General features: G+C 45.9%; 58 protein-coding genes and 2 pseudogenes. 40 read left to right on the top strand and 20 right to left on the bottom strand.

Going from position 1 to position 54,930, the window contains the following annotated elements; all coding sequences use genetic code 11:
- A partial coding sequence (locus tag ACE1CM_RS11055) for a hypothetical protein (RefSeq protein WP_374877471.1) occupies positions 1-246 on the top strand: 246 nt, incomplete at its 5' end.
- Positions 247-642: 396 nt separating this feature from the next.
- On the opposite strand, the gene ACE1CM_RS11050 is transcribed toward ACE1CM_RS11055, so the two are convergent.
- From ACE1CM_RS11050 to ACE1CM_RS11035, 4 genes are all read right to left on the bottom strand, one after another.
- Positions 643-1,029 carry a hypothetical protein gene (locus ACE1CM_RS11050; protein ID WP_374877470.1) on the bottom strand — a complete coding sequence of 129 codons (387 nt, stop codon included), beginning with the start codon at positions 1,027-1,029 and terminating at the stop codon, positions 643-645.
- Positions 1,030-1,057: 28 nt separating this feature from the next.
- Complete coding sequence (locus ACE1CM_RS11045) at positions 1,058-1,297, bottom strand: hypothetical protein (protein ID WP_374877469.1); 240 nt, start codon at positions 1,295-1,297, stop codon at positions 1,058-1,060.
- A 105-nt stretch (positions 1,298-1,402) separates the two neighbouring features.
- Complete coding sequence (locus ACE1CM_RS11040) at positions 1,403-1,747, bottom strand: hypothetical protein (RefSeq protein ID WP_374877468.1); 345 nt, start codon at positions 1,745-1,747, stop codon at positions 1,403-1,405.
- 33 nt (positions 1,748-1,780) lie between these two features.
- Complete coding sequence (locus ACE1CM_RS11035) at positions 1,781-1,912, bottom strand: hypothetical protein (RefSeq protein WP_374877467.1); 132 nt, start codon at positions 1,910-1,912, stop codon at positions 1,781-1,783.
- An 88-nt stretch (positions 1,913-2,000) separates the two neighbouring features.
- Between ACE1CM_RS11035 and tnpA the strand changes: the two are divergent.
- Positions 2,001-2,393: pseudogene (gene tnpA / locus ACE1CM_RS11030) on the top strand (IS200/IS605 family transposase); the annotation flags it as partial.
- Between the two features lie 86 nt (positions 2,394-2,479).
- On the opposite strand, the gene ACE1CM_RS11025 reads toward tnpA, so the two are convergent.
- Positions 2,480-2,731 (bottom strand): hypothetical protein, encoded by a 252-nt coding sequence (locus tag ACE1CM_RS11025; protein ID WP_374877466.1) that lies wholly within the window; start codon positions 2,729-2,731, stop codon positions 2,480-2,482.
- A 493-nt stretch (positions 2,732-3,224) separates the two neighbouring features.
- Between ACE1CM_RS11025 and ACE1CM_RS11020 the strand changes: the two genes are divergently transcribed.
- Genes ACE1CM_RS11020 through ACE1CM_RS11005 form a run of 4 tightly spaced genes read left to right on the top strand, consistent with a single transcriptional unit; the run spans position 3,225 to position 4,805 of the window.
- Entirely contained in the window at positions 3,225-3,992 is a 768-nt protein-coding gene (locus tag ACE1CM_RS11020) for a tetratricopeptide repeat protein (protein WP_374877465.1), read from the top strand.
- Positions 3,971-4,489, top strand: a complete 519-nt coding sequence (locus ACE1CM_RS11015) for a tetratricopeptide repeat protein (RefSeq protein WP_374877464.1) — start codon at positions 3,971-3,973, stop codon at positions 4,487-4,489. Before ACE1CM_RS11020 ends, ACE1CM_RS11015 begins: the two co-directional genes overlap by 22 nt.
- On the top strand, positions 4,405-4,584 hold the full coding sequence (locus tag ACE1CM_RS11010) for a tetratricopeptide repeat protein (RefSeq protein WP_374877463.1): 180 nt from the start codon (positions 4,405-4,407) through the stop codon (positions 4,582-4,584). Before ACE1CM_RS11015 ends, ACE1CM_RS11010 begins: the two co-directional genes overlap by 85 nt.
- The gene (locus tag ACE1CM_RS11005) at positions 4,515-4,805 is read left to right on the top strand and encodes a tetratricopeptide repeat protein (RefSeq protein ID WP_374877461.1); all 291 of its coding nucleotides are present in this window, start codon (positions 4,515-4,517) and stop codon (positions 4,803-4,805) included. The genes ACE1CM_RS11010 and ACE1CM_RS11005 overlap by 70 nt, the downstream gene beginning before the upstream one ends.
- Here the strand turns inward: ACE1CM_RS11005 and ACE1CM_RS11000 are convergent.
- The 5 genes from ACE1CM_RS11000 to ACE1CM_RS10980 all read right to left on the bottom strand — a co-directional run bounded on the left by ACE1CM_RS11000 (position 4,795) and on the right by ACE1CM_RS10980 (position 7,671).
- The gene (locus ACE1CM_RS11000) at positions 4,795-5,226 is read right to left on the bottom strand and encodes a hypothetical protein (protein ID WP_374877460.1); all 432 of its coding nucleotides are present in this window, start codon (positions 5,224-5,226) and stop codon (positions 4,795-4,797) included. The two genes, ACE1CM_RS11005 and ACE1CM_RS11000, sit on opposite strands and share 11 nt — an antisense overlap.
- On the bottom strand, positions 5,223-5,441 hold the full coding sequence (locus ACE1CM_RS10995) for a hypothetical protein (RefSeq protein ID WP_374877459.1): 219 nt from the start codon (positions 5,439-5,441) through the stop codon (positions 5,223-5,225). Before ACE1CM_RS10995 ends, ACE1CM_RS11000 begins: the two co-directional genes overlap by 4 nt.
- Before the next feature lie 103 nt (positions 5,442-5,544).
- A complete protein-coding gene (locus ACE1CM_RS10990; RefSeq protein WP_374877458.1) occupies positions 5,545-5,979 on the bottom strand; it encodes a thiol-disulfide oxidoreductase DCC family protein in 435 nt (144 codons plus the stop codon).
- 81 nt (positions 5,980-6,060) lie between these two features.
- Positions 6,061-6,549 carry a hypothetical protein gene (locus ACE1CM_RS10985; RefSeq protein WP_374877457.1) on the bottom strand — a complete coding sequence of 163 codons (489 nt, stop codon included), beginning with the start codon at positions 6,547-6,549 and terminating at the stop codon, positions 6,061-6,063.
- 249 nt (positions 6,550-6,798) lie between these two features.
- Positions 6,799-7,671, bottom strand: a complete 873-nt coding sequence (locus ACE1CM_RS10980) for an MBL fold metallo-hydrolase (protein ID WP_374877456.1) — start codon at positions 7,669-7,671, stop codon at positions 6,799-6,801.
- Between the two features lie 219 nt (positions 7,672-7,890).
- Here ACE1CM_RS10980 and ACE1CM_RS10975 point away from each other — a divergent pair, with 219 nt between their 5' ends.
- Entirely contained in the window at positions 7,891-8,853 is a 963-nt protein-coding gene (locus ACE1CM_RS10975; RefSeq protein ID WP_374877455.1) for a protochlorophyllide reductase, read from the top strand.
- Between the two features lie 101 nt (positions 8,854-8,954).
- The gene (locus tag ACE1CM_RS10970; RefSeq protein WP_374877454.1) at positions 8,955-9,641 is read left to right on the top strand and encodes a pentapeptide repeat-containing protein; all 687 of its coding nucleotides are present in this window, start codon (positions 8,955-8,957) and stop codon (positions 9,639-9,641) included.
- Positions 9,642-9,703: 62 nt separating this feature from the next.
- Here the strand turns inward: ACE1CM_RS10970 and acsF are convergent, their stop codons facing one another.
- Positions 9,704-10,777 carry a magnesium-protoporphyrin IX monomethyl ester (oxidative) cyclase gene (acsF, locus tag ACE1CM_RS10965; RefSeq protein ID WP_374877453.1) on the bottom strand — a complete coding sequence of 358 codons (1,074 nt, stop codon included), beginning with the start codon at positions 10,775-10,777 and terminating at the stop codon, positions 9,704-9,706.
- 703 nt (positions 10,778-11,480) lie between these two features.
- Between acsF and ACE1CM_RS10960 the strand changes: the two genes are divergently transcribed.
- From ACE1CM_RS10960 to ACE1CM_RS10830, 27 genes and pseudogenes are all read left to right on the top strand, one after another.
- Positions 11,481-11,732: a biliverdin-producing heme oxygenase gene (locus ACE1CM_RS10960; RefSeq protein ID WP_374877452.1), complete on the top strand. Its 252-nt coding sequence runs from the start codon at positions 11,481-11,483 to the stop codon at positions 11,730-11,732.
- Positions 11,733-11,830: 98 nt separating this feature from the next.
- Positions 11,831-13,009 (top strand): RNA-guided endonuclease InsQ/TnpB family protein, encoded by a 1,179-nt coding sequence (locus ACE1CM_RS10955; RefSeq protein WP_374877451.1) that lies wholly within the window; start codon positions 11,831-11,833, stop codon positions 13,007-13,009.
- Between the two features lie 136 nt (positions 13,010-13,145).
- Positions 13,146-13,640, top strand: a pseudogene (locus tag ACE1CM_RS10950) (heme oxygenase (biliverdin-producing)); the annotation flags it as partial.
- A gap of 165 nt (positions 13,641-13,805) precedes the next feature.
- Positions 13,806-15,206 (top strand): oxygen-independent coproporphyrinogen III oxidase, encoded by a 1,401-nt coding sequence (gene hemN / locus ACE1CM_RS10945; protein WP_374877450.1) that lies wholly within the window; start codon positions 13,806-13,808, stop codon positions 15,204-15,206.
- 730 nt (positions 15,207-15,936) lie between these two features.
- Complete coding sequence (locus ACE1CM_RS10940) at positions 15,937-18,249, top strand: phage tail sheath family protein (protein WP_374877449.1); 2,313 nt, start codon at positions 15,937-15,939, stop codon at positions 18,247-18,249.
- A gap of 98 nt (positions 18,250-18,347) precedes the next feature.
- On the top strand, positions 18,348-18,869 hold the full coding sequence (locus tag ACE1CM_RS10935; RefSeq protein ID WP_374877448.1) for a phage tail protein: 522 nt from the start codon (positions 18,348-18,350) through the stop codon (positions 18,867-18,869).
- Between the two features lie 133 nt (positions 18,870-19,002).
- Complete coding sequence (locus tag ACE1CM_RS10930; protein WP_374877447.1) at positions 19,003-19,740, top strand: hypothetical protein; 738 nt, start codon at positions 19,003-19,005, stop codon at positions 19,738-19,740.
- Positions 19,737-20,627, top strand: coding sequence for a hypothetical protein (locus tag ACE1CM_RS10925; protein ID WP_374877446.1), 891 nt, complete (start codon positions 19,737-19,739; stop codon positions 20,625-20,627). Before ACE1CM_RS10930 ends, ACE1CM_RS10925 begins: the two co-directional genes overlap by 4 nt.
- A complete protein-coding gene (locus ACE1CM_RS10920) occupies positions 20,624-21,916 on the top strand; it encodes a DUF4255 domain-containing protein (protein WP_374877445.1) in 1,293 nt (430 codons plus the stop codon). The genes ACE1CM_RS10925 and ACE1CM_RS10920 overlap by 4 nt, the downstream gene beginning before the upstream one ends.
- The gene (locus ACE1CM_RS10915; protein ID WP_374877444.1) at positions 21,913-23,916 is read left to right on the top strand and encodes an ATP-binding protein; all 2,004 of its coding nucleotides are present in this window, start codon (positions 21,913-21,915) and stop codon (positions 23,914-23,916) included. Before ACE1CM_RS10920 ends, ACE1CM_RS10915 begins: the two co-directional genes overlap by 4 nt.
- Entirely contained in the window at positions 23,913-24,167 is a 255-nt protein-coding gene (locus tag ACE1CM_RS10910; protein WP_374877443.1) for a hypothetical protein, read from the top strand. The genes ACE1CM_RS10915 and ACE1CM_RS10910 overlap by 4 nt, the downstream gene beginning before the upstream one ends.
- 64 nt (positions 24,168-24,231) lie before the next feature.
- Entirely contained in the window at positions 24,232-24,969 is a 738-nt protein-coding gene (locus ACE1CM_RS10905; RefSeq protein ID WP_374877442.1) for a Uma2 family endonuclease, read from the top strand.
- Positions 24,970-25,034: 65 nt separating this feature from the next.
- Positions 25,035-25,817, top strand: a complete 783-nt coding sequence (locus ACE1CM_RS10900) for a hypothetical protein (protein ID WP_374877441.1) — start codon at positions 25,035-25,037, stop codon at positions 25,815-25,817.
- 56 nt (positions 25,818-25,873) lie between these two features.
- Complete coding sequence (locus ACE1CM_RS10895; RefSeq protein ID WP_374877440.1) at positions 25,874-28,003, top strand: DUF4157 domain-containing protein; 2,130 nt, start codon at positions 25,874-25,876, stop codon at positions 28,001-28,003.
- 63 nt (positions 28,004-28,066) lie between these two features.
- Positions 28,067-28,741, top strand: coding sequence for a hypothetical protein (locus tag ACE1CM_RS10890; protein WP_374877439.1), 675 nt, complete (start codon positions 28,067-28,069; stop codon positions 28,739-28,741).
- 4 nt (positions 28,742-28,745) lie between these two features.
- On the top strand, positions 28,746-29,048 hold the full coding sequence (locus ACE1CM_RS10885; protein WP_374877438.1) for a hypothetical protein: 303 nt from the start codon (positions 28,746-28,748) through the stop codon (positions 29,046-29,048).
- A gap of 102 nt (positions 29,049-29,150) precedes the next feature.
- Positions 29,151-30,269, top strand: a complete 1,119-nt coding sequence (locus ACE1CM_RS10880) for a phage late control D family protein (RefSeq protein WP_374877437.1) — start codon at positions 29,151-29,153, stop codon at positions 30,267-30,269.
- 52 nt (positions 30,270-30,321) lie between these two features.
- Complete coding sequence (locus ACE1CM_RS10875; RefSeq protein WP_374877436.1) at positions 30,322-30,825, top strand: phage baseplate assembly protein V; 504 nt, start codon at positions 30,322-30,324, stop codon at positions 30,823-30,825.
- On the top strand, positions 30,826-31,149 hold the full coding sequence (locus ACE1CM_RS10870; protein WP_374877435.1) for a PAAR-like protein: 324 nt from the start codon (positions 30,826-30,828) through the stop codon (positions 31,147-31,149).
- 147 nt (positions 31,150-31,296) lie between these two features.
- Positions 31,297-31,653, top strand: a complete 357-nt coding sequence (locus ACE1CM_RS10865; RefSeq protein WP_374877434.1) for a GPW/gp25 family protein — start codon at positions 31,297-31,299, stop codon at positions 31,651-31,653.
- A gap of 102 nt (positions 31,654-31,755) precedes the next feature.
- Positions 31,756-34,242, top strand: a complete 2,487-nt coding sequence (locus tag ACE1CM_RS10860; RefSeq protein ID WP_374877433.1) for a putative baseplate assembly protein — start codon at positions 31,756-31,758, stop codon at positions 34,240-34,242.
- Positions 34,239-36,962 carry a putative baseplate assembly protein gene (locus ACE1CM_RS10855; RefSeq protein WP_374877432.1) on the top strand — a complete coding sequence of 908 codons (2,724 nt, stop codon included), beginning with the start codon at positions 34,239-34,241 and terminating at the stop codon, positions 36,960-36,962. Before ACE1CM_RS10860 ends, ACE1CM_RS10855 begins: the two co-directional genes overlap by 4 nt.
- 59 nt (positions 36,963-37,021) lie before the next feature.
- Positions 37,022-39,043: a hypothetical protein gene (locus ACE1CM_RS10850; RefSeq protein WP_374877431.1), complete on the top strand. Its 2,022-nt coding sequence runs from the start codon at positions 37,022-37,024 to the stop codon at positions 39,041-39,043.
- Between the two features lie 77 nt (positions 39,044-39,120).
- Positions 39,121-42,696: a DUF6519 domain-containing protein gene (locus ACE1CM_RS10845; protein ID WP_374877430.1), complete on the top strand. Its 3,576-nt coding sequence runs from the start codon at positions 39,121-39,123 to the stop codon at positions 42,694-42,696.
- Between the two features lie 147 nt (positions 42,697-42,843).
- Positions 42,844-43,431, top strand: a complete 588-nt coding sequence (locus ACE1CM_RS10840) for a hypothetical protein (protein WP_374877429.1) — start codon at positions 42,844-42,846, stop codon at positions 43,429-43,431.
- Positions 43,406-43,660, top strand: a complete 255-nt coding sequence (locus tag ACE1CM_RS10835; RefSeq protein WP_374877428.1) for a hypothetical protein — start codon at positions 43,406-43,408, stop codon at positions 43,658-43,660. The genes ACE1CM_RS10840 and ACE1CM_RS10835 overlap by 26 nt, the downstream gene beginning before the upstream one ends.
- Positions 43,661-43,899: 239 nt before the next feature.
- A complete protein-coding gene (locus ACE1CM_RS10830) occupies positions 43,900-44,220 on the top strand; it encodes a hypothetical protein (RefSeq protein ID WP_374877427.1) in 321 nt (106 codons plus the stop codon).
- 96 nt (positions 44,221-44,316) lie between these two features.
- Here the strand turns inward: ACE1CM_RS10830 and ACE1CM_RS10825 are convergent, their stop codons facing one another.
- The 3 genes from ACE1CM_RS10825 to ACE1CM_RS10815 form a co-directional block, all read right to left on the bottom strand.
- Positions 44,317-44,628: a DUF2103 domain-containing protein gene (locus tag ACE1CM_RS10825; protein WP_374877426.1), complete on the bottom strand. Its 312-nt coding sequence runs from the start codon at positions 44,626-44,628 to the stop codon at positions 44,317-44,319.
- A 4-nt stretch (positions 44,629-44,632) separates the two neighbouring features.
- Entirely contained in the window at positions 44,633-44,959 is a 327-nt protein-coding gene (gene clpS / locus ACE1CM_RS10820; RefSeq protein WP_374877425.1) for an ATP-dependent Clp protease adapter ClpS, read from the bottom strand.
- A 148-nt stretch (positions 44,960-45,107) separates the two neighbouring features.
- Positions 45,108-47,126 carry an FAD-dependent oxidoreductase gene (locus ACE1CM_RS10815; protein ID WP_374877424.1) on the bottom strand — a complete coding sequence of 673 codons (2,019 nt, stop codon included), beginning with the start codon at positions 47,124-47,126 and terminating at the stop codon, positions 45,108-45,110.
- Between the two features lie 45 nt (positions 47,127-47,171).
- On the opposite strand from ACE1CM_RS10815, the gene ACE1CM_RS10810 reads away from it, so the two are divergent.
- A complete protein-coding gene (locus ACE1CM_RS10810) occupies positions 47,172-47,411 on the top strand; it encodes a hypothetical protein (protein WP_374877423.1) in 240 nt (79 codons plus the stop codon).
- A gap of 443 nt (positions 47,412-47,854) precedes the next feature.
- Here the strand turns inward: ACE1CM_RS10810 and ACE1CM_RS10805 are convergent, their stop codons facing one another.
- From ACE1CM_RS10805 to ACE1CM_RS10790, 4 genes are all read right to left on the bottom strand, one after another.
- Positions 47,855-48,853 (bottom strand): alpha/beta hydrolase family protein, encoded by a 999-nt coding sequence (locus ACE1CM_RS10805; protein ID WP_374877422.1) that lies wholly within the window; start codon positions 48,851-48,853, stop codon positions 47,855-47,857.
- 56 nt (positions 48,854-48,909) lie between these two features.
- Positions 48,910-49,104, bottom strand: a complete 195-nt coding sequence (locus ACE1CM_RS10800; protein ID WP_374877421.1) for a transposase — start codon at positions 49,102-49,104, stop codon at positions 48,910-48,912.
- 19 nt (positions 49,105-49,123) lie between these two features.
- Positions 49,124-49,780, bottom strand: a complete 657-nt coding sequence (locus ACE1CM_RS10795; protein WP_374877420.1) for a Uma2 family endonuclease — start codon at positions 49,778-49,780, stop codon at positions 49,124-49,126.
- A gap of 123 nt (positions 49,781-49,903) precedes the next feature.
- Positions 49,904-50,581, bottom strand: a complete 678-nt coding sequence (locus ACE1CM_RS10790) for a Uma2 family endonuclease (protein ID WP_374877419.1) — start codon at positions 50,579-50,581, stop codon at positions 49,904-49,906.
- A gap of 161 nt (positions 50,582-50,742) precedes the next feature.
- On the opposite strand from ACE1CM_RS10790, the gene ACE1CM_RS10785 reads away from it, so the two are divergent.
- Positions 50,743-51,420, top strand: coding sequence for a hypothetical protein (locus tag ACE1CM_RS10785; protein WP_374877418.1), 678 nt, complete (start codon positions 50,743-50,745; stop codon positions 51,418-51,420).
- 174 nt (positions 51,421-51,594) lie between these two features.
- Here ACE1CM_RS10785 and ACE1CM_RS10780 read toward each other — a convergent pair whose 3' ends face one another.
- Positions 51,595-52,560, bottom strand: a complete 966-nt coding sequence (locus tag ACE1CM_RS10780) for a DNA cytosine methyltransferase (RefSeq protein ID WP_374877417.1) — start codon at positions 52,558-52,560, stop codon at positions 51,595-51,597.
- 65 nt (positions 52,561-52,625) lie between these two features.
- Here ACE1CM_RS10780 and ACE1CM_RS10775 point away from each other — a divergent pair, with 65 nt between their 5' ends.
- A complete protein-coding gene (locus ACE1CM_RS10775) occupies positions 52,626-52,871 on the top strand; it encodes a hypothetical protein (RefSeq protein ID WP_374877416.1) in 246 nt (81 codons plus the stop codon).
- 52 nt (positions 52,872-52,923) lie between these two features.
- Here ACE1CM_RS10775 and ACE1CM_RS10770 read toward each other — a convergent pair whose 3' ends face one another.
- A complete protein-coding gene (locus ACE1CM_RS10770) occupies positions 52,924-53,628 on the bottom strand; it encodes a Uma2 family endonuclease (protein WP_374877415.1) in 705 nt (234 codons plus the stop codon).
- Positions 53,629-53,794: 166 nt separating this feature from the next.
- Here ACE1CM_RS10770 and ACE1CM_RS10765 point away from each other — a divergent pair, with 166 nt between their 5' ends.
- Both ACE1CM_RS10765 and ACE1CM_RS10760 read left to right on the top strand, forming a co-directional pair.
- Entirely contained in the window at positions 53,795-54,412 is a 618-nt protein-coding gene (locus tag ACE1CM_RS10765; protein ID WP_374877414.1) for a DUF4142 domain-containing protein, read from the top strand.
- A gap of 325 nt (positions 54,413-54,737) precedes the next feature.
- On the top strand, positions 54,738-54,930 hold a 193-nt coding region (locus ACE1CM_RS10760; RefSeq protein ID WP_374877413.1), incomplete at its 3' end, for a hypothetical protein.

The raw sequence follows: 54,930 nt of genomic DNA, 5'->3' as shown, positions 1-54,930 counted from the left end.
CTACTACGGTTTGTTGACGCAGCGATCCCCCCCAACCCCCCTTACCAAGGGGGGTTGGGGGGATCGTTGCACTCACCGCCAGAAATGAAAAATCCTTGGCTGATCGGGAAAGTCGGTAAATTAGCAGTAGGGGCACGGCATCAACAATCTTCCAGGCAACTGGGAAAATATGATTGTTGCCGTGCCCCTACGGATTGTAATATCAGGACTTACGCCAAGAAACCGGAGGCAACTGGGAAAATATGATTGTTGCCGTGCCCCTACGGATTGTAATATCAGGACTTACGCCAATCACCTTTGTTTCTCTGAACACAGAAACAAAGGTGGTAGGTCGCCCAAGCGTCAGTCCTAAATATCTTACCGTCCCGATTTCCGATTGATTGAATCGGTAGGTAGTAGTAGAACCCGGTTTATACAAAAAACCGGGTTTCTTGGCGCGGCGATCGAGTAGGGGCACGGCACGATCGACGTTATCTGTTTTTGCGAAATAATTATGATGCCGTGCCCCTACGGATTAATATGTTACCGTCCCGATTACTGATTGGTTGACACTCTCAGGGATCAAGCCGCTCTCGTTCTGCGGACAGGGAAGGCAGAGGCAGTTGCCAAAGTCTAACCCTCGCTGCGGTCGTCAAACACCGCCTACCCAGTAAGCCTAAGTCTAAGCGAAGAAAAGCTGGCTACTTTTTTGAGGATATTTGCAGCACCATTGAGATCTGCATTCACAATTGAGCCATTAGCAAAGCGATACAATCCCCGCGAAATTCGCCTACCCGATGCTTTCCACCCATCTGGTTTTTCACCATATTTGGGCAGGGAGTCACCATCTTGATAGCTCGCTTTCGAGGTGTAGGATTCTTCGGTTTCCACAAACTGAATACCGTGCAGCTCGCCAAGCTGTTTTGGCCGTTCCTTCAATTTCCCTAGCGGCATTTGAACTAACTTCTGGTTATTAACCTTACCAAGATTGGCATCGGTCTTAAAACCTTCATTCCATCCGACCACCAGGGTGACAATATCATACTTCAAGCAATTTTGAAGGATTAACTTCGCCGCCTTATTGATGCCCGAAGCGCATTTGATGGTTGCGCTTTTGGGTAACTCGGTCTAACCATTTATTCCAATATCCTTCCGGCTTGCCTTCTTTACGGGTCGATACCTTTTTATTCCACAATTGATTCATCGCCTTCATAGCGCGAGCATCCCCCCTGCCCCCCTTAATAAGGGGGGTTGGGGGGATACCCAACGTATCGACACAGGCGGCTAAATTATCGGCGGTTCCCAGAGCGATTGACAAAGCACGACCAACATCTAGGTCGTGCTTTTCTTTTTGAACTTCGTAGGATAGAGCAAGATAAAAAGCACCGTTTTTGGGTATAATGGTGAACTCTTTAACTTTTGATTATTCAATGTTTGAAGGCATAGGGAGAAAGAATTCGCATATCCCAAACCACCTTCTGATTGTCAACCCCAGGGAAAATCTTAGCTTACCATCTACCAACATCGGCCTCTGCGCGCCAGTGTTGGGATAGGTCACCTTAAATAATTTTGACCCTTTGAGATAATTTGGCTGTCTTGGCCTGAAATGCAATTTCCCTTTGAGATGCAAATCTCTCAACTCCTTAAAATATTTGAAAGCTTCTGCCACTGACATCAGTGTTTGTTGCATCGGCGTTGAAGGCAAAGATTGAGCAATCGTTGATTTTGAAACTGATGGTTCGTAGATTAATTCTAACTTTCCGTTCAACAACTTTCCAGTTTTAAATAAAATTTTTCTGGCCTAGTCAACCCCATTGTTGTAGAGCTTGCCTGACTGTTGACAAACGTACAAGAGCAACGAGCGTGTTGCGGTATCGGGTTGCAGCAAAACTTGCTGGACGCCCATATAAGTTTTAATTTTAGCTTTTGGCATGACCTCTTGCCCTAGTTGAATCACTTATAGTAATCGACTATGATGGCGGTGTCAATTAAACGTGACAAAACGACAAATTATGCTGTGAGAGAAAGAATATCAAACGCACAATCACGTTAAGTTTTTGGTTAACTATCACTTTGTCTGGATTCCCAAGCGAAGGAAGAAAGTTTTGGTCGGAGATATAGCAACAAGACTGAGACAAATCTTTTTGGATCTGGCGACAGAGAAGGGTTGGGACATTCTGGCCCCAGAAGTTGCTCCCGACCACGTTCACTTATTTATCAGTGTTAAACCCGTTGATACTCCTCACTTAGTTGTTAAGGCGTTTAAGGGGCGGTCTAGCTACTATCTGCGGCAAGAATTCCCACAATTAAAAAAGCTGCCGTCACTTTGGACGAACAGCTATTTTGTCAGTACTGCTGGTAATGTTAGCAGTGAGGCGATAAAGCGGTATATTGAAGATCCCCACCATCGGTGATGCTGAGATACCACGGCGGTTAAAACCGCTCGTGTCGCTTCCCTCTGGGCACTAAAGTGTCTGAGGAACCCGCTTCCCGTGTTTTTCTATGAATCGGTAGATCCTACTTTCCGGTAGCGAACCAGGATAGTCATCACCCGATCAGAATTGGGTGCTGGCGTCAAGGGACCCCACTCGTCCACTTGAGCAAATCCCATTACGTAAAAATTGCGGATTTGTTCTTGCACTCCTTCGCGGGAACTGATAATCATAAACTGCACTTTTTCCCGTTGCGGTTCAAAGGCGTCAGAATTAGGACGATCCGATCCGGTAGAGTCCGAGAAAAACTCTTGGGCCATGATATTTTCTCCTGTTTTTTGGATTTGAAACCAAAAAATCTAGCCACCCCGCAGGCAGCGCAAAGCAGGGTGGCTAAGGAGAATGTTAAAATTCTCTGTTAGCCTCCAGACTGATTTGAACAGTGTGGGGGTTAAGCTGTCCGTAGCTGTTGTCAGCGGCTATGGGCAGCGTTACTAGATTTTTGACGGACACGGGTTGCTGTCGTTGAACTAAAGCAACCTTAAAGAGAGAGCATAGCCCGATTGGGGACAGCGGTCAAGATGCGGTTACGAATCTTTAGGTAATGGGGCGGGATATGCCTCGCTTCGGCGAGAGCGATAGCTAAGAGATGGGGCGAGATCAAATCGGAAGATTTGCATAAACGGAGGGATATAACCCATATCACCCAATAGAATTCACAATCCATGATATGTGGTGCATCAACCAGACACACCTTGCCTGAAGGTTGGGATTGCGAGACTAAACCTTGCCCATTACCCCAAAAACTGAACTATGTTAACTCGGTTTTTACCCCTACTGGTGAGTTTATCGCTGCTAGTAACTCCTCAAATAGCAGCGGCTCAGAGTGTGGAGCAATTATATCAGCAAGGTGATGCAGCGCAGAAAGCTGGCAATTTTGCTCTTGCAGAACGCATTTTTCGCAGAGCGATCGAACTTAACCCCAAGGATGGAACAGCTTATCAGCGTCTGTGCGACGTGCTGGATGACCAAAATAAAATAGACGAGGCAGTAACTGCGTGTCGCCAAGCTGTCCAACTCAACTCGAACGATGCCCGTGCCCACTTTCTTCTAGGCTATGTGTTAACCAAACAGAAGAAATTCGATGAAGCGATCGTCGCCTTGCGAAAAGCGATCGAACTCAACCCCAACTATGACATTGCTTACTACAATCTGGGCAATGCGCTGGGACTCCAGGGGAAATTCGATGAAGCGCTCGCTGCCTTGCGCAAAGCAATCGAAATCGACCCCAACTTTGCTCCTTACTACAACAGTTTGGGCAGTGTACTATCTGAGCAGAAGAAATTCGATGAAGCGATTGCTGCCTTGCGAAAAGCGATCGAACTCGAACCCAACTATGCCCTTGCTTACAACAATCTGGGCATTGTGCTGATGTTGCAGGGTTCATTGGATCAAGCGTTCGCGCGAGCTAGGGTATGCATATCGCTGCCTTCCAAAAAGCGATCGAACTTGACCCAAACAATGTCGAAGCTCAAAACAATCTTAGAGCAGTTCAACAAATGCGATCAACTCCTCAAATAGCAGTAGATCAGAGTGTTCAACAACTGTATCAGCAAGGTAATGCAGCTCAGAAGGCTGGCAATTTCTCTGAGGCAGAACGCATTTTTCGCAGAGTTATTGAACTTAATCCTAACGATGCCGTTGCTTACAACAATCTGGGCAATGCGCTGTATTTGCAGAAGAAATTGGATGAAACGATCGCCGCCTTGCGGAAAGCGATCGAACTCGACCCCAACTATGCCCCTGCTTACAACGGTTTGGGTCATGCGCTGAGAAACCAAGGGAAATTGGATGAAGCGATCTCTGCCTTCCAAAAAGCACTCGAACTTGACCCCAACGAGGCCCGTGCTTACTACGGTTTGGGCATTGTGCTAAGAAAGCAAGGGAAATTAGATGAAGCGTTCGCGCGAGCTAGGGTATGCATATCGCTGCCTTGCAAAAAGCGATCGAACTCGATCGCAACTATGCCGTTGCTTACTACAATCTGGGCATTGTGCTGTTTGACCAGAAGAAACTAGATGAAGCGTTCGCGCGAGCTAGGGTATGCATATCGCTGCCTTCCAAAAAGCGATCGAACTCGATCGCAACAATGCCGTTGCTTACTACAATCTAGGCATTGTGCTGTTTGACCAGAAGAAATTAGATGAAGCGTTCGCGCGAGCTAGGGTATGCATATCGCTGCTTTGCAAAAAGCCGTCGAACTTGACCCTAACTTTGTCGATGCTCAAAATAACCTTCGAGAAATCCAACGAATGCGATCTACTCAACGCAACTAACAACTCAATTCACCCATTACCCATTACCTATTACCAATTCCCTTTCATCAGTACCTGAGACTGGGTAAAAATAAAATATCTATCGTTTCGCCCACGGCTAAACCCAACGCTGCTAGGATCGTTAAAACTAAAAAGCTATCGAGTGGGCTAAAGCCAGAAACCCGCATTTCTAAATCCGCTAAAACTGTTGTAGCTAGCGGCAACAGAAAAAGCTCAAATAATATCGACCAAGAGGCGATTAAACCAATCGATACACTTAAAACTAAGATGAGACTCAAAAGTTGAGACCTCACATTCATCAAACTTTCTACCCAAGAAATACTCTTCCGAATCACCGCTAGAACTACGATGGTTACAAAAGCCCCCACAAGCCAAACAATGTGGTGAGCCGAAAGATGCCAACCTAGTAGTGCATATGCTAGCCAGAGAAATATTAAAGACATCCCAGGAATCGGGTTTAAAAACTTTGCATTCATCATTCCAGTTGCTCCTGATACAAAGATTCCAGCAAATTTTCTAATTTCTCTTCAGAACAACACTCGAGCAACATTTCAAAAGCTTCTAGCAATTTTGCTGCACTATCTCCCAACACAGGACTCAATCCCCAAACATCCTGTACCCAATCCCCAGGAGGCAAATCTTCAAAAATCATCCGTTCTAAAAGCTGCTTTGCTTCTAATTTGTCAATAGACATAAAATTGCTTAGTGGCTAAAGGAAAAAGGTAAATTGCTAATTGCTAATTGCTAATTGCTCGTGGTAATATTTTCTATTTCTACCATTAGCCATTAGCCATTAGCTATTGCTGATTCGAGGTATCATCGGCGAAATTGCTAACAGCTTTACACCCAATCGGATATGCAGGTTGATAAATAGAGTCACGCTTGCCAAACAAAGTATAGCGGTTATCGCGGATTTGTTCGTAAGCGCGATCGCCCACCCATTTCACCCCCGGTAACGCCCGATACGCGGTAACAAAAATATCCCCCGCAGGTAACAAGCGTCCAATTTCCTCCGCCGCGTCGCTACCTTGCCAGCGTCGCTGAGGATGATTGGCATCAATTAAAATCATCCCCATTTCGCAATCTTGGGGCGTTATGCCAAAATTGCTCAAAGAGTCTTTATCCTGCATCGGGGCATACAGAAATAACTTTCCCTGGTCTAACTTTTCCAGCACCTGCACCAGGGAAACGCAGAGATTGCAGTTACCGTCGTAGATAACGTAGTAAGTCATGAAATTAGAGCGCTCGCCAATACTGCTCTTAATTTTAGACGCAAATTTCAATCTGAAATCTCAAATCTAAAATCTGCAATTTTAATCGGCGATCGCCCAACGCACCATGGGACGATTTGCCATAACGGTGCGATCGCTAATGGTGCTAGGGTTACTTGGGGTGTCTGGCGGCAATTCTACGCGAAAAGTGACGTTACCGCTGCCAAAGCGAAACAAATAGGGATAATCCTCATTTGACCTAGCTTGACCGACGCAAGAGGCGTAGGCTCTTTGCAAAGGCGCTCGGAATTCGGCATACTTTTTGTTGGAACCTACTAAACGAGCAGCGCCTGCGATCGCTGCCGTATTTGCGATCGCTGTATGTTCCCCACCGCCTTCATAATAACGACTCGAATGCCATAGACTCACCGTCCTCGGACATGCCCCAGATTGCCGTTGTACGTTAAAAGTCAGATTAGGTTGCGTGCGAGGTAGGCGAGGTGCTGCTGCTGTTTGAGTCAATCCTGGTGTCGCCACTACCACGGTCGATAATATGCCAAAGGTCCCAGTCAATAATGACAAATTCTTCATAAAATCGCTTTAACTTGTTGGGATACAAGGTAGCAATCAATACCAAGGCGCGTCAAGTAGATTGCTATTTATAGTCTGGAAAATTACTCTATACTCTGACATCACCCAAGAGGATGAGCGAGAGGTAAAGGTTTTGTCTTCAAAATTGTAATTTCAATGTTTTTCTTGACTTGAAGCAGAAACCCGGTTTTTTAGAAAAACCGGGTTTCTTTTTCAGATTGCGACAAGCTAAAAAATGCCCTGTCCCTATTACTGCGATTTCATCCAAACGAGACATTGCTGCAAAAGTTGCCCCATTGTTTCTCGGTCAGCATGATATCGCCTGCCGTGACCTGGTAACACCCACTCGAAGGAATATGCAGCCAATTTTTCCATCGATTTAATTTGTTCGGCATAGGAATACCAGCAATAATCTCGGAAAGCAACTAACTGTTTCCAACTTTCTGACCAAGCGAGATGGTCGCCCGTAAACAGAAACTTATTGTTGGACAGTAAAACAGTATGACCTTTGCTGTGACCGGGAACTGGTATAATTAACAAATCCGGTGCAAATTGCATCGGCTCGGTGTCAGAAAGTTGAATTTCTACATCGCGAGTTCCGGAAGTTATATCATCCTTGTGGAGGATGCGCTCGCACCCAAAATGCTGCTGAAATTTCTGATGATCCGCCACATCATCCCGGTGCGTCAGATACATGTAGCGAATGCCACCCATCTCTTCTAAGCGCTTAACCAACGGTGCTGCAAACCGAGGCGAATCAACCAAAATATTGCCTTCCGGTCTTACAATTAAGTAACTTGCCGCAGCGTAGGAAGCCTCAGAATGGTAGCCGCAATGGTAAACATTGTCCTCCACTAAAATTGGAAAACTTTGCTGAGCGACTTTAATATCTTTCGGCTTTTCTACCGTACCAATAGAAGCCGTAGGACAAGATAATAACGCCTGCATCGCTCGCAATCTTTCTGTTTCGTTCTCAGGTTGATGATAAACTGCCGATTGTTCCCCAGCACGATGAAACACATCTTTTGCCATCCAGCGACAGGTGTCGCAATCAATACAAGTGGAATCGACGTAGAAATCGCCGCTGGCATTTTGAGGGCGACGTTGAGTTAAATGAGCCATTGTTATTTTTTATGGTCTTGATAGATAATTTGACCCCCTTAGTAAAATCCTAATCGTTATGACTATGAGATGGTACAGCCCCTAAGTTAACCCCAGTTGAGATTGGACAGCTTTGCCAATATCCTAAATAATCATGAGGGCATCTCGAACGCACCAGTGGTGGCTCAGCGGTTTGAGATCCTGCCCACAACCAACAGCAATCAACAAAGTTTTAACAAAATGGTGCAAAATTACAAGTCAACAGCGATCGTTACGGGAGCCTCTTCAGGGGTGGGTTTGTACACAGCGAAAGCCCTTGTCAAACGGGGCTGGCATGTAATTATGGCCTGTCGGGATGTGCGGAAGGGCGGAGAAGCGGCTACTGCCGTCGGAATACCCCAGGGTAGCTTCACCCTGATGCAAATCGACCTGGGGGATTTGGACAGCGTGCGACGGTTTGCGAGGGAATTCCAAGCCAGCGGCAGACCCTTAAATGCTTTATTGTGCAACGCGGCAATTTATATGCCTTTGCTCAAAGAGCCGTTGCGCAGCCCAGAAGGGTTTGAATTGACCATGACAACAAATCACCTGGGTCATTTCCTCTTGTGCAACCTGTTGCTGGAAGATCTGAAAAAGTGCGTGTATCCCGATAAGCGTTTGGTGATTTTAGGCACTGTAACTCACAACCCAGATGAGCCGGGGGGCAAGGTTTATCCGCGTCCAGACTTAGGAAATTTGGAGGGCTTTGAAGCAGGATTTAAAGATCCGGTTTCGATGGCTGATGGCAAGAAATTTGAACCCGTCAAAGCTTACAAAGACAGCAAAGTCTGCAACGTGCTGACCATGCGCGAACTGCATCGGCGCTATCACGAATCCACCGGAATTACCTTCTCTTCTCTCTATCCCGGATGCGTCGCCGATACGCCCTTATTCCGCAATCACTACCCCTTGTTTCAGAAACTCTTCCCCTTGTTCCAGAAGTACATCACGGGAGGGTACGTGTCTCAGGAGTTGGCAGGCGAGCGAGTTGCAGCGGTGATGGCAGATCCTGAGTACAGACAATCCGGTGCTTATTGGAGTTGGGGGAATCGCCAGAAGAAAAATGGCAAATCGTTTGTTCAAAGAGTTTCTCGCCAAGCGCGCGATGATGAAAAAGCCGAGCGCATGTGGGATCTGAGCGCAAAATTAGTTGGCATTGCGTAAGGAAGGCAGGGCGTTATAGTTCGTTCTAACCGCTGCGCTTGTCCGTCTCATTTCTGGGGCGGACAAGCGCAGCGGTTAACGATCGCGGGTATTGAAAGCTGATGCAAATAAATCTGGCTAAAATAAAGATAGTGGATTTCCCAAAGCCGGGTGTGAAAAATATCCTTTCAATTGATTGGAATGGTTGGCTAAAACGCCAGCAACAAACTATTATCTTGTTTGATTCGGTTAACGCCGCTTCTGATGTTGCATTTATGCTCAACGGTGAGTGGGACGGGAGCAATGGCGTAGTCATGCAGAAATGCGACGAGATAGCTGTTGACGCTGCTGCTAATTTGGTCGGAGCTTCTTGGTGCTACCAAAGTGCTTGCGAAGCTGTTTTGCTCCAACTGAACGTTGATCAACTGCGACGTCGCTATGCAATTGGAGACAGGTATTTTATCAACGCCAACTTGAGGTGTACTAACTTGAGTCAGCTTTGTTTAAGCGACATCAATCTGAGTTGGGCTAAGTTGAATTTGGCTAACCTCTGCGGCACTAACTTAAGCAAAGCTAACTTAACAGCGGCAGATATTACAGCAGCTAACCTGAGCGGTTGTAACTTGAATCAAGCACAACTGGTGAGAGCAAACTTAGCAAGCACAAATTTGTCGCGGGCAGACCTTACAGGTGCAAATTTAAGCAGAGCTTGCCTGATTGATGCCGATTTGAGGGATGCCGATTTAAGAGGTGCTAATTTATCCCAAGCTGAATTAAGGGGCGCTAACCTTAACGGGGCGCTTGTTTAGCGTTGATCGATCAAGCGATCGCCCAAACTCACTGACCCTAAAGAGCGATCGCTCGCAACCTTCTACCGCACGATTCCCCGCAGCGCTTCTGCATCAATCGGTTTAATCAGATAAATCCGCAGTAGATGACCGACAATTAAGAGTTGCAACGGTAACTTGCGTAACGCCTTTACCCACTGCGGTTGAGAACTGCTATCGATATCAGACATTTGCACGTTGAGATCGCAACAGCGACGCAAGCGATTGAAAAACTCCGGATGTTCCGTGTCGAGAACGGACGGGAAAGCGCGGGCAGCTGTTTCGTTAGTTTTGCGAATCACTTCGGCATCAAACTCGGTTGGATCTAGCCCCAACACCCGATAAAAGCCAGTACGTTCGTGAACCGTTAGGGTATGGGTGGCGAAGACAGTCAGCAGGAAAAAGCGGCTCCATAAACGAGATTGCCAGGTTTTCCAGAGTTTGGGTTGCGATCGCAACAATGCCTTAAAAATATCCCCGTGGCGGTTTTCATCCTGACACCAGCTTTCAAAGTAGCGGAATAGCGGGTAGAACTGATTCTCAGGATGTTTTTCCAGATGACGATAAATGATGATGTAGCGCCAATAGCCAATCTTCTCTGACAGATAGACCGTATAAATCACCCACTCAAGCGGGAAAAACGTATACACCCGATTTTTAGTCAGGTATGCCAAATCCATCGTCGAACCAAAATCGCCCATCGCTTTGTTGAGGAATCCCGCATGGCGCGCTTCATCCCGCGCCATCAAGTTAAACATTTCCGCCAGCAGGGGACTGCGATTTTTCAACTTGCGAGAGAGTTCCTTAAACAGCAGAAAGCCGGAAAACTCCGAAACGCACGATCGCTCCAAGTAATCGATAAATGCCTGTCTCGCTTCTCCCGTAATGTGTTCCCAGGATTCATCGAACGCCTCATCCCGCACAAAGTGGTGGCGGTTGTAATCCGCTCGCATTTCTGCCAGCATCGCCTGCAACTCCATCTCCTGAGCAGACAAATCCAGCTGTGCAGCCGTTTCAAAGTCCGTTGTATAAAACCGGGGAGTGAGGATGTTTTCCTTCAGTGCCTTCGTCTTGGCTGCCGATCCTTCCAGATTGGGCTTTACCGGAGATTTAACCATCGTATTCCACTGGGCTGATAACTCAATAGCTTTTAAGTTATACTACTTGCCGCCTCTTGAACAGACGGTTCGTTGAAAAAAGTAATAAACCGCAACATACAGACAATTTTGTCGTAATTACGCAAAGAAACCGGGTTTTTAGGAAAAACGAAACAATCTGCTCGCTGCCCTCCCGGCCAGAAACCCGGTTTCTTCGTGGCTCTCTCGTTTCCAAACCGAGGATTTTTCGTATCACCTTAGTTTCTTTGCGTAAGACCTGTTTTGTTAAGTTATGAAAACTATCGTTCAATAAATCGCCCCATAGCTATAAAGTTAGTTAAGTCAGGGAGACGGCATTGCGATCGATGCAGTGTCGCACTCCATCCACCACTTATAGCGGTTTGCAGCCCGCGCAGGTATCCCATTGTGTAGCGGGTGCATTAATGCACCCGTTACACAAACAAAGCCGTCTAGCTGTATGGCGATCGTTTAGGCAAAAAAACAAGGGTGATAGGAAAAATCGTCGGTTTAGAGGCGCTCTATTGCCGCATCACCTTTGTTTTTGAGGCCGCGTGGCGTTAAAAAACAAGGGTGATAGGAAAAATCGGCGGTTTAGAGGCGCTCTATTGCCGCATCACCTTTGTTTTTGGCCCCGCGTGGGTAATTCCTGTGCAATCTGCTGTAAAAGATGGTGGTTTTTACGAGCATTTCGGTGAGGTATTAGATGAGTCACGATTTAGCCAACCGCCTGCGAGAAGGCACCGCCCATTCTCACACCGCCGCAGAAAACACAGCTTATATGAAGTGTTTCCTCAAAGGGATTGTTGAAAGAGAGCCATTCCGCAAGCTGCTGGCAAATCTGTATTTTGTTTACAGTACGCTGGAAGAAGCACTGCGGCGACACCAGGATCATCCAGCGGTCGGGGCGATGTATTTCCCTGAGCTAAACCGCACGGCAAATCTAGAGAGAGCATGACTAAATAGTCGAATACTTAGCTAAACTTGCTCAAAGTTGGTTACGGCGACTAAGTTTGGACAACCGCAGAAACTGACAAATCAATTGGAGTATCGAGTATGTATGCGCTGAAGCGAGAATTAAAACTAAATAACAGAGAAGTCTCGCAGATGCGTGGATTGGCTGGTTTCAAGCGCTTGGTCTACAACTTTGGGTGGTACATGGTTCAAGCCAGCTGGGAGTTTGATGGCATCAAGGCGTCGGACTCCCGCCGGATTGACGCCATCAAACAAGTATTCACCCAAGTGGTGATGAAAGCGCCAGAAAACGCCTGGATGAAACAATATCCATCTACCGTTTACCAAGGAGCGTTCATCGATCTAAAAGAGGCGTTTTCGAGATGGCGTCAGGGGTTAGCTGACTTCCCAAAAAAGAAGACCAGAAAGAAAGGCGACTCGTTCAGAGTCTACAAAACATCGGGTGTTTATCCCGAAAAAGGTAAGCCAGCGCTGCCATTTACCAATCGGGTAGTAATCAACCCTGGCAAAAGGATTAAACTTCCAGGACTCAAGGAATTTAGACTTAAAGAACGAATCGATTTTACTTGCAGTTCTCAAACATTTACAGTTTCTAGAATGGCTGACAAGTGGTTCGTCTCATTTGTTCTTGATGTCGATAAAATACCGCCGTTGATGCATCCGATGGCAACCATTGGTGTAGACTTGGGCGTCAAAACTTTAGCGACTTGTTCCGATGGCACTGTTTACCATCTGCCAACTGCTACCAAACGAGCGAAAACCAAGCTAAGCAAGCTGCAATGGCGCCATCGTCACCAAGTCAAAGGAAGTAAAAAGCTAAAGCTAAGAGCATCCGCTAACGCGCGAAAGTTTTACATGCGCCTTGCTAGGTTACATGCACGAATCGCCAATATTCGCCGGGATACAACCCAAAAAATGACGACAGACTTGAGTCGCAAAGCCAAAATCATTCGGCTCGAGGATCTCAACGTGGCTGGGATGCTTGCCAATCATAAGTTAGCCAGCGCTATCAGCGACCATTGTTTTTACGAAATCCGTCGTCAATTAACGTATAAACAGTCTCATTACGGCACGCGGGTGGAATTGGTTGACCGATGGTATCCGAGTTCTAAAACTTGCTCTCAGTGCAATCAAGTTCAACCAATGAAACTATCAGACCGCGTGTTTCGCTGTTCTCATTGTGGGCAGGTTCAATGCCGCGATCTGAACGCCGCGCTCAATCTTGAGCGCGCCCCATCTGATCAAGTACGGCTGGCTTAGTCGGAACTTAACGCCTGTGGACAATTTGGAGCCGACTCCCTTGGTTGAAGCAGGAAGCAGACCCTCCAGAAGTTATTTCTGGTTGAATGGCGAACTTTAGGTAAGTTTAGTCAAGTTTTGTGGAGCAGATTTAGCATTCTACTACGGTGACAGCTGGCGCGAGCAAATTGCTCCGTTACCCGCAGGTCAGGTTTACGTCAATCGCCTGGAGGAAATCGCCAATAACGACCCCGTGCTTCTGATTGCTCACAGCTACACCCGTTACATGGGGGATTTGTCAGGCGGTCAGGCGTTGAAAAACATTGTTCGTTCGGCACTGAATTTGCCCCCCGATCTCGGTACGGGACTGCATGAATTTGAGCAAATTCCAACAGCAGAAGCAAGAAGAGAATTCAAGGAAAAGTATCGTCTGGCGCTCAACTCTTTACCGATTGACGAAGCAACCATGCAACGGATTGTAGATGAAGCCAACTATGCGTTTCAACTCAATCGGGATGTGGTTCACGATCTAGAAGATGATGTAAAAGCTGCAATTGGCGAACACGTCTTCGATTTACTCACCCGTCAGGATAAACCCGGTAGCACAGAGCGAGTTCATCCTGGTTCTGCACCCCATTTAGTAGTAACGTAAGTTGCTAGTTATCTCTCGAAGCTCGGCTAATGGCTAATGGCTCATGGCTAATGCCAGTAAAAATCCAAGATTAGCAATTAGCAATTAGCAATTAGCAACGCCCTTGATAACTAGCAACTTGTGTTAAGTAGATTTAGTTGCCAACCAACAGAGGAATATTAATCCATGAGCTTTTCGCTGCCTACTGTTCAATTTGACTCAACATTGCTCCGAAAGTACGACCAATCTCTACCGCGCTACACTAGCTATCCACCTGCTACGGAGTTGAAACCGGAGTTTGAATTAGTCGATTTTAGGGCGGCAATCGCAGTCGGTAACTATAAAAAAACGCCACTATCTCTCTACTGTCATATCCCGTTTTGTGAAACGGTTTGTTATTTCTGTGGTTGCAATACCGTTATTACCCAGCGAAAAGAAGTAGCAGAGCCTTATCTGGACTATACAGCACGTCATATTCGCCAGATGGCTGAGCTAATTGATTGCAATCGTCCGGTGCATCAAATGCACTGGGGAGGAGGGACGCCAAACTATCTTTCTCTGAGTCAAATTGAAAGGTTATGGACGACAATCAATCGGTATTTTCGCTTCGATGCAAACGCTGAAATTTCGATTGAGGTGAATCCCCGATATCTAGATCGAAACTGCATTCTGTTTTTGAAAGATTTGGGATTTAACCGGATTAGTTTTGGCATTCAAGATTTTAACCCCCAAGTGCAGGAAGCGATTAACCGCATTCAACCAGAAGCCATGCTGTTTAATGTCATGGATTGGATACGCGAAGCGGGGTTTGAGAGTGTCAATGTTGACCTGATTTATGGTTTACCCTTTCAAACGCTGGATACATTCCGCAACACTATTTACAAAACGATCAAACTCGCTCCGGATCGGATTGCTGCGTTCAATTTTGCCTATGTACCGTGGATAAAACCCGTACAGCGAAGGATTCCCCAAGAAGCGCTACCCAAAGCTGCGGAAAAACTCGATATTTTGCAAATGACGATCGAAGAACTGAGTCAAAACGGGTATCATTTTATTGGTATGGATCATTTCGCCAAACCAAACGATGAATTAGCGCTCGCTCAACGGGAAGGAAAACTCCATCGCAACTTTCAGGGATATACCACCAAACCAGAATCGGATCTGATCGGATTTGGCATTACCTCGATTAGTATGCTGCATGATGCCTACGTTCAAAATCACAAGCGGTTGAAAGACTTTTATCAAGCGATTGATGCGGGAGTTTTACCGATTGAACGAGGGGTTAGTCTCAGCCAAGATGATGTGATTCGTCGGACAGCTATTATGGAATTAATGTGTCAATTCCAACTGTCCAAAGACGATTTTGAAGACAAGTATCATCTGCATTTCGATCGAGATTTTGATGAGTATTTCGCCCGCGAGCGATTTGAGTTGAAAAAGCTGGAAGCGGATGGACTAATCCGCATGTTCCACAATCGAATTCAGGTAACTCCTGCCGGAAGATTGCTAATCCGCAATATTGCTGCCGTTTTTGATACCTATCTTCTGCACCAAAAAACTGCTGGCAGTTTCTCAAAAGCAATTTAATACAGTAGGGAACATCCAAAACATTTTGATTTGGCGACAAAACTTAGTGATGTTCCCTACTAATTTTGGTGTCTTGAAGAACTCAGGACTTACGCAAGACCAGAAAAGAAACAAAGGTGAGACCTTGACTCTCGTTGACAAACCAACGATTTTTCGTAGAAACCGGGTTTCTGATTAGGGACACGGCATCCGAAATATTCTGTACAAGTAAACATTTTATACTTGCCGTGTCCCTACAACATTGCCGACGATTTTTCAGAGAAACCCGAATGGGTGAGTGTCATATCATGTCGGCTTAATTACTTATAATAAAAACTTCCCCGCGTCGGGAGCGTCCCCGTGTCCCCACGTCAGATGTTAAGTTTTATGACGGTTGCTCATAAGAAAATTGCGGTAATAGTTTATAATTAAAGCCACTAAAAAGACAAAATTGACCAGGGTTAAGCAGATAAAATCGCTATCCCAGAAAAGTTTGGCGCATCTTTTTTTATATAAGAGTCTGTTAGAGAAGGAGAGCTTTTAGGGCAGCGATCGCACTAGCTCAATCCGAATATTGAGGCTCGCTTTGGGGACTGCCTCCAATATTTGTGGAGTGAAAAAATACTCATTATGCCCATATTCCCAGGTGCAAAGCGGCGATACACAAGGGCGCGCGCCAAGAAGGCAATTGTGGCAAAACGCGATCTAAAGCCGCAAGTCACTAAACCCGATGAGAAACAGGAATAAACCTATGCCGATCACACCGACTTATCCAGGCGTTTATATAGAAGAAATACCCAGCGGTGTCCGCACGATTACTGGAGTTAGTACCTCGATAACCGCATTTGTCGGGTACACGGCACGCGGCCCGGTAAACAAGGCCAAACGCATATTCAATTTTGGCGATTTTGAACGAAAGTTCGGCGGATTGCATCCTGAGAGCGAAATTGGCTACGCCGTCCAGCAATTCTTTTTAAATGGGGGCACCGATGCCTATGTGGTGCGGGTAGCAAAGGGTGCAAAAGAAGCACAAATCAAACTCAAAGATATCAACGGTAAGGAAGTACTGACAGTCTCGGCAGTAGACCCAGGCGTATGGGGCAATAACCTGCGCTTGGATATTGATTACGCTACCACCAACCCCGAGAGTACCTTTAACCTCGGGGTGACTCAATACCAGTTGCAAGACACCAAGTTCATCCCGGTTGCCAAGGAGCAATACCGCAACCTGAGTATGAACAGTCGCTCTTCATCCTATGCGGTCAACGTCGTCAAAGGCGGATCGAAGCTGATTCGCCTCAAACGTACTGAATCCCTGAGCTTTGCCAGCGGCTACAGTATGAGTGGTAACCTGGCTTCGTTTCCGACGCTGACGACAGAAGACAAGACAATAGCAGGCATTCTTGACGGTACTCGTGTATTTACTTTAGTGCTAGCTGACCCAGTGGCAATCAACAGTGCCCCTGACAAAATGGCAGCGCTGGTAACTGCGGTCAATGCTGCAATTACAACCGCTGGTTTGAGTACAAGCAACGACATGAGTGCGAAGCGAGTCAATGGTTTCGGGGCGGATGATGCCAGCGGCAATTACCTGCAATTGATCTCGCACAATTCAAACCCAGAATATTCATCCGTGCAGGTAACGATAGCCGGATCGCTTGATGCATCTGACAAACTGAAACTAGGACTAGAAAATGGTGGTCGAGAAAAAGAAGGGGCAAGTTCCCGTCGTCCGGCACAGACAGGGACAACCAGCGCTGACCTCGCCAACCTTTTAGGCACAAATACAACCGTATCGGGCAATATCGATATCAATATCGTCGATAACGCCACGGGTTTGACAGTTTGCCAAGCATTGAATCAACCGCTACCTGCCACATCGTTACTTGCGGGCGGTACAACTTTGCGAGATAACCTGCAACAGTTGATTCGGAACATCGATCATCCCGCCACAAAAAATGCGATTGTTCAATTGAACGGCACTGTTTTGCGCGTCCTTGCCAGTACGTCCGAGACACCTAACGCATCGATCGCTTTTACAGATGCCGCGGCGACTGCCATTCTGTTAGATGCGGGTAGCGGCGCGTTGGTAAACGTGCAGGAATATAGCTTGGGAACCGGGACAGGATTTGGGTTTCAAACAGGAGCTGTTTTGGGCAGCGATGGGACAGAACCTGGGGCGGGTGAGTTCCTCGGTTCTGCGGCAGATAAGACGGGCATCCACGCCCTGCGAGATGTAGATTTGTTTAATTTACTGGTAATTCCCCGCACCGCGAAGCTCGGCGGAGCAACCGCTAGCGTCATCGCAGCAGCAGCAGCTCTTTGCGAAGAACGTCGAGCCTTTTTCCTGATCGACCCCGAGCCGACAAAAACGCTCGCAGACATTGCTGATTGGGCAGATAGCGTTAGTAAAAGCAGAAATGCGGCGGTTTTCTTCCCGATGATTCAAATAGCCGATCCGCTGGACGGTTTTCGCCTAAAAGATATGCCCCCATCGGGTGCGATCGCAGGTATATTCGCCCGTACCGACAGCGAACGAGGCGTATGGAAAGCGCCAGCGGGAACTGAGGCAGTAATTCGCGGCGTCCTTGGACTTTCCTATACCCTAACCGACCCAGAAAACGGCGTCTTAAATCCCTTGGGCGTTAACTGTTTGCGGACATTTCCGGTATATGGCACTGTTGTCTGGGGTTCGCGCACCAGACGGGGTGCAGATCAGCTAACGGACGAATACAAATATATTCCCGTGCGTCGGTTAGTTTTGTTTATCGAAGAAAGTCTTTATCGCGGTACTAAATGGGTCGTTTTTGAACCCAATGACGAGCCATTGTGGTCGCAAATTCGCCTCAACATCGGGGCATTTATGAATAATCTTTTCCGCCAAGGTGCATTTCAAGGCAAAACACCCCGCGAGGCTTATTTTGTTAAATGCGACAGAGAAACAACCACTCAGAATGACATTAATTTAGGCATTGTCAATATTGTGGTGGGATTTGCACCGCTGAAACCAGCCGAGTTTGTCATTATCAAGATTCAACAAATGGCTGGTCAAATTGTGACTTAAAACGATCCCCCCCAGCTTGTGACTTAAAACGATCCCCCCCAGCCCCCCTTGCCAAGGGGGGGGTAAGAGGGGGGTAGGAAATGGTATCAGGAGGAATCATGGCTCAATTTAGCGTTAATGCTCAGCGGTTTGACCCCTACAAAAATTTCAAATTCCGCGTTAAGTGGGATGGGCGTTATGTGGCGGGGGTGAGCAAAGTCGGCGCACTGAAGCGGACGACTGAAGTGGTAAAACATAGGGAAGGTGGAGATCCGAGTAGTAGTCGCAAATCTCCAGGGCGAACTGAGTACGAAGCAATTACCTTAGAACGCGGCGTGACTCACGATACCGAGTTTGAGCAGTGGGCGAATAAAGTTTGGAACTACGGATCGGGTTTGGGTGCTGAAGTTTCGCTCAAGGATTTTCGCAAAGATATTATCATCGAAGTTTACAACGAAGCCGGTCAGTTAGCGATTGCTTATAGGGTTTTCCGCTGCTGGGTTTCAGAATACCAAGCTATGCCAGATTTGGATGCGAATGCTAATGCTGTCGCCATCCAAAACATCAAGTTGGAAAATGAAGGTTGGGAACGGGATTACGAAGTCACAGAACCAACGGAAATCAGTTTTGTGGAGCCTTAAGGAAATTGCAGATTGCAGATTTCAGATTTTAGATTTAAGGATTAAATGGGAAATCTGCAATCGGCTGAAATTTGTACAAATTGTAGATTCAATTCTTCAATCTGCAATCTGAAATCTAAAATCTGAAATTAAAATGCGTTGTCTAACTGCTAGCGATATCTTGCAAATTTGGGAACAGGGGTTGTGTCAGCATCCCCTAAAACGGGCTGTGACTATTTTGACTGTCGCTTGTCCGGAGATTCGTGCTGAGGAAGCGGCTTTGCTGACGATTGGGCAGCGGGACGGGTATCTTTTGAGACTCAGGGAATTGACGTTTGGAACGGGGATGAACGGTTTTGCGGTATGTCCGCAGTGTAGCGATCGCTTAGAGTTCACTCTCGATATCGCAAATATTCGCGTTGCTGACCTGGAGCGACCCGTACAGTCTGAACATGGGTTTTGTTGGGGGGGAATTGAGTTGCAGTTTCGACTACCGAACAGTCGGGATTTGGCGGCGATCGCTAGTTGTAACAACCCGATTATCGCCCAACAGCGGCTAATTCAAAGGTGCGTGTTGCAGGTGAAACAAGATGGGGCGATTTTAGCGACAAACGAGTTATCAGAGGAAGCGATCGCACAACTGGCAAAACAAATGGCAGAGTGCGATCCCCAAGCGGAAGTGTTACTGGATTTTACTTGTCCGGGGTGCAACTACCAATGGCAAAGTCTGTTTGATATTACTGCATTTTTTTGGCAAGAAATTGCTGCTTTTGTTAAACGCTTGCTGCGGGAAGTTCACACCCTAGCAAAAGCTTATGGTTGGCGCGAAGCGGATATTTTAGCCATGAGTCACCAGCGGCGGCAGTTTTATTTGGAAATGGTGGGTGTATGACAAATTTTTTGACTAGATTGGTAGGACGTACCCTCGGTACAATACCCGTGGTACAACCCCGAATTGCCTCGATGTACGATCCGGGAATGGGAATTGGGGAGCAGGGGAGCAGGGGAGAGGGGGAATTTTCCCCATCTTTCATCCCGAATTCCCCAACACAAATTACTCAAAATCCGACAGGATCGCGGAAGCTTGCGGGGAGGGAATTGGTAACAGATGAAGTAACGGATGTAGCGGATGAGTCATTGAGTGGACTTTTTCAGAATATAAATTCAAAGTCAGGCGAGACGCCTAACCCACAAGAGTTTTTGCAGAAGTCTGGTGGTGTCGAGATTGAATATAGGGACAAGTTTGCCAAAGAAGCGGCGGAGATATCTTCTCAAGCTATCTCTACAAGTTCGGCAGATAACGCTTTACCAAATGATTATGATTCCCTCACTCTGAAGGTCTATAACAATAAAAGAGGGAATCAATCTGGAATTGGTATAACTATCAGGGAGAATCTTGAATCAAATCCGATTCGGCAAGAGCGATTATCCGCTACTTATAATAGTGCAACTGTAATGCCATCTCCAAATCAGGAAGAAACGCGACTGCGGGAAGAAATTGGTGCAATGCCGGAATCTACTCAACCTGAATTAAAACAAAAATTACCCAATTCCAGCAGCGGGAAAGATGAGCAGATGGAGAGATTACCCATTACCAATTACCCATCACCAATTCCCAATTACCAATTCCCAATTCCCCAAACAATTCGAGTCAGTATTGGTCGGATTGAAGTGCGGGCAATTCCGGCGCCACCTGCGCCACCTGCACCGCGCAAATCGCCGCCAACACCTAAATTATCGCTTTCGGAATATTTGCGAAAAACTGGAGGTGGGGGATGAGTAATTTTTTAGCGATCGCAACCGTCACTGCTACTTTTAGTCAAACTATTAGTAGTGCTGTCCAAGCATCTGTTCCCGGTGCTGAGGTAACCACCCAGCGCCCCCACGCACCGGAGAAAGACGAAAAACCGCACGTGAATATTTATCTTTATCAAGTCACTCACAATGCTGCTTGGATTAACGCCGATCTTCCTACTCGTCGCCCGGAAGGAACCCTCGTGCAGCGCCCGCAAATTGCCCTGGATCTCCACTATTTGTTGACGTTTTATGGCGATGAAACCGAGTTTGTCCCCCAGCGCTTAATGGGCAGTACCTTGAGTGCTATACATGCCAAACCAATTCTAACTAGAGAAGCAATTCGCAAGTTAATTGATACTGCCCAATATCCTCATCTTTCTGATGAGTATCTGCAAACCTCTAACTTGGATGAACAGGTGGAATTAATCAAATTTTCGCCAATTTCCATGAATCTGGAAGAGCTATCCAAGTTGTGGTCGGTGTTTTTCCAAACACCTTATGCCTTATCGGTTGCCTATCAAGCTTCCGTGGCGCTAATCGAGGCGGAATTGACGCCCCAGAGAGCTTTGCCGGTGCGCGATCGCAACATCTATGTCATGGCTTTCCGGCAACCTATTATTGAGCAAGTTGTTTCATCTTCAGGCGCAAATCAACCGATTGTTATAGACAGCAAATTACTCATCTTGGGCAAGCAATTAAAAGGCGATATTACCACTGTAAAGATAGGAGAGATTGAAGTCACGCCCCTAGCAGAAAATATCGGCGAAAACCAAATAGAATTAACACTTACATCTTTGGCTTTAAAAGCTGGAGTTCAACCTGTACAGGTGGTGCATAAAATCAACTTTGGCACCAGCGCATCCGAACCACATCGAGGTTTTGAATCCAATGTAGCGGCGTTCGTTTTGCACCCAAAAATTACAGTTGCGATTAGTTCTGTAATCTGCACAATTACAAATGGCATCACCCGATGTTCCGCTGAGGTGACGGTGAATTTTACGCCCAATGTTGGCAAGCGGCAGCGAGTCGTTTTGTTACTAAACGAGTTGCTTTCTGTACCCGCTAATTCGGCACGAGCTTATAGTTTTAATGCTCCATTAAATAACGGAATAACTGACCCAAATCAAGATGAAACTGCGTCGATTGCGATTCCAATTAAAGGGGTAGCACCGGGGAATTATCTAGTGCGCGTGCAAGTAGACGGCGCAGAGAGCAACCTCGGTGCAAACGCCGCCGGACTTTACAACTCGCCGCAGGTGACAATCTCATGAACAATATTGCACCTTTTAACTGGCAAGAAGCTAACCAACGTTACCTAACAGCAGCGTTGGCAAAAATTCGGATATATTTACAGCAGTATATCGCTGGTTTTCAAGAGAACGATACTGTTGAAATCAGCGAGATTGCATCAGAGGAATTAGAAGCGATCGCTGCTAACATGCGGCATCCTCCAGCTTTGCATACCCTATGCATCGCGTTTAATCTGACATCCTTTGAACGCGATATTTTGCTGCTGTGTGCGGGAGTAGAATTGAGTGCATCTTTAGCCAAACTTTGTGCAGAAGCTCAAGGGAATCCCCAATTTAATTATCCAACATTTAGCCTAGCATTAGCCGTTTTCCCAGAATCTCACTGGAGTGCTTTAGCGCCTGTTGCCACCTTACGTCATTGGCGATTAATTGAAGTAGGAAATGGAGAAAGCTTGACTCAAAATCGCCTGCGAATTGACGAACGAATTTTGCATTATTTAACAGGCGTATCCTACATCGACGATCGCTTGCAAGGATTGATAGAACCTGCGATCGCGGGAGAATGGTCAGATGAATTGCCTGCCTCTCACCGTGCGATCGCGCAACAAATTGTTACCATTTGGTCGCAGACAACCAGAGGATCGGTTTTACCTGCAATCCAACTTTGCGGGGAAGAATTGGTGGGAAAACAAGCGATCGCATTTTCCGCTTGCGTTGCTTTAGGTATGCAATTGCAAGTTCTCCACGCTGGCGATATTCCCAATAGCGTAGCTGAAAGAGAAGCGTTAATGGGTTTGTGGGCAAGGGAAGCAGTGCTGAGTGGTAGCGCCCTACTTTTAGATTGCCAGGAGTTGGAAGGCGTGTCAATGCGCGTTGTGCTGTCGTTTGTGGAAAGATCGCCTGGTTTATTATTAATAGCTATTCGCGAACCTTTACCAACTCTTAATCGTCCAGTTATTCGCCTAGATATCCACAAACCCAGCGCTGCAGAACAGCAAAAATTGTGGGAAACTGCTTTAGCACCATTTACTCATGAACTAAACGGAAAAATAGCAACTTTAGCCACACAATTCAACTTAAGTTACCCAGGAATTCGCACCGTAAGTATCGAAGTATTGAATCATATTAACCAACAAGATAACCAATTACCAATTCCCAATTACCAATTCCCAAATTTATTATGGAATGCTTGTCGGTTGCAGGCGCGATCGCGTTTAGAAACTCTCGCCCAACGCATCGAATCTACCGCAAGTTGGAACGATTTAGTATTACCAGAACCCCAACGCCAAATGCTGCGGGATATTGCTGCCAATGTCAGACAAAGATCCAAAGTATACGAAACTTGGGGATTTGCTAGAGATACGCGAGGATTGGGAATTAGCGCTTTGTTTGTCGGTGCTAGCGGCACGGGTAAAACAATGGCGGCAGAAGTACTCGCTAATGAATTACAATTAGACTTATATCGAATTGATTTAAGTTCGGTTGTTAGTAAATACATTGGTGAAACAGAGAAGAACTTACGGCGCGTATTTGATGCAGCAGAAACAGGCGGGGCAATTTTACTTTTTGACGAAGCTGATGCCTTATTTGGCAAGCGTTCTGAAGTAAAAGATAGCCACGATCGCTATGCCAATATCGAGGTAAGTTACCTGCTGCAACGCATGGAAGCTTATCGGGGTTTAGCCATTTTAACAACTAATCTAAAAAGTGCTTTAGATACTGCTTTTTTGCGCCGCATTCGCTTCGTGGTGCAATTTCCCTTCCCAGATGCAACGCAGCGCAAAGAAATTTGGCGGCGCATCTTTCCAGCGAAAACGCCAATAGAAGGGCTAGATTTGGACAAATTAGCGCGGTTGAATGTCCCAGGCGGCAATATCCGTAATATTGCTTTAAATGCGGCTTTTTTGGCAGCGGATGCAGGGGAAGCAGTGGGGATGTCCCATTTATTACGCGCTGCTAAATGTGAATACGGAAAGTTGGAGAAATCTTTGACAGAGGCAGAAATTGGAGGGTGGGTATGAACAAGATTGAATTGCATATCGAGGAATTGGTATTGCATGGGATGGAGATAAGCGATCGCTACCTCATCGGCGAAGCATTCCAGCAAGAATTAACGCGATTGTTGACCGAAAAAGGTTTACCGCGATCGATCGATCAAGGAGGTGAAATTCCCCGCATCAATGCCGGTAGATTTGAAGTGCAATTGGGTGCGAAACCAGAAATAATCGGCGTTCAAATAGCACATATAATTTATGGAAAATTAGGAGAATAATTATGGTTGAAGCCAAGCTATAATATAGACAATCTAACTGGCAATTTCCCAGAATTAAACAGTTATGGTACAACAACTATCTCCTCAAACAACACCAGAAATCATCTACCCCGACAGCGACGGAGAACCGATGGCAGAAAACACAGAACAGTTCAAATGGATTGTCCTGATAAAAGAGAACTTAGAAATCTGGTTTGCTGGCGCAGCGGACGTATTTGTCGCTGGAGATTTGCTGTGGTATCCGGTAGAAGGTAATAACAAACTGCGGCAAGCACCAGATGCGATGGTTATCTTTGGACGACCTAAAGGAAAGCGCGGTTCTTACAAGCAATGGGAAGAAGAAAATATCCCGCCGCAGGTAGTTTTTGAAATTCTTTCTCCAGGAAATCGCCGCAAAAAAATGTTTGAGAAACTGTTGTTTTATCAACGCTATGGCGTGCAGGAGTATTACATTTACGATCCAGATGAGAATGAATTAACAGGATTGGTTCGTTCTGGGGATTGGTTAGAACCAATTGAAGAGATGAATGGTTGGGTGAGTCCGCTGTTAGAAATTCGGTTTGAACTGACAGAAAATAATCTGGAAATTTATCGTCCAGATGGGCGGCGCTTCCTAACTTCTGTGGAATTAGAGCAACGAGCTGAGGAGGCGACAGCAAGAGCTGAAGAAGCGACAGCAAGACTCGAACAAGAACGTCAACGAGCACAGGAGGCAACAGCGAGACTCGAACAAGAACAACAGCGCTATCAAGCGTTATTAGAACGGTTACGAGAGAAAGGCATCGATCCAGAGCAATTGTAAGTTACGAGCGCTCGCATTTCCAGAAATAATGCGAGCGCTGAAAAATTGTTCAAGAGAATAGGGGAATGAATATGCGATCGCAAACCCAAACCAAAACTACACCAAAACCATCTTTCACACCTGTTAAAACAGGAATTTTGCAGCGTAAATGTGCCTGTGGGAATTCGGCTGGTTTGACAGGAAAGTGTACTGAATGTCAGAACAAACAGCTTACGTTACAGCGTCGTTCTAATAATCAAGCTGAACCTGATGAAGTACCGCCGATAGTACATGAAGCTGATACAGTCGCTGGGATGCTTCAGCGACAAGGTTCATCTCAAGACGGAGGAGGAACACCATCAGCTTGTGTTGTTAGTGAGGAAATACCTACGAATCGGAGTGGACTTATAAATCGTGGTGGAACTGTCGGTGAGCGATTTCAAATGAACATTGACTGGAGAGATTCTGGTTCTTTAGCTCGAAGGAGTCCAACCTCTTATTGTGATTGTTCGTGTGGTGAGTACCGTCAATATATTAAAGGTCATGTAATCATCAACGGCAGAAGAGAGACGATACATCTGTGGGGAGGAGCGGTTTTAGAAGAGAACGTGTATCACGAGGATGGACTTGAAAGGAATCCCAGGGGACGTTATGGACACCGTAATGAAACTCAGACAACGGATGAAGATTTTCTTCCAGACCGGGCTACGGGGTGCAGTTATCGTGGGCGTGATTTTCCCCGGATAATGATCGGCTCTGAGGTAGATATGCTGTATCAGTTTAAAGGTCAAACTTATGATTCTTGTAATCAGACTTTTGGCTCGATTCACGAATGGGAAGTGCGGTATGTTGGGCCGATCATCCGATAGTTGAGTAGTGCATAGCAAGTAATATCTTGATAGACATTATGATGAGGATTAGGATTATGAGTACGCGATCGCCAACCCAAACAAAACCCACACCCAAACCATCTTTCACACCTGTTAAATCAGGATTGTTACAACGCAAATGCGCCTGTGGAAATTCAGCAAGTTTGACAGGAAAGTGTATCGAGTGTGAAAACAAACGGCTGAGTTTACAACGCCGTGCTAATAATCAAGCTGAACCTGATGAAGTGCCACCGATTGTACATGAGGTGTTGCGATCGCCAGGGCAACCTTTAGACCAAGATGCTCGTGCTTTCATGGAGTCACGCTTCGGACATGATTTTAGTCGGGTGCGGCTGCATACAGATGGGAAGGCGGCGGAGTCGGCGCGAGCTGTGAATGCGCTAGCTTATACGGTCGGGCATAACATTGTCCTGGGAACCGAGGCGCATTGCTTAGGCAGTCGGCAGCGATCGCACCTGCTGGCTCACGAGTTGACACACGTAGTTCAGCAATCTCAATCGGGGTATGGCGTCCAGAGGCAACTACAAATTGGCGCCGCTCGCGAACCGGCAGAATCGGAAGCCGATCGCGTTGCCGATATTGTAGTGGGCAATCATCCCCTGTCTGAGCCGATTCCGATTCGTGGCGAACCGGCGGGACTGCGGCTACGCCGCCAGGAAGCCAACCCGCAAACCCTACCGCAACGACGAGGAGACGATGCCCGACTGGCAACGCTGGACCAGCCCTCCCGTGGGCAAGATCAAGTGCGTATTCATGTTTTCCGCTATCTGTGCAACTGTCGGGGACGCAATGTCAGACGTTCTAGCTTTAGAGGACGAATACAGCCAAATCCGGGCATAACCTACGAATTCTGTGACGGTCGATTGACTGCACGGATCGTCGGGGATATCATTCCCAACAGTTTTTCCACAGGAACCGTGCGGGTGGGTGGAATTCTCAATATTGCACCTGAAGGGAGCAGTGCCGGTGTCCGCATTGAAGCCCAAGGGGAAGCTCGAAACACGGGATCTGAACCTCAAGTAGGGGGTCAGGGAGGAGTAGGCGTCCGAATTCCGGGCGGTCCCGATATTGGCGCCAGAGGTGGGGCAATGGTCGGAACGCAATCCGGACAGGTGGATAGCACCCTGAGGGGGGAAGTTCGCATCCCCGGTGGACCCACCATCTTTGTGGAAGGAACAAACATCCAGGACGAGGGGCGACGTGGTGTGACCTTCGGGCTTGGGGGAACCTTTGGTGGTCCGAATGTTGAAGAACAAATCTGCCGCGAATGCACCTGTCCGGTCGCTTACCAGTGTATGGAAGATATTCCTCCCAGGGAATACACCGAAGATGTGCCCTACACAGTCACTGACCGCAATCGATTGCGCTACTACTTCCGTCTCAATACCGACCAGGATACTCGGAACCCCGAACTGCGGCGCGAGTCTATCCAGGCACTCGACCAGGTGGTTGCCCTAGTGCGGGATGGTTGGACAGTGAGCGCCATCAATGGATTTGCCTCACCGGAAGCTGATGAACGGGCACTGAACGAACCGCTTTCAGACTCGCGGGCACGGCGGTTACATCAACTGGTTCAGAGCCGCCTGGGAAGCACTACCACACTTCCACAGCCAGCAGGACGGGGCGAATTGTTGGGACGGCGTCCCAGTATCACCCCCGGTAGCGGATTAGGAGATGCCTTGTTTGATGCCGGTTTTAGCAGTCCAGAAGAGGTAACCGATTTCCTGTTTGGCGATGAGATTGCCAACGATCAACTGGCAGCTCAATTCCTGGCGCTGTTAAATCGGGTAACTGCCCGCGAGGATCGATTGCGCCTGTTTGGGGTCACCTCCAGTTCGCCGATTGCGGCTCAACTCCTGACCGCGATTGACCAATTTATCGCCGGTGGCGGTCGAGGGCATAGACCCTGGGAGCGGATCTTCGAGTTCCTCCGATTTGCGTCGGTGGAAATGACACGGACTCGCCAGGAGATCCGCACAGAAGAGCGCCGGACTCGTGGTTCGATTCGTGAGGTGGGAGAGGCGTTGTGTAACGGCTATGCCCAACAGGCGGAACGAAGGAATCTATTTGGACCGGCAGAACGAGAACCTGGTGCTACCGAGTGCCCAACTCGCGACCCAGGAAACCTGGAAACATACGCCGACAGGTGTAATTACGACCGCTAGCCTTTGTCCGAATTATTGCGATCGCCACTCCCTTAAATTAGACAAACAAAACCCAAAATTATCATGACCTCTTTCCCCAATTCCCCCCGTTTACTTAAAGGCGCAATTATTGGAGTTGACCTCTTCAACCCGGTGGCAAGCGTCATCATTTTTCAGTACAATCCCGACACGCTTACGCGCACGATTAATGCTCAAACAACGGGCAGCGATAATGCCAGCCAAGGTGAAGCATTGCGATTTAAAGGGCCGCCTAGAGAGTCAATCAGACTTGATGTGGAAATCGATGCTGCGGATCAATTAGAACAAGAAAAATTTCCCGCTACTTCGATGGGAATTTATCCCACATTGGCTTCTTTGGAAATGCTGCTGTATCCGAAATCTGCGGTGGCGATCGCTAACGAAGTCCTAGCCAGATTTGGCATCATCGAAGTCATTCAACCGGAAGCACCGCTGACCCTATTTATCTGGGGAGCCAAACGTGTTTTACCCGTGCGCTTAACTCAATTTACCATTACAGAAGAAGCATTTGACCCGAACTTAAATCCAATTCGCGCCAAAGTAAGTTTAGATTTACGGGTGCTTAATTACGAGGATTTAGGAATATTGAGCGTCGGTGGTTCGTTATTTATGGTACATCAAGTTGCTAAAGAAGTGATGGCAACTATCAACGGCGTCGGTAACTTGCCATCCGCGTCAGCATCTTTTTCATTTAGTGCCAATCTTAGTATTGGAGGTTAAAATTATGTTTGCTCCCAATAGCCGTTATTACAACATTCCCACCGCCACTAAGACGGTAACGGATAGCAACGGAATGCCTCGCGAAATTCGCTACCTGCGACGCAGATTTATCCCTTCATCTGAGGGGATGACAACCCTGGTAGAACATACGGTAAAACAAAGCGATCGCTTAGACAACATCACCGCCCGCTACTTAGGCGACCCCACCCAATTTTGGCAGGTGTGCGACAGCAACAACGTTATAAATCCCAATGAACTAACCGACGAAATTGGGCGCGTCATCAAAATTTCTTTTCCCCATTTGTAGAGAATGGTAACGGGAGATTGGCGCTTGTGAATTGGGAAATCAAATCCCTATTCAATTCCAATTAGCCATTAGCCATTAGCCATTAGCCAATCCAAAATCGCTATGCTAACCAACCAACTCGGAATTCGTTTAATTTTATTAATTGGCAAGACTATTCCCTTGCCTGCATCTTATGATGTAACTAGCGCCTTAACAAGAGTTGAAGTTACCAACGATGCAGAACAAGGCGATGGGTTCCAAATTATGTTTACGCTGAGTAAGGATAACGTCGTCAATTATGGCTTGCTACAAAGCGGCGTAGTAGAAACTTTTACCCGCGTAATCATTGGCGTGCTGTTGGGTACAACACCAGAAGTATTAATTGATGGCGTTATTACCCATCACCAAATTGCACCGAGTAACGAACCGGGGATGACTACCCTCACCGTTACCGGCAAAGATGTGAGCCAAATGCTCGATTTGAAAGAGAAAAATGCTGAGTATAAAAATCAACCAGATTTTCTGATTGTGACTCGGATAATTGCCGATTATGCCCAGTATGGATTGGTGCCAAAACCAACACCAACCACCGATGTACCAATCGAATTGCAGCGGGTTCCTCGTCAGCAAGAAACAGATTTGCAGTTTATTAAAAGATTGGCGAGGCGGAATGGTTTTGTCTTCTACATTGAACCAATAACTTTTCAAGCAAACCTTGCTTATTGGGGGCCAGAAAAGAGGGGTGGAATTGCTCAACCTGCTTTAACAATGAATATGGGGGCGTCTAATAATGTGAAATCGTTGCATTTTTCTCAAGATGCCCTTGCCCCTGTGGGAACCGAAGGTTCTTTTGTCGAACCGCTGACTAAAATTAGCATTCCAATTCCCTCCCTACCTTCGTTACGTTTGCCACCATTGGTATTGTCGCCAACGCCAGCGAAACGGACTGTTCTGTTAAGAGAAACTGCCAATCAAAACCCAGCACAAGCAGCAACGGAAGCTGTTGCTACTGTAACGCGATCGCCCGACTCAGTAACAGGAGAAGGCGAACTCGATACCATACGTTACGGTCACATTTTAAGGGCGCGAAAACCAGTAGGAGTACGCGGTGTAGGTCTTTCTTATAACGGCAACTACTACGTCCGTAGAGTCACCCACACCATTTCGCGCGGCGAATACACCCAAAAATTCACAATTAGCAGAGAAGGAACAGGGTCGTTGCTACCAGTAGTAAGACCATGAAGAATTAGCAATTAGCAATTAGCAATTAGCAATTAGCAATGACCAATTACCCATGACCAACAATCAATTTTTCGGCAAATATCGCGGCATTGTTACCGACATTCAAGACCCATTATTTATCGGAAGAATACGGGCAAGAGTACCTGACGTAATGGGCGAATTAGAAAGTGGTTGGGCAATGCCTTGCGCTTCTTTTGGTGGCAGCGGCATGGGTTTTTTCGCCTTACCAAAAGTAGGGGCAGGTGTGTGGATTGAATTTGAACATGGCGACCCAGATTACCCGATTTGGTCGGGTTGTTGGTGGGGTTCTGCTGCTGAAATACCTCCCATTTTGCTAGCACCTCCCTACAAAAAATTAATGCTTAAAACCGAAGGAGGTCATACAATTGTGGTGGACGATACGCCGGGAATTGGGGGCATCACCCTGGAAACTGCGACGGGACAAAAGATTGTGATGAATGCTACGGGGATTGAAATTGATAATGGTTTGGGTGGCAGCATCAAATTAACTGGTCCACAAGTATCGATCAACAATGGGGCATTGGAGGTGATATAAATGCCGGGATTTTTATTACATCAAGGGGCGACGGTGCTGTGTTCTCACGCAGGACAAGCGCAACCAATTGTACCCAATCCCAGAGTAAAAGTTAGCGGACAACCAATTGTGACGCAAGGAGGAATTTATACCGTAGCTGGGTGTACTTTACCTCCGCCACCAGCTGCAAATGGTCCTTGCATCACCGCCCAGTGGATTACCGCTGCAACGCGAATTCGTGCTGGTGGAGTGCCAGTTTTATTGCAAGATTCTCAAGCAATTTGCGCGCCTACTGGTACTCCTTTAAATGTTGTTCTTACCCAAATACGGGTGAGGGGAATGTAGGGAATTTTAGATTTTAGATTTTGGATTGAGTTAGACTTTTCTCCTGCAAGGAATACCTATTTAATGAACCGCAGAGACGCAGAGAACGCAGAGAGAAGAGAGTCAATCTGAAATTAGCAATTAGCAATTAGCAATTAGCAATTAGCCATGAATATAGATTATCCATTTCACTTTGATACTCGCGGGCGCACTGCCCAAACCAGTGAAGATGAACATATCCGCGATTTGATTGAACAGGTGTTATTTACTTCTCCTGGTGAGAGAGTGAATCGCCCGACTTTTGGTAGCGGTATTTTGCAGTTAATTTTTGCACCAAATAGCGATGCCTTAGCGGCAGCAACTCAACTCACGGTGCAAGGATCGTTACAACAATGGTTGGGGGATTTAATTCAAGTTGAGGCGGTGGACGTGCAGAGTGAAGATTCAACTTTGCGCGTGTTGGTACAATACACCGTCCGCAAGTCGCAACAACGACAAGTCGCTCAATTTGTGAGAGGAGTCTAGGAATTTCAGATTTTAGATTTTAGATTTTAGATTGCCAAAAGGAGAAGAAAAAATTCCAATTAGCAATTAGCAATTAGCAATTAGCAATTACCAATTACCAATATGTTTTACTTTTGTTGCGATGAATATCGACGGGCGGCGGTGAAGGCACATGGTAGCCTGAATGGGATTGATTATTTAGAGGTAGATCCCGATTGGCATCGGTTGTACGTTCGTTTTATTAAAGACTTAGATAGTAATGCGTTGATTCAAGAAAATATCCGCATTGAGGGTGGAGAACGCATCACCAACATCTCTGTCGATGACGTAACTATTGGTAGCGGAGATGAAGCTAAAATTCTCACAGTGCGAGTGAAAGAAGCGGGAGACTTTTCAATTTATACTCTGCGGTTAGTGCCTTATGAAGATCGTTTGCTAGAAAAGTTCGATCCATTACTAAAAGCCGTCGATTTTTCTTTTAAAGTTAATTGTCCTAGCGATTTTGATTGTCGTCCAGAACGGATTTGTCCGCCGTCACCTGCAAAAGAACCAGAAATTGATTATTTAGCGAAGGATTATGATAGTTTTCGGCAATTAATGCTTGACCGCATGGCAGTTTTAATGCCGCAGTGGAGAGAACGAAATGCGGCGGATTTGGGGATTGTTTTGGTGGAATTGCTGGCGTATGTGGGGGATTATTTAAGTTATCAACAGGATGCGATCGCAACCGAATCCTATCTTGGCACAGCGCGCCGTCGCATTTCAGTCCGTCGCCACGCAAGATTAGTCGATTATTTCATGCACAACGGCTGCAATGCAAGGGTTTGGGTGCAAGTGCGAGTCAAGGATGATGTCGCCGATAACGAGGAGGTGGTGCTTAAAAAAGGCACTCAACTATTAACAACTGTTCCTGGAATTGAAAAACGCATTCCCAGTTCTTCTTCATCAGCTTACAATCAAGCCTTAAACGCACAACCTGAAGTGTTTGAAACCATGCACGAGGCTAGTTTATTCAAGCCTCATAATCAGCTTGAATTTTACACTTGGGGTGCAAAAGAATGCTGTTTACCAAAAGGGGCTACCCGCGCTACGTTACGGGGAAATTACCCTAATTTGCAACCCGGTGATGTGCTGATTTTTGCAGAAGTTATTAGTCCATTAACGGGAGAAACAGAAGATGTTGACCCGACTCATCGCCACGCAGTTCGTTTAACAGAAGTTACTCCTAATGAAGATCCGTTGGGGGGAAGATTTCCTGACCCGGAAAATGGGAATGATGACCCCGTTTCCGTCACTGAAATTGCTTGGGATAGGGAAGACGCATTACCTTTTCCTTTGTGCATTTCTGCCATAACTGATAAAGAACACGGGGAAGCGTACAAAGAAAATGTCAGCGTTGCGTTTGGGAATATTGTTTTGGCAGATTACGGTCAAACAATTAAAAATGAATTTATTGGCATTGTTCCCAAGCCGACACTTTTTAGAGTACCAGTGGCGAGTCAAGAAAGTCGCTGTCAGGAAATACCATCCAATCCTATTCCGCCGCGCTTTTATCCTCACTTGAAAGCAGCGCCTCTGACTCACGCTGCACCCTACAATTCCAAGGCATCGGCTTACTTTACTATGCACTGGTTAGTGAAAGATGCAATACCTGCAATAGTTCTCACCAGTAAATTACACAACAAAACTGATTCTTGGAAACCAAAACGGGATTTACTCAACAGCAAACCCGACAGCAGAGAATTTGTCGTCGAAGTAGAAACTGATGGCAAAACTTACCTGCGTTTTGGAGATGATAAAAACGGGTTGCGTCCTGAGTCAGAAACCGAATTTAAAGTCACTTATCGAGTTGGTAACGGCGTAGCGGGAAATGTCGGTGCAGAGTCGATAACGCACATCGTTACCGATGAATCAAGAATTAAAGAAGTCAGCAACCCTTTACCTGCAAGAGGTGGAATTGAACCGGAAAGTATAGAAGATGTGCGTTCAAAAGCACCCGCTGCTTTTCGGACTCAAGAAAGGGCAGTTACGCCAGAAGATTATGCAGAAGTTACTCAACGTCATCCCGAAGTGCAAAAAGCAGCAGCAACGTTTCGCTGGACGGGAAGTTGGCACACAGTTTTTGTCACGGTGGATAGATTGGGAGGTGCATCTATTGACGAAAAGTTTGAAAATAAAATACGCCAGCATTTAGAAAAATATCGCATGGCTGGTTATGATTTGGAAATAGATGCGCCGCGTTTTGTTTCTTTAGAAATTGAGATGCAGGTCTGTGTAAAACCCGGTTATTTCCGCAGCGATGTTAAAGCTGCTTTGCTGCAAATTTTTAGTAACCGCATCTTACCAGACGGACGCAAAGGCGTATTTCATCCCGATAATTTTACGTTTGGGCAACCTGTTTATCTGAGTCCATTGTATGCTGCCGCTATGGCAGTTTCGGGAGTCGCTTCGGTGAAAATTACCGCATTTCAACGTCAGGGAATGCCAAGTACAGAAGCTTTAGACAAAGGATTTCTATCTTTAGGGCGTTTGGAAATTGCCCGTTTGGATAACGATCCGGACTTTCCCGAACGCGGTATTTTGCGTTTAATAATGGAGGGGGGAAAATGAGTTTATCACCCGATAAAAGTCTGCGAAATTTAGATGATTGCGGTTGTTGTGAAGGCATTACGCAAGAGACACCTGTAGGCGTTTATAACCTGCCTGGTTTAGATGAAATTGCTTATCGCGTCGGTACTCACGCCAAATTCAAAGAAAGCTTGTTGGCGCGTCTGTCTGATTCCAAGTTGCCGCAATTACAAGGATTGCGAACTAGGGAGGATGATGACTTTGCGATCGCATTCCTAGATGCGTGGTCAACTGTCGCCGATGTCCTGACTTTCTATCAAGAACGCATCGCCAATGAATCCTATCTCCGTACAGCCAAAGAACGGGTATCAATTTTACATTTAGCTCGCTTAATTGGATACGAATTACGACCTGGTGTAGCTGCCAATACTTACCTTGTTTTCACTTTAGAAGATGCCCCAACTTCGCCTATTCAGGTAACAATTGATATCGGTACTAAAGTCCAAAGTCTACCAGGCGCTGGCGAACAACCCCAGACATTTGAAACAATTGAAAAAATCGAAGCTAGACCAGAATGGAACGCAATTAAACCGCGTTTAACCGAACGACAAGCTATTAAAGGCAATGCCAATTCCCTACTTTTAGAAGGAATAACTACGGGACTTAAACCCGGAGATAGTTTGCTAATTGTTCCGGATGGTGGCGGCAAACCCGTCTTTCGCCAAATTGCATCGGTAACGCCTCAACCTCAACAAAATAATACGGTAATCAAACTTCAACCGCTAATAGCAAATAGCTTTACTCAGACCAGCATAGTTTACGAACAATTATTCCTTGACTATAGCGCTTTAACTGCATCGTTTTTTGGTCAAACAATTAGCGGCGCGGATTTTTACGCCTTCGGACAAAGATATCGTTTTCAAGCTAGAGACATCTTCAACAATTTAAAAGCGAATCAACCACCTCCTCCCAGCGTTTTTACTTTCCGACTGCGGGCAGCAATTTTTGGTCACAATGCGCCGAAATGGGATGCTTTACCATACACTCAGCGCGTGGGCGAATTCGTTCGAGTCCCCAGGACGCCAACTGAGGATAACCCGATGGATAACGAGGAAAAATGGCAAGATGGAGTTTACTATAATCGCAAAAATTTATGGGCAGAAAATACCCTTAATAATTACCCCGGTGAATCTTCAACCAGTACAAACCTATATCTCGATAATGTTTATTCCAGCATTGTTAAAGATAGCTACGTGGTTTTGAAACAGGGTAGCAACTGGAAGGTACATCAAGTTGACGCAACAACGGAAATTTCTAAATCCGATTTCACATTAACTGCCAAAGTTACCCGCCTGACTTTGAAAAATAATGAGGATTTCGCTAATTTTCAGATTCGCCAAACAACGGTTTTTGCCCAAAGTGAGGAACTAAAACTCGCCCGGTTACCTATTGAACAACCCGTTTCAGGTACGGAAATTCAACTCAATGGTTGGATAGAAACTTTATTTGCAGGACAGATGCTTATAATCTGCGGCGAATTGGATCGATCGCGGGGAAATCAGGCGTGCGAACCAGTAAAAATTAGCAAGGTAGAACAGGTTATCGAGAGTGAAGGATATACGCAAATAACCCTAGAAACTAAGCTCAATAACGACTACGTGCGCGATACGGTGACGATTTATGGAAATGTTGCCCGCGCTACTCATGGCGAAACTAAAACAGAAGTTTTGGGTAGCGGGAATGCCAGTCAAAGTTATCAGCATTTTACTTTGCGTCAATCGCCGCTTACTTATGTAACTGCTGATACTCCTAGCGGTGCAGAATCGACTTTACAGGTGCGCGTCAACGATATTTTGTGGCATGAAGTCCCAACTTTATATGGACGAAATTCAGATGAACGAGTCTACATCACTCGCATTAATGATGATGGTAAAACCACTATTCAATTTGGCGACGGCAAAACCGGATCTCGCCTGCCGACAGGACAAGAAAATATCACAGCAACCTATCGCCAAGGTATCGGTTTGGCGGGAATGGTAAAAGCAGGAAAACTCAGTTTATTAATGACTCGTCCATTGGGAGTTAAAGGAGTAAATAATTCCTTAGATGCTATGGGCGCACAAAATCCGGAGTCGCTTTCCGAAGCGCGGCGCAATGCACCCCTTACTGTACTAACTTTAGATCGCATTGTTTCCTTGCAAGATTACGAAGATTTTGCCCGTGCTTTTTCCGGAATTGCTAAAGCTTTGGCAACTTGGACTTGGACTGGACAAGTGCGGGGTGTTTTCCTCACGGTAGCTGGTTACAATGCAACACCCGTACCAGAAAAAAGTCCCACTTATGAAAAGCTTTTAGCGGCGATGCAAAAAGCAGGCGATCCCTATATTTCCTTGCGGGTGCAATCTTATTTACCAGCGCCGTTTAGAATTGCTGCAAAAGTGAAAGTAGATCCAGATTACGTAACGGAAAAAGTATTAGCAAATGTCCGTTCATCGCTGTTATCTTACTTTTCCTTCGATGCGCGAAACTTGGGTCAACCTGTTACGAAGAGTGAAGCGATCGCCCAAATCCAATCTATCCCCGGAGTTGTCGCAGTAGACCTAGATAAACTTTACCGCGTCGGCGAGGCAGCAATATTAAATGACCGCTTAATTGCCGCTTCCCCTCAACCAGGCGCAGATGGCACAATTACCCCCGCCGAATTACTAACCCTAGAACCAGATTTACTCGATCTAGGGGCAATCGAAAATTTTAGATTTTAGATTTAATTTGAATCTGAAATCAGCAATTAGCAATTAGCAATTAGCAATTAGCAATTAATATGAACTTTGATGCCGAAAGATTGTACAACCTGCTGCCAGCTATTTACCGCATTCGCGATGACGAACAGGGTAAACCGCTGCACGCTTTGCTATCTGCCATCGCGCAAGAAGTAGCAATCCTAGAAGAAGATTTATCCCAACTTTACGACGACCAATTTATCGAAACTTGTGCCGAATGGGTCATTCCTTATATCGGCGATTTAGTCGCCAGTCGAACTATCCGAAATTTAGGGAATCTCACGCCCAAAATCCTCAGCAATCGCGCCGAAGTTGCTAACACCATCGCTTACCGACGGCGCAAAGGCACTGCTTCAATGTTGGAACAATTAGCGCGAGATGTAACGGGTTGGGATGCGCGGGTTGTGGAGTTTTTTCAACTGCTGGCAACTACCCAGTATATGAACCACCTGCGCCCCCAAAATCGTTCTTGGTTAGATCTGCGAGACTGGGAATCTTTAGAACGCTTAAATACTGCTTTTGAAACTATCCCGCATACGCTAGATGTGCGCCGCATTGCCAGCGGTAGGGGACGCTATAATATCCCCAACATCGGCATTTTTTTGTGGCGTTTAAATTCTTATTCCCTCGCCAATTCTCCCGCTTTCAAACTAGATGATCGCCGCTACTTATTCAATTCCTTGGGTAACAACACGCAGCTATTTAATAAACCTGAAACAGAGGATGAAATTACCCATCTGGCGTCACCGATTAATGTCTCGATGCCCATTAGTCGCCGCGTGTTGGATCGATACCTCGAAGTCTATTATGGCGAAGAAAAAAGCCTCTTTATTAAAGTAGATAACGCGAAAATTGATATTAATCAAATCGTCGTTTGCAACTTATCAGATAAAACGAGTGGCGAGTGGGCGCATAAACCAGAAAATAAAATTGCTATCGATCCGGTTTTGGGGCGAATTGCTTTTCCAGATACTCAAACTCCAACCGATGTGCGCGTTATCTATCACTATGGTTTTAGTGCTAATATGGGCGGGGGTGAATACGATCGCGCAGATTCCCTCGATTTTAAATTAGAACCCGTTGTCAAAGTTCCTCAGCAATATCCCACGATTCAGCAGGCATTAAACGCCGTTGTTGATGGCGGTGTAGTTGAGATTGAAAATAGCGATCGCTACACCGAAAATCTAACTATCAACGTTAATCCAGGTAAGCGCATCGAACTGCGCGCCGCTGATGGATTTCGCCCCACCATAGTTTTAAATAGCAACTGGCAAATTACAGGAGGAGAAAATGCAGAAGTCACGATTAATGGTTTATTAATTAGCGGCGCAAGTCTGCAACTTCCCGCAACTAACAATAAATTAAAGCAGTTGCGATTAATACATTGCACTTTAGTACCGGGATTGAGTTTATCGATCAACAGCGAACCGAAAAATCCTACATCGCCCAGTTTAATTGTGGAATCGGATCGCACGATTGTAGAAATCGCTCTCTCCATCCTTGGAAGTCTGCAAGTAGTAGATAGCGCCACAGTGCAAATTAGCAACAGCATCCTAGACGCTACAGCAGAAGATAACGTCGCCTATTCTGCCCTTGATAGTAAGTCCGCAGGCGGAAATTTAACTATCAAAAATAGTACCGTTATCGGCAAATTACATACAGTTGCAATCGAGTTGGCATCCAATACTATCTTTCTATCAACTCTGGCAAAAACAGATACTTGGAAAGCACCTGTTTGGGCAGAAAGACGACAGGTAGGATGCGTGCGCTTTTGCTATTTAGACTTCAACTCTTTAGTACCGCGCCGCTATTATTGTCAACCAAAAACCGCACAAGATGCAGCGCGCCTCCTTCCGCAATTTACCTCAATTCGTTACGGCGATCCGGGTTATTGTCAGTTGAGTCAGCGCTGTGCGATAGAAATTCGTCAAGGTGCAGATGACGAATCAGAAATCGGGGCATTTCATGACTTATATCAACCCCAAAGAGAAACTAACTTGCGGGTGCGTTTAGATGAATACTTGCGCTTCGCTTTAGAAGCGGGAATTTTTTATGCAACCTAGCTAATCGGTAATAAAACCAATCACCAATCACCAATCACCAATTAGCAATTAGCAATTACCAATTACCAAAGGAGTTTATGATGAAAGGCGATTTTAGCAGACAAACATTTGACCCTAAAAAACACTACAGCAGCGTCCTCATGCAACAAGGTCGCGTGCAAGTCGATGCAGATTGGAATGAACAACAAGCGATTAATCAATACCGCATTGAAACCGAAACGAAAGATGTAATCGGCAAATGCGGCGTGCCGAAGCAAGGCGGGGGATTTAAAATCGAAGATGCTGGTAGCGATTTGACGATTTCTCCTGGACGGATTTATGTAGATGGGATTTTGTGCCAACTCGAAGAATCCACCCCAATTCCGATTACCTTTCCAGCGGGAACAAATAACCAAGTGCAAGTCCCAAACTGGATCGTCGATCATCTACCATTTGAAAAATATCAATGGGTTGAACTTGCCGCTGATGGTATCGATTGGACAAAGTTCCGTATTTTGGATGTGAATTTAAATCAACGGACTTTAACCCTAAACACCAGGGATCTAACCTCGTTCAAAAGAGCAAATAATCCCATCCTGCGCCGCATCATCACTTATGCAACTCAGCCAGATTATCCCAATCCCGAATACATTATACCAGCAGGCGATAATCCACCACAACTGAATCTAGACAATGGAAATTATCTAATTTATCTCGATGTTTGGCAGCGTCATATTACAGCACTCGATGATGACCAGATCCGGGAAGTGGCATTGGGCGGTGCTGATACTGCTACCAGAACAAAAACAGTTTGGCAAGTTAGAATCTTACCCTTTAAGGAAACAGATGAAACAATAACTTGCAATACACCAATCGATTTTAACCCAGCAAGTACGGGAAAATTAAATGCGCGAACCAAACCTATCGATAATCCAAAAGAACCCTGTTTAATTCCACCAACTGCTGGTTACCTGCGATTGGAAAATCAACTGTATCGCGTCGAAGTTCATCAAAGTGGAAAATTAGGCGAAGCTACCTTTAAATGGTCGCGAGATAATGGTTCATTTGTCACTAATATTGAAAAATTTGATGGCAATATTCTGAGCGTACACGATGTGGGACGCGATGAAGTTTTAGGATTTGCTAACAACCAATGGGTGGAAATTGTAGACGATCGAACCGAGTTAAACCGGCAGTTGGGGCAATTAGTTCAAATTGACAAGATTGAAATAGCAACGCGCAGGATTACCCTAAAAACAGCCCCCACAGCAGTCGAATCAAAATGGCATCCAAAGCTGAGACGTTGGGATAGCCAAAATGCAATTAAACTAGAAGTACCAGCTAGCAATGATGGTTGGATTGCTCTCGAAGGTGGCATCGAAGTTAAGTTTTCTGATGGTTATTACAACAGCGGCGACTACTGGATGATTCCAGCACGGACAGCAACGGGAAATATTGAATGGGAATCTGATTTACCGCAACCCCCCTTAGGAATTCAACACCACTATTGCCGTCTTGCTGTTGTTGAATTTGATGACAATACATTCAAAAATATTCAGGATTGTCGCAAGCATTTTCCGCCCCTGACAGAGTTGCCAACTGGTGCGGGTTGCTGTACTGTGACGGTTGGCGATGGGGTGAGAAGCGTGGGAGATTTTAGCGATATCAAAGAAGCGATTGCATCCCTACTCCAGCAACAAAATGGCGGCAAACTCTGCATCCTCCCAGGCAACTATGTTGTTAGAAAAACCATTGTCATCGAGGGAGGTAGAAATTTAATTATAAGCGGTTGCGATCGCCAAACTTTGATTCGAGGAATTCGCGAACAACCAGTTTTTCAACTCGACAACTGCCGCAACGTCACATTAGAATCTTTGCAGATCGAAGCCGCCTCTGAGCGAGGCGCGATCGCAGTCAATTCTAGCCAAGAATTCAGCCTCATTAACTCTTCTATTAGGAATAAAGCATCCGCATCCAGCGTCTGGGTCCAAGCAAAAGGCGTGCGAATCTTGGGCAATCATTTAACTGGCATTTGGATACAAGACGGATCGGCAAATATCCTCATCCAAGACAACGAAATTGCCAGGGGTACGTCAGCAGGAATTGCTTTAGGTAGCATCGACAATATTGAGAAAATCTCTACCAAAGCCGCAGGAATTTCTCACATCGAAATTATTGGCAATCACATTCACGACATCAGCAACAGCGGCATTAGTACCGTTGCTCACCAAAAAAACGACAAAGTTGGCATCGGAGATGTGGAAAACCTAACCATTTCCCACAATCAAATTGTCCAATGTGCCGCAGAGAAACCAAATCCTTTCTACGATAATCAAGCCGTCGGTGGAATTATCCTGCGCGAAGTTTCTCAGGTTCGCATTCACCACAATTACATCGCCGAAAATGGGCTGGAAAAATCCCTAGCCGCTTGCGGAATTTTCGTCACTGACAGTCAAGGACTAGAGATTGCCAATAATACCGTTATCGATAACGGATCGGTTGAGGAATCAGGGGAAGATTGCATCAATTTTACTATCCTGCCGACAGGTTCTGGCCCCAATCCCAGAGTTGTGCAGGGAGTACAATTCTTAGTGCGGAATTTCAACGGAACTCCCCTAGAACAAACCCAAGTGAATTCTACGGGACTTAACTGCGGCTTTAATACTGAAATCCAACTTCCTTCTCCCGTCACAAGCATTTCTCTGACTCTAATTAGCTCTGCCTCACCAGCAAGGATTGTCGCCTTTAATCAGGATCGTTCTCAAGCTGGCACTGGCGAAACAAGTGGAGGAACGGTAACAATTGCAGGTGCAGCAATCAATCGCGTTACAATCTTTGCTCCTCAAAATGAAGCTGGATTGCTGCGGTTTTGCTTTGGCACCCCTACCACTTTTTATCAAGCAGGTATTGTCGCCTTAAATGTCATCGGAGGTAACCTTGAAGCCCCAAATAAACGGTCTTTCCCCCGCACTGGTACGCCTGCTGCCTCAATTCAAAACAATGCAGTAGTTTGTCCAAAAGGACACGCTCTAATTGTGACAGCAATAGGCCCTGTGTTGGTTTCTGGCAATACTTTGTCCAGTCACGGGGTATATACTCAACCCAATTCCATCCCACCTTGGGATACTTTGGGCAGGTGTGTATTCATTTCAAATCTGGGTTTAATGCCAGAACTTTACAGCCCCATTCCAGGCGATTTTATCGCTACTAACATTCACCTAGAACGTCCGTTTGTTACAGCTACTACTCAAAGAGTATTGCCCGATGGACGAGTGCAATTTCACAGCAACCAGGTAACGCTTCAAATAACAGGCAAGCGCGATACCCAACTCGACGCTCCGATTGCCATTGTTTCTTTGGATGATATCTCGTTCCAAGACAATCAAATCTTGACAGAAAACATTTCCGGAGTATCCTTTTTTGGTGTAGTGACCCTGGCTCCAACTATCCGCGCTTCCGGCAATCGCTTTACCGAACTCCGGGGCAAAACTACTTTTTCTTACTTTTCAAGCGCCCAATTCCTCAACCTAACAACCGATAACCAATCTACCCATTGCATTCTAACCAGCGCCAATCCAGGTCAAAAGATTGAGACAAACAATCAAGAAATCGCAACTCTGATCTGGAAGGAAAAAACTTGCGCTAGCGCGCGAGCGCAACTCAAACAAGAGTAGTAACCCCAGTTGCAAGCTGGCAAGCTTGCCAGCTTGCTAATATAGGATTTTACTGAGATTAACCATTAGCCATTAGCCATTAGCAACTATGCATGAGATAACTAGCAACTTGAGTTAGCAATCAAAATATTTGTAAGAGGTGACTTTATGTCTGATCCAGAATTTGAAGTTAATAATATCAACGCTTTGGTTGAGAATCTGCTGAGTCAGGCAGCTGGGGCAAATCTACAGATCCTCGAAAGCTTTGCTAACATCCAAAATCGCCGTGCATCACGTCTAGCTGATGCTGAAGCTCGATTGAAAGCCGATTTGGGTGAAAATCATCCCCAGGTGGCAGCGTTGCATGATGCTGCTGCAATGGCGGCGGCGATGAACCACGCCCTCGAAACCATGGCAGTCCGTACAGCACGCCGTCCCAAAGTCAAAGAAAATGAATGGTTGGTATTCGGACGGGTATTAGATGCAAATGGCAACCCAGTTGCAGGCGTGCGGGTGCGAATTTTCGATCGCGATCGTATCTTCGATGACTTGCTAGGCATCACCGAAACCGACGAATACGGCGACTTTGCCATTACCTACCACGAGCGCGACTTTGCCGAACCGGGGGAAGGACTTCCGGAATTATACTTAATGCTCTCGGACACCGAAGGTAATCTTCTATACTCCTCCCGCGATAATATCCGCTATAACCCTGGTCGATCCGAGTATTTTGAGATCGTGCTGCCTAGCAGCTGACCAAGAAGACGCACCAGATGGGGAGATGGGGAGATGGGGAGATGGGGAGACGCACCAGATGGGGAGATGGGGAGATGGGGAGACGCACCAGATGGGGAGATGGGGAGATGGGGAGACGGGGAGATGGGGAGACGCACCAGACGCACCAGACGCACCAGACGCTCTGAGCGACCATTCTCAAGATCTCTGCACCTGGTCTAGCAGCCCTCCCGAATTTATTCGTGGATAAGAAAAAATTTCTTCCTTGTGGGAATCCCTTGGCGCCTTCCATCGGGTGTCCCCGCGTCCGGTGCCTCCTTAGCGTCCCCGCGTCAGGAGCGTCCGGTGCCTCCTTAGCGTCCCCGCGTCAGTCCTAACTATGGGTAATCAAACGCCCTTCTATTGTATTTTTTTGTAAACGCCGCTACATCTCGAAACAATAATCCTTTAGACTGATTTGCAATTGAAAATTTTGGGATAAGCAATCACATGCAGATAGCAAATTTGCACTGGCACGATTATTTAGTGCTGATTTCTTTTGTTGGTTCTATTGCTGGCCTAATCTTACTATACGATCCCAAGCGAACTCAAGGGGAAGAGTTTGAGGAGATCGAGCGCTCGCTCATGCAAATGTGCTTTACTTACTGGCTGGTGTACTGCGTCGCTAAAGGCATTTTAAAGTTGGAGTTGCCAGACTGGGAAACTCTAGTGATGAGTTTAAAGTTAACGGCGGTTATTTCTTACTTGCTGACGTTCTGCTGCATCCTGTCCCTACCGCTGCACCGTCTTTCTAAGCAGTATGCCAAATAATTTTGGTAATAAGTAATGGGTAATTGGTAATGGCAAAATCAATCAAGATAGGAATGAGCAATTACCCATGAGCAACTACCCATTAGCAATTAGCAATTAGCAATTATTTTTGTTTGTCTTGCCAAGGGCTATTGCGATCGCCTCCTCTAATTCTATCTGAGATAGGGTTGAGAGGATGAAGACTTCTTGAACCGTTTTTCCTGACCGGGCTAGCACTTTAAAACCCCCCCGAATCGGTACGGAAACCCGCAACTGCAATTGGGGGGAATGACCTTTGACGCGGCTAAGAACGCCTGGGGTGATGGTTTGAATGCCGGGGTAACCAAGCAGGCGTTCTAAAACTGGGATTAAGCCGTGAATGTGGGTAGAATGATTCCAAACTAGCCTGCCACGGTCGGAATTTTTCATGGGTTTAAGCAGCTTCGATGGGTGCCATTGTTAGACCGGCACGAGAAAGCTGTTGATGGTAAAATTCAGCTTGCTCTTGGGGACCAACCCAAACAATGGCTTGACCTTCATAGTGTATCTGGTTGGTGAGTTTCCAAGCGCGATCGCTCGTCATGTTCGGAATATACTTCACCAAGCAGTCATGGACGTGCTGAAACGTGTTGAAATCATCGTTCAGCACGATCACCTTGTAATTAGGATAAGGCTTGCGGGTAACTTGAGATGACTTCTGGGGCGTTACAGTCGGTGCTGTCGCCATCGCTTGCACGGCTGTTGAAAATACTATCGACATAGGGTCAAGACTGAAATTACAGACGCAAAACGGCTCTAACAGCTTTTTAGCATACATTGACAATTCTGCTGTTGGGGGATTTCCGAATATGTTTAACAGTTGACAGTCAACTGTCAACTGTCAACTGTCAACTGTCAACTGTCAACTGTTACCGCCAATCTTGCCAAGCATTATTAAATATCGAAGTATTGGGAAAGGCAACGGGGTTGTTGTTTTTCGCCAACAGGCGTTGCAGTGCTTCTAATTGCGGTTCGGGGCGGGGAAGGTCATCTACTAATTGATAAGGCATAACCCCATTTTTTAAAGCAAAATCCGCTACAGTTCCAGCTGCTGCACCTGCCGACCATTCAAATGAGTGTACGCGATAAGCGGCGGCAGCAGTATGACTGGTGGCGATGCTTTTACCTGCGACTAGCATGTTATCGATTTTTTGGGGAATTAGCGCCCGCAATGGTATCTGAAATGGATACGCTTCCCCTTGTCCTTTTCGGGTTCCTTCTTTTTCCGTATTTCCAGGCGCTTCGGGTGGACTGTTGGTCATGCAAGGATGGAAGTCAATGGCATAGTGTCCGATGCCGACCGAATCTGGGAAAATAAACGCACGCGATCGCGCCGCCACCTGTTCTGGCGATACAATACCTGCAAGTACCGCAGCTGCATTCAATCCCGACAAGGACGCCCACAAGCGACGATACGCATCCGGTTCTAAAGCTTGGCGATAAAAATCTGTGCGGAAATTGTTGCGCGAAATATCAATTTCCCACACCATAAATCCTTCTGGTTGAGCATAGCTAGGGCGTCCAATTATACGCCGTCCTTCGCGCATGTAAGGATATTTTGATAACCCGTGCGCCGTTCCCATTGGCGAATCAAATCCGGAAAGAAAGCGATGATTTGGATAGGGTTTTTTGACTCCATCCCCCAGTTGAGAATCTGTAGTTCCTGTCACTAACCAGTAAAAATATCCAATCGCGTGTTCTTCTCCCCGGCGTAAAGTTTCCGTCCGCAATCCGCCCATCCATCCCCCAGGTTGCAATTGTCCCGTTGCTTGCAATTGGGCGCGGGTATAAATTAAATTATCCTGGGATGTTCCCGGACGATAATCGTTTCCCCAAGTCCAGTTTTGCATTGAAATATCGCCGACGTTTATGGGGAATTGTTTCGGGTCTGAGGGTAATTTTTGCTCGGGTTTGGCACTATAGATGCGACGGTAAGTAAAAACTAGAGGAAAACTGGCGAGTCGCTGTAATTCGTAACTGTAATAAGGTGCGTATTGCGAATAAAATGGCGGCAATGTATGGTTTTGCGGTTCCGCCGTTGCTTGCATGGCAAAGGTGTAAGTAAAACCTTGGGTGCAATAAGCATCGCCTGTGGTGCTAGATGAAGAAGGTTCTAAATAAGAACGCGGATCGATTCCTAAACGATAGGGAACGTCAGCGAGTCCGATTAATTCTCCCGTTTCGGTGGCATCAATTACATACCAATCCGCTGGTTTAGGCGTGCGGGTTTGTTTGCGAGATTGACGGGGTACGAAGCGGATAATTCTTTTATCGAAACGGGCAGAATTTTCGTAACGATAGGCGTCTTCTATCTTGGCAGAAAGAGTTTCGGTGTTGATTGGGGATGTGCCTTTTGCTGGGCGATGTTGAATTGCGATCGCACCCGTTATTTGTTTCCCATCCGGGCTATATTCCAGTTCCTTAATAACAGTAGAAGGAAGCCATTTCAATTTCCCATCACCCTTGTCTTCGGCATCTTTTAATACCTCATACAACAACTTGTGACCATCGCGGGGTAGAAAACAAGATTCGCTTACCCAACACTTACCGGGATTGAGGATACCGTAGTGTTCTTTGATACGCTGACGGAAGTCTAGATAACCGCGCGGGAAGTATAAGCGATCGCGTTGAGTTTTTCTTTCGTCGAGGGCGGAAGTACCTTGGGCAGAAATTTGTCCGCCTACCCAATCGGTAATTTCCGTCAGACAGACAACTCGTCCTGCGAGTAACGCTTCGTAGGCGGCGGCGGACCCGGAGAGTCCCCCACCTGCGACGAGAATATCGCATTCTTCGGTTTTATCAGGTTGTCTGGGGGGTGCGGCTACGGCGGCGGGGATGAGTTGTAGCAGAATTGAGATTAGCGGAACAATAGTGAGCGATCGCTTCATACTGTATAAGAATCAGCGTACAAACTTTTTAAGTTACCACAGCTAGTGACTCAACCATACCCCATGCCTGCTGGGATTTCTCAATCCGAAGATGTGCCAAAAGCTTGGGAATTCTGGGGTGCAAATGAAAGGCGATTAAAAGCTGGTATTAGTTACAGAGTTACGGTAGCGATTGAACCAGTCGCGCCTGTTGAAGTGGATCTGGTTACGGAGACTGTTTTGAGAATACAGCTAGGCACGCAGCGAGAATCTGAGCTTGAATCGATTGCTACACCTGACTCTTGAGGGAAATAATGCCAAACCAAACAGTAGAAGAAATTCGTCATTGGGTGGCGATACTCCAAAGGAGTCGCTACGCGAACGCAGGTTCAGTTAAAGATGCGGAATATGTTGGCTAGCGCCATACTAACCAACAGAACTGCCAGCCTATTTCTTCTAAATAAAAGAAGCCTCTGGCTGTAATTAAATATGGAATTTTAAGCAACTGGAGTCACCTTTTACTGAGATTAATTAGACAGATATTTGTTAGCGCTGAATAAAAAGTTGCGCTGGAGCATGAAGATTATGAACAAGTGCCATCCGACGAAGAGCGAAAAGATTTTTGCGAATTCCCAAGTAGCGAGAAAAAAGAGTTCTTCTGGAAGCGGAGTCAGAATAGCGGTCTTCATTGATGGCACTTTAACGAAAGCTTAACCAGTAATCTTGAAGAACTGCCCCAACAGACAACCTTACTTTCGTTCAAAAGACGCAATCAAAGGGTTGTTAGCCCCTAGAAGTTGAGTGAGGGCTGTTAAGGCTGTTGGTTGATGGCAAACATGAGCATCAATGAATAAACCAATCGCTTCTGCTAGCAGATTCCGTAGTTGGTCTTCTGGTTGGGTGGCTGGAAAGTCTAGGAAAGGTCTACCTGTGGTGGAATCAAATGGATAGGCGATAGAAAAATGATTGGCTCCCTCTAGAAGCAGCAGATAAGAATCGTCTCTACCCCCTGCGATCGCTTCCCTGAAAGTGCGTAGCACTGGGGTTGTCGCTTGTTCCCAATCAACTCCATAGTGGTGACTGCTTTTGGCAATCACTCCATCACAGGTGCCTCCAATCAACATCAGTGGTAAAGCATCAGGCAAGGGTAAGATTGTGCCCGATGGATATCCGAGTTGTAAAATTCCTGCTGTATGGGCACCATAGGCAAAAGCAGCCACAACTTGTGGGAAAAATCGTGGATTTGCACTTTCAATCGCAACTCTACCTCCAGCAGAGTGCCCTCCTAAGACGATATTTTGTAAATCCAGCAGCCCAGCCAGAACCCCCTCAGTTTGTAAACGCTCTAACGCTGCCAACAGGGCGGGCAAAGCAGAGGCCGTCGGGCCAGAGCCATAGGTGTTTGGAGGTAACATTCTGAGGTTGACACCCGGAGTCAGAGATACCATGCCAGGTAAGTTTTCGGCAATCCAGGAGAATGTGACGACCACAAGCCCACGTTCTGCCAATTTAACAGCGAACCACTGATACATGTCAGGACTACAGTTTATGCCATTAAAGAAAATGACAACTTTGAAGAGAGACCGTTGAGGATCGGCAGGAACAATACCCATATCTTGTTCCCGATCGCTGCCTGACATCTGGGCTGGATAGAAAACTTTCAGATGAATCGTGTCATACGGAGACGAAGCCTCTTCTACTTTGGCAGCCTGGAAAAGTGCGCGAACGATCATAGCAAAACAGTTCATTTATTCAGGTTTAATTAATTTTAGTGGAGCTGCCGTACTTGGTGTGATAATTTTAGCTAATCAGAGCAACTAGCGAGTAAGCGGGCACGTAAACTCTCAAAGTTTTTCAAACCATAACTTTGGCGGATAATTAACTTAGCTTTATTGTTAATTCCTGCCATCACACCACTGGTAGTTCGGTTAATGAAATAGTTACAACTACCCTCTAAATGGTCATTGATTGTCTGAACAACTTTGCTGTACAGTTTCAAAATGTTTGTGGCAAGCTTTTCAAGCGATAGAATTGGGGTCAATGCCTAGCGATCGCAATCTTTCTTCTAACTGTTGAATCCTTTCTTCTGGTGTCCGCAATCGTTGCCCCTGTCGATCGTACCAGTAAAGCCATTCCCGCGTAATTCCCTGATAAGTTCCCCTGTCTCTACCAATGCCTAAACCAATCTCTTCTAGCCAAACAGGATTGCCTCGTTGCAATACATATTCACCATCGGTCAAGCGATACACTTCTAAGGGCTGTTTTTTGCGTCGCAAGGGATTGTAAATAACATAGTACAATATCTCCAATTCTGCATACTGTTTTTTCTTACTGGTATATTCTCCACGACGTTTTTGCGAAACAACTTCTAGCGCCAATATCGGGACGCGCTGTTCTTCCCATATCGGATAACTTAACCGTAGATTTTCATCAAAAAATCGCTCGACTCCTAGACTTAAAAACCCATCTGGAACAATCGCTGGTTGTTCCAAATCGTAGTATATTCCCATATCAATGCCGAAAAACCAATCCATCCTGTTTGTCCATATAAGAGCGAGAATGGCTTTTAGCAGAGAAGGAATTAAATCTTGCAGTTCATTATCCACAGGTGTATCGTCAGAGTCGGGTAGATCTTCAGCACTAGGCAAGCAATGCAGTGGATTATACTTGAACATGACTAACTTCCCCCAATTAATGCCCTTTTCTTTCTTTTAGCATTTAGATGGCATGGTGTGAGAGATGATGAATTTTTCACGGCTGACATGATACCTCTGGCATAGGGATTGGTGGATACTGTTTCAAGAGATAGAATTGGGATCTATGCCTAGCGATCGCAACCTTTGAGCCAACCTTTCCGCCCTTTGTTCTGCTTGCAAAATCCGTTCTTCTGGTGTTAGCAATCGTTGCCCTTGTTCATCATACCAGTAAAGCCACTCCCGCGTAATTCCCTGATAAGTTCCTCGTTCAGATCCAATTGCTAACCCAATTTCTTCTAGCCAAACTGGATTTCCCCGCTGCAATACATATTCGCCATCGGTCAAGCGATACACTTCTAGAGGTTGTTTTTTGCGCCGCAAGGGATTGTAAATGACATAGTATAATATCTCTAATTCGGCATACTGTTTTTTCTTACTGGTATATTCCCCTCGACGTGTTTGCGAAACAACTTCTAGCACCAAAATCGGTATCCGCTTTTCTTCCCAAATTACATAACTTAAGCGCAAATTTTCATCAAAAACCCGCTCGACTCCCAGACTTAAAAACCCATCTGGAACAATCGCCGGTTGTTCCAAATCGTAGTGGATTCCCATATCAACGCCAAAAAACCAATCCATCCGATTTGCCCATACAAGAGCTAGGATTGCTTTTAGCAGGGAGGGAATTAAATCTTGCAGTTCATTATCCACAGGCGTATCATCCGAGTCGGGTAGATCTTCAGCACTAGGCAAACAATGCAGTGGATTATACTGGAACATGACTAACTTCCCCCAATTAATGCCCTTTTCTTTTTTTTAGCATTTAGATGGCAGTATTGTAACAAGTAGACCTGTTGCCAAAGTGGATTGATAGTAGAAACTTCGGATTGTACTCTTTAATCCAGTAATATTAGACTGAATAGCCAAGAACAGAAAAGCTCATGGCAGTAAAAATCATTGAATTTTTAGGTATGAATGCTCATGGTTTAAGCGCTTCAGACTATCGAGCGGCTGAAAAGTTATGTCCCTACATTGGCACAATGTGTAAAAAAATAAATCGAGAGCTTGAGCAAAAACCGATGTGCGTAGTTGAAAGTCGTGGGGGCGTTCCGCTAATTGTATGCGAACATAGACTTTTATCTACGGTGATGGAAACTCCAACTTCCTATCAGCGTTCTAGATTATTTGAAATATCGCAAATAATATTTGATGAGGGTATAGAACCCAAAGACATTGAATACAAATATGAAGTCACAACCAGACTAAGGCAAAGATCCAACTTTGTTCTTAGGGATAAAAGAAACGGTGATGCTTGCATTTTGGAAATCCAAGGCGGTGGGGAAACAAGTTCTACAAGGATTCTGACTGACCATGTAACCAAATGGGAGAATGGAGAAAATGTAAAATTAGATGATTTTCCCGTTCGAGTTACAAAAAGCGGTAAGATGACTGCCCCTGGACTAATTCCGGCGAATGCCTGGAGGCGCTTGCAAGAACAAATCATCGTCAAAGGCGGAATCTGCGTCAGTTCTGAGAAGAAGTTTGTTGCAGCTATGGGTAAAACGATCTATCTACACCTATTGGGAAAATTACCCACGATCGAATCTATGAAGCGATAAAAAAGCGGTTCTTGGAATTGTGCTTTCATCCCTTATGAAATAAGTAAAGGCGAACAAATTGATTTCAACCTTGACAGAAATAACGTCTTATACTTAGACCTCAAAGAATTAGTGACTAAGCTAATTGAGTATGGTGTGAGAGATGATGAATTGTTCACCGCTGACATGATACCTCTAGAAGAGGGCTAGTTGGTGGAAAGTAGGGCGCGAAGGTTCTTTGATCAGATCGTATCCTTTTTCAACGTAAACAATCCGTTCGGCAATGTACTTAGCCACGTAAACAGTTACTGCGTTTCCTATAGTTCTGAATCGACGAGAGTCCAATCGGGGGGAAATCCCTGAAGTTTCTCGTACTCCGAAGGCGTCATCCGTCTGACAGACAACATCTGAGCTACCTCTTGAATCAAGCGTCCAAGTTTCTCCGTCATTACGAAATCCTTTTGACTGCGGGCCTGCTGTATGCTTTCTTCCAATTGAGGCATGTTGGATAGAATAGAGATTTGATTTTTGATTGCTGTTTCTAACTCCACTGGCAGTGGTTTTTGCCTCGCACTGGCTCGATCTAGTAGGGACTGCAAATGGTCTGTCGTCAAGAAGAACCTTAGCGGCACAAATCGATCCAAAACTTCCGACAAGGAAGACTCTTCTACGTCTCTGGGGTGTTCCGAAGAATTTAGAGTCAAACACTCTCCACGAAAGACCATACCCGCACCCGTCCAATTTATTGAGGACAACTGCAAAATCTCTTCCATTGTTACTATTGAGCAATCCTGGGACATTTTCGAGAACAATCCATCGAGGTTGGCGTTGTTCAACAAGTTGTATAAAGTTATGGAATAGTCCACTTCTGTTTCCTTCTAAACCTTTTCTTTTACCTTGATTCGCTAAGGATACATCTTGGCAGGGAAACCCTGCAACATAAATATCAGCGGCGGTAATTTCAGCGCTATCTATCTCAGCAATATCTGGATATAATGGCACATCAGGCCAGTGCTTTTTCAATACCTTTCTGCAAAAAGCATCGATTTCACACTGCATTACAACTTCCATCCCAGCCATTTCAAAGCCGATATCGAAGCCTCCAATCCCTGAAAAAAACGATGCCACGCGCCAACGCCTTTCCATTATGTTCGCATTCATAGGGTTATTACTTGACTATACCCAATATATTGCGTATAGTCAATTAATTTGAGTTTGAAACATAAATGGTAACTGTACGGTGGAGGCTGAAAGAGTTGCTCCAGATCGAGGGAATAACTCAATACCAGCTGATGAAGCTTGCTCAGGGTAGAGTTAGTAAAAATCCCATAGTAAGTGCGGGTCAAAATGAACTTAATGGGGTTCAGTTTAGTACATTGGCAGCAATAATAGACGTGCTGGAAACTCATCTTGATAGGCAGAGCGGCATCTCTGAATTAATAGAAGTTAGAAGAGAGATAATTGATGAGTAAAAGAATCGAACCCTTCGCGCGCATTCGGCGATTTTATCTGGTGAATACTGTTTCAAGCGATAGAATTGGGGTCAATGCCGAGCGTTCGCAATCTTTCTGCTAACCTTTGGGCGCGTTGTTCTGCTTGCAAAATCCGTTCTTCTGGTGTCAGTAATCGTTGCCCCTGTTCATCATACCAGTAAAGCCATTCCCGCGTAATTCCCTGATAAGTTCCCCGTTCAAATCCAATTCCTAACCCAATTTCTTCTAGCCAAACCGGATTTCCTCGCTGCAATACATATTCGCCATCGGTCAAGCGATACACTTCTAGGGGTTGTTTTTTGCGCCGCAAGGGATTGTAAATAACATAGTACAATATCTCCAATTCGGCATACTGTTTTTTCTTACTGGTATATTCTCCCCGACGTTTTTGCGAAACAACTTCTAGCACCAAAATTGGAACCCGCTGTTCTTCCCAAATCACATAACTTAAGCGCAGATTTTCATCAAAAAAGCGATCGACTCCCAGACTTAAAAACCCATCTGGAACAATCGCTGGTTGTTCGGGGTCGTAGTAGATTCCCATATCAACGCCAAAAAACCAATCCATCCGGTTTGCCCATATAAGAGCTAATATCGCTTCCAGCAAACCGGGAATTAAATGTTGCAGTTGATTATCCACAGGCGTATCGTCCGAGTCTGGTAGATCTTCAGCAGAAGGTAAGCAGTGTAGTGGGTTGTACTTTAACACGATTGATTTCCCCCAAAGTAATGTCATTTTCTTTGTTTTAGCATTTAATACAGCAGATAATTGATAAATAGAAGTAGCGCTAGCTCTAAGGTATAGGTCGTTAAAACAGAAAGCTTACCCCAAGACAGAGGCGCTTTAAAACCAGAAAATCACCATTAAAAGTAGAAGATTAAAAACCTCTCGTCAGTCAGCCATGTTTAAAAGTTTAACAGTCACAGGGGCTATCATCGCAGTTGGATTAGTTGGTACGTTAGATTACTCAGCAGTCGCTCAAACTAGGGAACCTGCACGACCTGCATCGTCATCCCGCCAAAGTCAGATAAGTGCGATTGACAGACAGTTTATTATCGACGCCACCCAAGGGGGAATGGCAGAAGTCAGACTTGCACAACTCGCTTTGCAGCGGTCAAGAAATGAAGAAGTAAGGGAATTTGCCCAGCAGATGATTGATGAACATACACGAGCAAATCAGGAACTGATGAGCTTAGCAACTCAAAAGGGAGTGACGCCGCCAGCAACACCAGGTCCCAAATATGAAGCAGCAATGAGACAGCTGATGCAACTATCTGGAGAAAGTTTCGACCGCGCTTATATGAGCGAAGCGGGACTTAACGGTCACTTGGAAAGTGCGGCGGTATATCAGCGTCAAGCTATGTTGGGACAAGACCCAGATCTGAGAGCTTTTGCTGCCAGAATCTTACCAAGGGTGCAGGATCATTTGCAAATGGCTGGCAGAATGACCGGCAATACTTTTGCTTTTTCAAACGACAACAATCTGCGTTCTATGCCTGATATGCAGATGAATCAATAACAGGACTTACGCAACGTTTCTATATGTATTAACGCACCATCTGCACCAGATCTGGACAGGACTTACGCTCATATTCCGGGTTTCTCGGAAAAATCGTTGATTTGTAAACTAGAGATCTAGGTCGAAACTTTGGTGATGGCAAGGTCGTGCGTAAGTCCTGAATACAGCGGATTGCAGCCGTATGAGGTACACCTTCGGAATGCAATAGCGGCTGCCATTAATGCTTGCCGCTATTGCATTTCTTCGCCTTAAGGCTTTCCCTCACTCACTTGCAATCCGCTAAGCTGCTACGCACCTAATTTGAGAGTCAAATTTTGCCTTCTTCTTGTGGGGTGGGCATCTTGCCCGCCTCTTTATTGGATTTAAATGCGTAGCAGCTTATAACGCTCAAGCTGTCGTTACCAACGCTCAAGCTGTCGTTACCAACGCTCAAGCTGTCGTTACCAACGCTCAAGCTGTCGTTACCAACGCTCAAGCTGTCGTTACCAACGCTCAAGCTGTCGTTACCAACGCTCAAG

The organism is Microseira sp. BLCC-F43 (assembly GCF_041929235.1).
GTDB lineage: Bacteria > Cyanobacteriota > Cyanobacteriia > Cyanobacteriales > Aerosakkonemataceae > Microseira.
Note: the sequence above shows the minus strand (reverse complement) of the source record. Positions and strands in the feature narration are given on the sequence as shown.

Coding starts and splice junctions, on each gene's coding strand:
- ACE1CM_RS11000 (WP_374877460.1), bottom strand. CDS start 5,226: ATGATGAATGCAAAGTTTTTAAACCCGATTCCTGGGATGTCTTTAATA.
- ACE1CM_RS10890 (WP_374877439.1), top strand. CDS start 28,067: ATGACCTCTTTCCCCAATTCCCCCCGTTTACTTAAAGGCGCAATTATT.
- ACE1CM_RS10850 (WP_374877431.1), top strand. CDS start 37,022: ATGAACTTTGATGCCGAAAGATTGTACAACCTGCTGCCAGCTATTTAC.
- ACE1CM_RS10855 (WP_374877432.1), top strand. CDS start 34,239: ATGAGTTTATCACCCGATAAAAGTCTGCGAAATTTAGATGATTGCGGT.
- ACE1CM_RS10865 (WP_374877434.1), top strand. CDS start 31,297: ATGAATATAGATTATCCATTTCACTTTGATACTCGCGGGCGCACTGCC.
- ACE1CM_RS10825 (WP_374877426.1), bottom strand. CDS start 44,628: ATGAAAAATTCCGACCGTGGCAGGCTAGTTTGGAATCATTCTACCCAC.
- ACE1CM_RS10970 (WP_374877454.1), top strand. CDS start 8,955: ATGCAAATAAATCTGGCTAAAATAAAGATAGTGGATTTCCCAAAGCCG.
- ACE1CM_RS11005 (WP_374877461.1), top strand. CDS start 4,515: ATGCATATCGCTGCCTTCCAAAAAGCGATCGAACTCGATCGCAACAAT.
- ACE1CM_RS10815 (WP_374877424.1), bottom strand. CDS start 47,126: ATGAAGCGATCGCTCACTATTGTTCCGCTAATCTCAATTCTGCTACAA.
- ACE1CM_RS10780 (WP_374877417.1), bottom strand. CDS start 52,560: ATGAATGCGAACATAATGGAAAGGCGTTGGCGCGTGGCATCGTTTTTT.
- ACE1CM_RS10990 (WP_374877458.1), bottom strand. CDS start 5,979: ATGACTTACTACGTTATCTACGACGGTAACTGCAATCTCTGCGTTTCC.
- ACE1CM_RS10955 (WP_374877451.1), top strand. CDS start 11,831: ATGTATGCGCTGAAGCGAGAATTAAAACTAAATAACAGAGAAGTCTCG.
- ACE1CM_RS10930 (WP_374877447.1), top strand. CDS start 19,003: ATGCGTTGTCTAACTGCTAGCGATATCTTGCAAATTTGGGAACAGGGG.
- ACE1CM_RS10920 (WP_374877445.1), top strand. CDS start 20,624: ATGAGTAATTTTTTAGCGATCGCAACCGTCACTGCTACTTTTAGTCAA.
- clpS (WP_374877425.1), bottom strand. CDS start 44,959: ATGTCGATAGTATTTTCAACAGCCGTGCAAGCGATGGCGACAGCACCG.
- ACE1CM_RS10940 (WP_374877449.1), top strand. CDS start 15,937: ATGCCGATCACACCGACTTATCCAGGCGTTTATATAGAAGAAATACCC.
- ACE1CM_RS10770 (WP_374877415.1), bottom strand. CDS start 53,628: ATGACATTACTTTGGGGGAAATCAATCGTGTTAAAGTACAACCCACTA.
- ACE1CM_RS10985 (WP_374877457.1), bottom strand. CDS start 6,549: ATGAAGAATTTGTCATTATTGACTGGGACCTTTGGCATATTATCGACC.
- ACE1CM_RS10880 (WP_374877437.1), top strand. CDS start 29,151: ATGCTAACCAACCAACTCGGAATTCGTTTAATTTTATTAATTGGCAAG.
- acsF (WP_374877453.1), bottom strand. CDS start 10,777: ATGGTTAAATCTCCGGTAAAGCCCAATCTGGAAGGATCGGCAGCCAAG.
- ACE1CM_RS10765 (WP_374877414.1), top strand. CDS start 53,795: ATGTTTAAAAGTTTAACAGTCACAGGGGCTATCATCGCAGTTGGATTA.
- ACE1CM_RS10915 (WP_374877444.1), top strand. CDS start 21,913: ATGAACAATATTGCACCTTTTAACTGGCAAGAAGCTAACCAACGTTAC.
- ACE1CM_RS10840 (WP_374877429.1), top strand. CDS start 42,844: ATGTCTGATCCAGAATTTGAAGTTAATAATATCAACGCTTTGGTTGAG.
- ACE1CM_RS10995 (WP_374877459.1), bottom strand. CDS start 5,441: ATGTCTATTGACAAATTAGAAGCAAAGCAGCTTTTAGAACGGATGATT.
- ACE1CM_RS10785 (WP_374877418.1), top strand. CDS start 50,743: ATGGCAGTAAAAATCATTGAATTTTTAGGTATGAATGCTCATGGTTTA.
- ACE1CM_RS10860 (WP_374877433.1), top strand. CDS start 31,756: ATGTTTTACTTTTGTTGCGATGAATATCGACGGGCGGCGGTGAAGGCA.
- ACE1CM_RS11020 (WP_374877465.1), top strand. CDS start 3,225: ATGTTAACTCGGTTTTTACCCCTACTGGTGAGTTTATCGCTGCTAGTA.
- ACE1CM_RS10925 (WP_374877446.1), top strand. CDS start 19,737: ATGACAAATTTTTTGACTAGATTGGTAGGACGTACCCTCGGTACAATA.
- ACE1CM_RS11015 (WP_374877464.1), top strand. CDS start 3,971: ATGCGATCAACTCCTCAAATAGCAGTAGATCAGAGTGTTCAACAACTG.
- ACE1CM_RS10895 (WP_374877440.1), top strand. CDS start 25,874: ATGAGTACGCGATCGCCAACCCAAACAAAACCCACACCCAAACCATCT.
- ACE1CM_RS10875 (WP_374877436.1), top strand. CDS start 30,322: ATGACCAACAATCAATTTTTCGGCAAATATCGCGGCATTGTTACCGAC.
- ACE1CM_RS10975 (WP_374877455.1), top strand. CDS start 7,891: ATGGTGCAAAATTACAAGTCAACAGCGATCGTTACGGGAGCCTCTTCA.
- ACE1CM_RS10845 (WP_374877430.1), top strand. CDS start 39,121: ATGATGAAAGGCGATTTTAGCAGACAAACATTTGACCCTAAAAAACAC.
- ACE1CM_RS10830 (WP_374877427.1), top strand. CDS start 43,900: ATGCAGATAGCAAATTTGCACTGGCACGATTATTTAGTGCTGATTTCT.
- ACE1CM_RS10775 (WP_374877416.1), top strand. CDS start 52,626: ATGGTAACTGTACGGTGGAGGCTGAAAGAGTTGCTCCAGATCGAGGGA.
- ACE1CM_RS11025 (WP_374877466.1), bottom strand. CDS start 2,731: ATGGCCCAAGAGTTTTTCTCGGACTCTACCGGATCGGATCGTCCTAAT.
- ACE1CM_RS11035 (WP_374877467.1), bottom strand. CDS start 1,912: ATGCCAAAAGCTAAAATTAAAACTTATATGGGCGTCCAGCAAGTTTTG.
- ACE1CM_RS10960 (WP_374877452.1), top strand. CDS start 11,481: ATGAGTCACGATTTAGCCAACCGCCTGCGAGAAGGCACCGCCCATTCT.
- ACE1CM_RS10980 (WP_374877456.1), bottom strand. CDS start 7,671: ATGGCTCATTTAACTCAACGTCGCCCTCAAAATGCCAGCGGCGATTTC.
- ACE1CM_RS10870 (WP_374877435.1), top strand. CDS start 30,826: ATGCCGGGATTTTTATTACATCAAGGGGCGACGGTGCTGTGTTCTCAC.
- ACE1CM_RS10910 (WP_374877443.1), top strand. CDS start 23,913: ATGAACAAGATTGAATTGCATATCGAGGAATTGGTATTGCATGGGATG.
- ACE1CM_RS10790 (WP_374877419.1), bottom strand. CDS start 50,581: ATGTTCCAGTATAATCCACTGCATTGTTTGCCTAGTGCTGAAGATCTA.
- ACE1CM_RS10935 (WP_374877448.1), top strand. CDS start 18,348: ATGGCTCAATTTAGCGTTAATGCTCAGCGGTTTGACCCCTACAAAAAT.
- ACE1CM_RS10885 (WP_374877438.1), top strand. CDS start 28,746: ATGTTTGCTCCCAATAGCCGTTATTACAACATTCCCACCGCCACTAAG.
- ACE1CM_RS10805 (WP_374877422.1), bottom strand. CDS start 48,853: ATGAACTGTTTTGCTATGATCGTTCGCGCACTTTTCCAGGCTGCCAAA.
- ACE1CM_RS10905 (WP_374877442.1), top strand. CDS start 24,232: ATGGTACAACAACTATCTCCTCAAACAACACCAGAAATCATCTACCCC.
- ACE1CM_RS10795 (WP_374877420.1), bottom strand. CDS start 49,780: ATGTTCAAGTATAATCCACTGCATTGCTTGCCTAGTGCTGAAGATCTA.
- hemN (WP_374877450.1), top strand. CDS start 13,806: ATGAGCTTTTCGCTGCCTACTGTTCAATTTGACTCAACATTGCTCCGA.
- ACE1CM_RS10900 (WP_374877441.1), top strand. CDS start 25,035: ATGAATATGCGATCGCAAACCCAAACCAAAACTACACCAAAACCATCT.